Origin of the sequence: Streptomyces sp. NPDC018833 (genome assembly GCF_044390825.1) — a bacterium.
GTDB lineage: Bacteria > Actinomycetota > Actinomycetes > Streptomycetales > Streptomycetaceae > Streptomyces.
The window spans coordinates 110,806-168,166 of record NZ_JBIRZM010000013.1 but is presented as its reverse complement, the minus strand read 5'-3'; the positions used below and the strand labels follow the sequence as shown (position 1 = coordinate 168,166).

52 protein-coding genes (1 of these 52 cut by a window edge) are annotated in these 57,361 nt (G+C 71.4%); 7 read left to right on the top strand and 45 right to left on the bottom strand.

Annotated elements, in window-relative coordinates; all coding sequences use genetic code 11:
* Positions 1 to 149: 149 nt before the first annotated feature.
* On the bottom strand, positions 150 to 1,364 hold the full coding sequence (locus ACH5AF_RS25035; RefSeq protein WP_398904379.1) for an ROK family transcriptional regulator: 1,215 nt from the start codon (positions 1,362 to 1,364) through the stop codon (positions 150 to 152).
* Between the two features lie 115 nt (positions 1,365 to 1,479).
* On the opposite strand from ACH5AF_RS25035, the gene ACH5AF_RS25030 reads away from it, so the two are divergent.
* The gene (locus ACH5AF_RS25030; protein WP_398904377.1) at positions 1,480 to 2,694 is read left to right on the top strand and encodes an MFS transporter; all 1,215 of its coding nucleotides are present in this window, start codon (positions 1,480 to 1,482) and stop codon (positions 2,692 to 2,694) included.
* Between the two features lie 504 nt (positions 2,695 to 3,198).
* Positions 3,199 to 3,903 carry a DUF5995 family protein gene (locus ACH5AF_RS25025; RefSeq protein WP_398904375.1) on the top strand — a complete coding sequence of 235 codons (705 nt, stop codon included), beginning with the start codon at positions 3,199 to 3,201 and terminating at the stop codon, positions 3,901 to 3,903.
* 49 nt (positions 3,904 to 3,952) lie between these two features.
* On the opposite strand, the gene ACH5AF_RS25020 is transcribed toward ACH5AF_RS25025, so the two are convergent.
* The 4 genes from ACH5AF_RS25020 to ACH5AF_RS25005 form a co-directional block, all read right to left on the bottom strand.
* Complete coding sequence (locus tag ACH5AF_RS25020) at positions 3,953 to 5,650, bottom strand: flavin monoamine oxidase family protein (protein WP_398904374.1); 1,698 nt, start codon at positions 5,648 to 5,650, stop codon at positions 3,953 to 3,955.
* A gap of 56 nt (positions 5,651 to 5,706) precedes the next feature.
* Positions 5,707 to 6,504 carry a carbon-nitrogen hydrolase family protein gene (locus ACH5AF_RS25015; RefSeq protein WP_398904372.1) on the bottom strand — a complete coding sequence of 266 codons (798 nt, stop codon included), beginning with the start codon at positions 6,502 to 6,504 and terminating at the stop codon, positions 5,707 to 5,709.
* Positions 6,505 to 6,659: 155 nt separating this feature from the next.
* Positions 6,660 to 7,115, bottom strand: coding sequence for an Lrp/AsnC family transcriptional regulator (locus ACH5AF_RS25010; protein WP_215183168.1), 456 nt, complete (start codon positions 7,113 to 7,115; stop codon positions 6,660 to 6,662).
* A gap of 10 nt (positions 7,116 to 7,125) precedes the next feature.
* Positions 7,126 to 8,604 carry an amino acid transporter gene (locus ACH5AF_RS25005; protein ID WP_398904370.1) on the bottom strand — a complete coding sequence of 493 codons (1,479 nt, stop codon included), beginning with the start codon at positions 8,602 to 8,604 and terminating at the stop codon, positions 7,126 to 7,128.
* Between the two features lie 319 nt (positions 8,605 to 8,923).
* On the opposite strand from ACH5AF_RS25005, the gene ACH5AF_RS25000 reads away from it, so the two are divergent.
* Positions 8,924 to 9,325 carry an ATP-binding protein gene (locus ACH5AF_RS25000; protein WP_398904487.1) on the top strand — a complete coding sequence of 134 codons (402 nt, stop codon included), beginning with the start codon at positions 8,924 to 8,926 and terminating at the stop codon, positions 9,323 to 9,325.
* Positions 9,326 to 10,418: 1,093 nt separating this feature from the next.
* Here the strand turns inward: ACH5AF_RS25000 and ACH5AF_RS24995 are convergent.
* The 6 genes from ACH5AF_RS24995 to fmt form a co-directional block, all read right to left on the bottom strand.
* Entirely contained in the window at positions 10,419 to 11,294 is an 876-nt protein-coding gene (locus ACH5AF_RS24995; RefSeq protein WP_398904368.1) for an RNA polymerase sigma factor SigF, read from the bottom strand.
* A 162-nt stretch (positions 11,295 to 11,456) separates the two neighbouring features.
* Positions 11,457 to 12,938, bottom strand: a complete 1,482-nt coding sequence (locus tag ACH5AF_RS24990; RefSeq protein WP_398904366.1) for a GuaB1 family IMP dehydrogenase-related protein — start codon at positions 12,936 to 12,938, stop codon at positions 11,457 to 11,459.
* Between the two features lie 430 nt (positions 12,939 to 13,368).
* The gene (locus ACH5AF_RS24985) at positions 13,369 to 14,409 is read right to left on the bottom strand and encodes a sugar-binding transcriptional regulator (RefSeq protein ID WP_398904364.1); all 1,041 of its coding nucleotides are present in this window, start codon (positions 14,407 to 14,409) and stop codon (positions 13,369 to 13,371) included.
* A 108-nt stretch (positions 14,410 to 14,517) separates the two neighbouring features.
* Positions 14,518 to 15,204: a ribulose-phosphate 3-epimerase gene (gene rpe, locus ACH5AF_RS24980; protein ID WP_398904362.1), complete on the bottom strand. Its 687-nt coding sequence runs from the start codon at positions 15,202 to 15,204 to the stop codon at positions 14,518 to 14,520.
* A gap of 318 nt (positions 15,205 to 15,522) precedes the next feature.
* Positions 15,523 to 16,956, bottom strand: a complete 1,434-nt coding sequence (locus ACH5AF_RS24975) for an RsmB/NOP family class I SAM-dependent RNA methyltransferase (RefSeq protein ID WP_398904360.1) — start codon at positions 16,954 to 16,956, stop codon at positions 15,523 to 15,525.
* A 34-nt stretch (positions 16,957 to 16,990) separates the two neighbouring features.
* Entirely contained in the window at positions 16,991 to 17,935 is a 945-nt protein-coding gene (fmt, locus tag ACH5AF_RS24970) for a methionyl-tRNA formyltransferase (protein ID WP_398904358.1), read from the bottom strand.
* A gap of 254 nt (positions 17,936 to 18,189) precedes the next feature.
* On the opposite strand from fmt, the gene ACH5AF_RS24965 reads away from it, so the two are divergent.
* A complete protein-coding gene (locus ACH5AF_RS24965; protein WP_398904356.1) occupies positions 18,190 to 18,684 on the top strand; it encodes a hypothetical protein in 495 nt (164 codons plus the stop codon).
* Positions 18,685 to 19,189: 505 nt separating this feature from the next.
* On the opposite strand, the gene ACH5AF_RS24960 is transcribed toward ACH5AF_RS24965, so the two are convergent.
* The 15 genes from ACH5AF_RS24960 to pyrR form a co-directional block, all read right to left on the bottom strand.
* The gene (locus tag ACH5AF_RS24960) at positions 19,190 to 21,334 is read right to left on the bottom strand and encodes a primosomal protein N' (RefSeq protein WP_398904353.1); all 2,145 of its coding nucleotides are present in this window, start codon (positions 21,332 to 21,334) and stop codon (positions 19,190 to 19,192) included.
* Between the two features lie 407 nt (positions 21,335 to 21,741).
* Entirely contained in the window at positions 21,742 to 22,074 is a 333-nt protein-coding gene (locus ACH5AF_RS24955; protein ID WP_398904351.1) for a hypothetical protein, read from the bottom strand.
* Positions 22,075 to 22,327: 253 nt separating this feature from the next.
* Entirely contained in the window at positions 22,328 to 23,536 is a 1,209-nt protein-coding gene (gene metK, locus ACH5AF_RS24950) for a methionine adenosyltransferase (protein WP_215183149.1), read from the bottom strand.
* A 273-nt stretch (positions 23,537 to 23,809) separates the two neighbouring features.
* On the bottom strand, positions 23,810 to 25,030 hold the full coding sequence (coaBC, locus tag ACH5AF_RS24945; protein ID WP_398904485.1) for a bifunctional phosphopantothenoylcysteine decarboxylase/phosphopantothenate--cysteine ligase CoaBC: 1,221 nt from the start codon (positions 25,028 to 25,030) through the stop codon (positions 23,810 to 23,812).
* 101 nt (positions 25,031 to 25,131) lie between these two features.
* The gene (gene rpoZ / locus ACH5AF_RS24940; protein ID WP_005319902.1) at positions 25,132 to 25,404 is read right to left on the bottom strand and encodes a DNA-directed RNA polymerase subunit omega; all 273 of its coding nucleotides are present in this window, start codon (positions 25,402 to 25,404) and stop codon (positions 25,132 to 25,134) included.
* Between the two features lie 42 nt (positions 25,405 to 25,446).
* Complete coding sequence (gene gmk / locus ACH5AF_RS24935) at positions 25,447 to 26,010, bottom strand: guanylate kinase (protein WP_398904350.1); 564 nt, start codon at positions 26,008 to 26,010, stop codon at positions 25,447 to 25,449.
* A 38-nt stretch (positions 26,011 to 26,048) separates the two neighbouring features.
* Positions 26,049 to 26,372 carry an integration host factor gene (locus ACH5AF_RS24930; RefSeq protein WP_005319887.1) on the bottom strand — a complete coding sequence of 108 codons (324 nt, stop codon included), beginning with the start codon at positions 26,370 to 26,372 and terminating at the stop codon, positions 26,049 to 26,051.
* A gap of 330 nt (positions 26,373 to 26,702) precedes the next feature.
* Positions 26,703 to 27,551: an orotidine-5'-phosphate decarboxylase gene (gene pyrF / locus ACH5AF_RS24925; RefSeq protein WP_398904349.1), complete on the bottom strand. Its 849-nt coding sequence runs from the start codon at positions 27,549 to 27,551 to the stop codon at positions 26,703 to 26,705.
* A complete protein-coding gene (locus ACH5AF_RS24920; protein WP_398904347.1) occupies positions 27,548 to 28,660 on the bottom strand; it encodes a quinone-dependent dihydroorotate dehydrogenase in 1,113 nt (370 codons plus the stop codon). Before ACH5AF_RS24920 ends, pyrF begins: the two co-directional genes overlap by 4 nt.
* Positions 28,661 to 28,713: 53 nt before the next feature.
* A complete protein-coding gene (carB, locus tag ACH5AF_RS24915; RefSeq protein ID WP_398904345.1) occupies positions 28,714 to 32,022 on the bottom strand; it encodes a carbamoyl-phosphate synthase large subunit in 3,309 nt (1,102 codons plus the stop codon).
* Positions 32,015 to 33,190 (bottom strand): glutamine-hydrolyzing carbamoyl-phosphate synthase small subunit, encoded by a 1,176-nt coding sequence (gene carA, locus ACH5AF_RS24910; protein ID WP_398904343.1) that lies wholly within the window; start codon positions 33,188 to 33,190, stop codon positions 32,015 to 32,017. Before carA ends, carB begins: the two co-directional genes overlap by 8 nt.
* Complete coding sequence (locus ACH5AF_RS24905; RefSeq protein WP_398904342.1) at positions 33,187 to 33,753, bottom strand: hypothetical protein; 567 nt, start codon at positions 33,751 to 33,753, stop codon at positions 33,187 to 33,189. Before ACH5AF_RS24905 ends, carA begins: the two co-directional genes overlap by 4 nt.
* Positions 33,750 to 35,036, bottom strand: coding sequence for a dihydroorotase (locus ACH5AF_RS24900; RefSeq protein ID WP_398904340.1), 1,287 nt, complete (start codon positions 35,034 to 35,036; stop codon positions 33,750 to 33,752). Before ACH5AF_RS24900 ends, ACH5AF_RS24905 begins: the two co-directional genes overlap by 4 nt.
* 5 nt (positions 35,037 to 35,041) lie before the next feature.
* Complete coding sequence (locus ACH5AF_RS24895; RefSeq protein ID WP_398904338.1) at positions 35,042 to 36,019, bottom strand: aspartate carbamoyltransferase catalytic subunit; 978 nt, start codon at positions 36,017 to 36,019, stop codon at positions 35,042 to 35,044.
* 95 nt (positions 36,020 to 36,114) lie between these two features.
* Complete coding sequence (gene pyrR, locus ACH5AF_RS24890; RefSeq protein WP_398904336.1) at positions 36,115 to 36,690, bottom strand: bifunctional pyr operon transcriptional regulator/uracil phosphoribosyltransferase PyrR; 576 nt, start codon at positions 36,688 to 36,690, stop codon at positions 36,115 to 36,117.
* 230 nt (positions 36,691 to 36,920) lie between these two features.
* Between pyrR and bldD the strand changes: the two genes are divergently transcribed.
* On the top strand, positions 36,921 to 37,421 hold the full coding sequence (gene bldD / locus ACH5AF_RS24885; protein WP_093608484.1) for a transcriptional regulator BldD: 501 nt from the start codon (positions 36,921 to 36,923) through the stop codon (positions 37,419 to 37,421).
* Between the two features lie 464 nt (positions 37,422 to 37,885).
* Positions 37,886 to 38,353 carry an NUDIX hydrolase gene (locus ACH5AF_RS24880; RefSeq protein ID WP_398904333.1) on the top strand — a complete coding sequence of 156 codons (468 nt, stop codon included), beginning with the start codon at positions 37,886 to 37,888 and terminating at the stop codon, positions 38,351 to 38,353.
* A gap of 303 nt (positions 38,354 to 38,656) precedes the next feature.
* Here ACH5AF_RS24880 and nusB read toward each other — a convergent pair whose 3' ends face one another.
* The 16 genes from nusB to rpsD all read right to left on the bottom strand — a co-directional run bounded on the left by nusB (position 38,657) and on the right by rpsD (position 53,856).
* Complete coding sequence (gene nusB, locus ACH5AF_RS24875) at positions 38,657 to 39,085, bottom strand: transcription antitermination factor NusB (protein ID WP_398904331.1); 429 nt, start codon at positions 39,083 to 39,085, stop codon at positions 38,657 to 38,659.
* Positions 39,086 to 39,087: 2 nt separating this feature from the next.
* On the bottom strand, positions 39,088 to 39,654 hold the full coding sequence (gene efp / locus ACH5AF_RS24870; protein ID WP_177153303.1) for an elongation factor P: 567 nt from the start codon (positions 39,652 to 39,654) through the stop codon (positions 39,088 to 39,090).
* Positions 39,655 to 39,713: 59 nt separating this feature from the next.
* The gene (locus ACH5AF_RS24865; RefSeq protein WP_398904329.1) at positions 39,714 to 40,820 is read right to left on the bottom strand and encodes an aminopeptidase P family protein; all 1,107 of its coding nucleotides are present in this window, start codon (positions 40,818 to 40,820) and stop codon (positions 39,714 to 39,716) included.
* Between the two features lie 266 nt (positions 40,821 to 41,086).
* The gene (locus ACH5AF_RS24860; protein WP_398904328.1) at positions 41,087 to 41,947 is read right to left on the bottom strand and encodes a Pro-rich N-terminal domain-containing protein; all 861 of its coding nucleotides are present in this window, start codon (positions 41,945 to 41,947) and stop codon (positions 41,087 to 41,089) included.
* 137 nt (positions 41,948 to 42,084) lie between these two features.
* Positions 42,085 to 42,525 (bottom strand): type II 3-dehydroquinate dehydratase, encoded by a 441-nt coding sequence (aroQ, locus tag ACH5AF_RS24855; protein ID WP_398904327.1) that lies wholly within the window; start codon positions 42,523 to 42,525, stop codon positions 42,085 to 42,087.
* Positions 42,522 to 43,616 (bottom strand): 3-dehydroquinate synthase, encoded by a 1,095-nt coding sequence (gene aroB, locus ACH5AF_RS24850; protein WP_398904325.1) that lies wholly within the window; start codon positions 43,614 to 43,616, stop codon positions 42,522 to 42,524. Before aroB ends, aroQ begins: the two co-directional genes overlap by 4 nt.
* A complete protein-coding gene (locus tag ACH5AF_RS24845) occupies positions 43,613 to 44,170 on the bottom strand; it encodes a shikimate kinase (protein ID WP_398904323.1) in 558 nt (185 codons plus the stop codon). The genes aroB and ACH5AF_RS24845 overlap by 4 nt, the downstream gene beginning before the upstream one ends.
* Positions 44,167 to 45,351, bottom strand: a complete 1,185-nt coding sequence (aroC, locus tag ACH5AF_RS24840) for a chorismate synthase (protein WP_398904322.1) — start codon at positions 45,349 to 45,351, stop codon at positions 44,167 to 44,169. The genes ACH5AF_RS24845 and aroC overlap by 4 nt, the downstream gene beginning before the upstream one ends.
* 173 nt (positions 45,352 to 45,524) lie before the next feature.
* Positions 45,525 to 45,989, bottom strand: a complete 465-nt coding sequence (locus tag ACH5AF_RS24835; protein ID WP_398904320.1) for a hypothetical protein — start codon at positions 45,987 to 45,989, stop codon at positions 45,525 to 45,527.
* Between the two features lie 51 nt (positions 45,990 to 46,040).
* Positions 46,041 to 46,877 (bottom strand): shikimate dehydrogenase, encoded by an 837-nt coding sequence (locus ACH5AF_RS24830; protein ID WP_398904318.1) that lies wholly within the window; start codon positions 46,875 to 46,877, stop codon positions 46,041 to 46,043.
* Positions 46,867 to 48,621, bottom strand: a complete 1,755-nt coding sequence (mltG, locus tag ACH5AF_RS24825) for an endolytic transglycosylase MltG (RefSeq protein WP_398904316.1) — start codon at positions 48,619 to 48,621, stop codon at positions 46,867 to 46,869. Before mltG ends, ACH5AF_RS24830 begins: the two co-directional genes overlap by 11 nt.
* Positions 48,622 to 48,723: 102 nt before the next feature.
* Positions 48,724 to 49,197 (bottom strand): Holliday junction resolvase RuvX, encoded by a 474-nt coding sequence (ruvX, locus tag ACH5AF_RS24820; RefSeq protein WP_398904484.1) that lies wholly within the window; start codon positions 49,195 to 49,197, stop codon positions 48,724 to 48,726.
* A gap of 8 nt (positions 49,198 to 49,205) precedes the next feature.
* The gene (gene alaS / locus ACH5AF_RS24815; protein WP_398904315.1) at positions 49,206 to 51,875 is read right to left on the bottom strand and encodes an alanine--tRNA ligase; all 2,670 of its coding nucleotides are present in this window, start codon (positions 51,873 to 51,875) and stop codon (positions 49,206 to 49,208) included.
* Positions 51,875 to 52,270: a hypothetical protein gene (locus ACH5AF_RS24810; protein ID WP_398904313.1), complete on the bottom strand. Its 396-nt coding sequence runs from the start codon at positions 52,268 to 52,270 to the stop codon at positions 51,875 to 51,877. Before ACH5AF_RS24810 ends, alaS begins: the two co-directional genes overlap by 1 nt.
* 6 nt (positions 52,271 to 52,276) lie before the next feature.
* Positions 52,277 to 52,708: a DUF948 domain-containing protein gene (locus ACH5AF_RS24805; protein ID WP_398904312.1), complete on the bottom strand. Its 432-nt coding sequence runs from the start codon at positions 52,706 to 52,708 to the stop codon at positions 52,277 to 52,279.
* A 533-nt stretch (positions 52,709 to 53,241) separates the two neighbouring features.
* Entirely contained in the window at positions 53,242 to 53,856 is a 615-nt protein-coding gene (rpsD, locus tag ACH5AF_RS24800; RefSeq protein ID WP_215183106.1) for a 30S ribosomal protein S4, read from the bottom strand.
* Between the two features lie 188 nt (positions 53,857 to 54,044).
* Between rpsD and ACH5AF_RS24795 the strand changes: the two genes are divergently transcribed.
* Positions 54,045 to 54,740 (top strand): DUF2470 domain-containing protein, encoded by a 696-nt coding sequence (locus ACH5AF_RS24795; protein ID WP_398904311.1) that lies wholly within the window; start codon positions 54,045 to 54,047, stop codon positions 54,738 to 54,740.
* Positions 54,741 to 54,757: 17 nt separating this feature from the next.
* Here ACH5AF_RS24795 and ACH5AF_RS24790 read toward each other — a convergent pair whose 3' ends face one another.
* The 3 genes from ACH5AF_RS24790 to hisS form a co-directional block, all read right to left on the bottom strand.
* The gene (locus tag ACH5AF_RS24790) at positions 54,758 to 56,113 is read right to left on the bottom strand and encodes a replication-associated recombination protein A (RefSeq protein WP_398904309.1); all 1,356 of its coding nucleotides are present in this window, start codon (positions 56,111 to 56,113) and stop codon (positions 54,758 to 54,760) included.
* A gap of 44 nt (positions 56,114 to 56,157) precedes the next feature.
* A complete protein-coding gene (locus ACH5AF_RS24785; RefSeq protein ID WP_398904307.1) occupies positions 56,158 to 56,775 on the bottom strand; it encodes a vitamin K epoxide reductase family protein in 618 nt (205 codons plus the stop codon).
* 172 nt (positions 56,776 to 56,947) lie between these two features.
* Positions 56,948 to 57,361, bottom strand: partial view of a histidine--tRNA ligase gene (gene hisS / locus ACH5AF_RS24780; protein WP_398904306.1) — the end only. 849 nt of this gene lie beyond the right edge of the window; only the last 414 of its 1,263 coding nucleotides appear in the window; its start codon lies beyond the right edge, outside the window; the stop codon is at positions 56,948 to 56,950.

Below are 57,361 nucleotides of genomic sequence, written 5' to 3'. Positions count from 1 at the left end.
TCCCAGGCCCTTGCCGCCGCCGGGCGTTCGGGGGCCGCTGCCCTCGGGCGGTTGGGCGCTGCCCGCTCGTCGCGGCTCCGCACCTCAGGCACCGGCGCGGCTCGTCCGGCGCGGCCCGCTCGTCGCGGCTCCGCCCCGAACCCCGCGCCTCAGACGCCGGCGGGGCTGGGCTTCCCGGGTTCCGGCGGGCGGCCAGGGGGCAAGCCGAACAGCTCCCGCTGTGCCGCCTCGCGGGCCACCCGCAGCGCCCCGCTCAGCACCGCTGCCCCGCCGAGGGCCCCCGCCCGCACCTCCGTCCGCAGCGGGGACATCCTCGCGAGCCGCCTCTCCACACGGGACGCCAGCTCCGCGCCGCCGGCGTGCCCCACCTCCCCGCCGAGCACCACGCACCCCGGGTCCAGCACGGACACGACCGCCGCAGCGCCCACCGCGAGGCGGTCGGCGAGCGCGTCGAGGAAGTCGGCGCGGCCCGCGGACACAGCCCCCTCGACCACCGCGGCGGCCCGCGGTTCGGGGCCGTCGGCCGGTGCCGCGATCCCGTGGCGCTCCCCCAGCACGCAGACCGCCGCCGAGCCGGCCAGTGAGTGGAAGCCACCGTCGCAGTCGACCGCCGACGGGAGGGCGGCCGTGCCCGGCACCGGCAGGAAACCGAGCTCGCCCGCGCCGCCCGACGCGCCCCTGCGCAGCCGCCCGTCGAGGAACAGCGCCGCGCCGACGCCGTGGCCGAGCCAGAGGAAGGCGAACGTCTCGCGCTCTCGGGCCGCGCCGGCGCGCTGCTCGGCGAGCGCGGCGAGATTGGTCTCGTTCTCCACGACGACCTGGGCAGGTAGCCGTTCCTGGAGCGCGGTGACGAGACGCCGGTGCCAGGCGGGCAGACCACTCGACTCACGAAGCTCCCCGGCGACGGGGTCGATCAGGCCGGGTGCCCCGATGCCCACGCTGTGCAGGCGGACCGCGTCGGCTTCGCGCACGGTCCGCTCCAGCAGCCCGACGGCCAGTTCGACGGCCGGTTCGGTGCCTGTGTCGCCGCCGATGGGCAGGGCGGCTTCGGCGAGCGTGGTGCCGATCAGATCGGCGACCACGACGGTGACGCTCTGCGTGCGGACGTCCAGAGCGGCGAGATGCGCACGATCGGCGACGATCCCGTAGAGGCGGGCATTGGGCCCGCGCCGGTCGGCGCCCGCCTCGCCGACCACGCGGATGAGGCCCGAGCCCTGCAACCGCTCCACCAGGTCGGCGACGGTGGGGCGGGACAGGCCGGTCATGGTCTTCAGCTGTCCTGCCGTCAACGGGCCCTCGTCCTGGAGCAGTTCCAGGGCGAGCCGGTCGTTGATGGCCCGGGCGGTACTCGGAGAGGCGGGCATGCGGGAATCCTTGCAGACGGCCCGGGTCCCTCAGGAGCACGGCCAGAAAATCCGCTATTTATCAGGCAGGGTTCCTGATAGTTTTCGCCTCATGGTCTCGGGGAGGGATATCCGCATGTCGAGCGAAATGGCCGCCGGGCTGCGGCAGCTGAAGCGCGCCCGCAGTGCCGTCGCCGCCGTCTTCTGTGTGCACGGCGCCGTGACCGGCAGCTTCGCCACTCGCATTCCCTGGATCCAGGACCACGCGGGCGTCAGCGCGGGCCAGTTGGGGCTGGCACTGGCGTTCCCGGCGCTCGGCGCGTCCGTCGCTATGCCGCTGGCGGGGGCGATCAGTCACCGCTTCGGCGCGCGGACGGCGCTGCGCGCACTGCTCGCGTTGTGGACGCTGAGTCTGGTCCTGCCGTCCCTCGCGCCGAACCTCCTCACCCTGTGCGCCGTGCTGTTCGCGTTCGGCGCGACCGCGGGCATGTCGGACGTGGCGATGAACGCGCTGGGCGTGGAGATCGAGAACCGCCTCGACCGCTCGATCATGTCCGGGCTGCACGGCATGTGGAGCGCGGGCGCGCTGATCGGCTCGGCGGGCGGCACGCTCGCCGCCCACCTGGGCAGCGACGCCCGGCTGCACCACCTGATCGCGGCCGCGACGCTGACCGCGCTCGGGCTGATCGCCTGCCAGGGCGTACTGGACCTGCGCAGCACCCCCGAGGAGGAGCCGCCCCCGCGCTTCGCGCTGCCGCCCAGGTCGGCCCTGGTCATCGGCGCGATCGGGTTCTGCGCGGTGTTCGCGGAGGGCGCGAGCCTGGACTGGTCGGCGGTGTATCTGCGGGACGTGCTGGACACGTCGCCGGGCCTCGCCGCCGCCTCGACGACGGCCTTCGCGCTGACCATGGCGGTGGCCCGGCTCGCGGGCGACCGGATCGTCGACCGGTTCGGCCCCGTGCGCACCGTGCGGGTGGGCGGCGTGCTGGCCACCGCGGGCGGCCTGCTGGTGGTCCTCGCGCCGCATCCGGCGGCGGCGATGGGCGGGTTCGGGCTGATCGGCCTGGGAGTCGCGGTCGTCGTGCCGCTGGCGTTCGCCGCCGCCGGCCGCAGCGGGCCGAACCCGAGCCAGGCGATCGCGGGCGTCGCCACCATCACCTACACGTCCGGGCTCATCGCGCCGTCGGCGATCGGCGCGGTCGCCGACGCGACCAGCCTGGTGGTCTCCTTCGGCCTGGTGACCGCGCTCGCCCTCGGCCTGGTCGTCGGCGCGGGCGTGCTGCGGACAGCCGGCCGGGCGAGCCTGAAGGTCACTCCGCAGGACGCAGCAGTGCCCGGCCGACGTCCCTGAAGCACTCGCTCCAGAGGGCCGCGAAGTGGCGGCGTCCGGCCGGACGAGCACCCGCCGTGCGCGTGTACGTCGTCGTGCCGTCGGCCATGCACCGGTGGCAGCCGTACGTCAGCCCGGTGCGGCCGAGCCGGTCCAGCCACAGGTGCACGGCGTACTCGCCGGCCGGGCCTCACCGGCTGCTCGTAGCCGATGCGCAGCTCCTTGATGACGGCGATGCAGGCGTCACCGGTCACTGCCCGGTCGCCGTCTAGCCCAAGCCCCGCTCCTGCCGGTACGCCGCCGGGCCCGCTCGACGAGCAGCGCACAGCGGGGCGTCGCAGGAGTCGCGGCGCGTCGAGGTCGTCGAAGTGACCGGCCGTTGCTGATCCGGGCCCGTCCTCGGACGACGCGCAACAGGCGCGCGAAGGGCACCAGGGTCCCGCGGCAGCGCCGTCGCGTCCTCCTTTCCGGGGAAGACCCGGCCCGTCACCGCGCCGCCCGGCCGCGGCCTGGGACCCTGCCTCCATGGCGCAGAGTGAACAGCTCGCAGTGCGGCCGGGCCCCGGCACGGCCTCAGTCGACTCCGTGGTGCGGCGGATGCTCGCGTACGGCTCCGCATGGCCGGCCGGGGACGGTCTCGGGGTGTTCAACCGCGTCTATCTCGCGGTCACCCAGGAGATCGACCGGCACATCGACGAGGGCCGGTTCACGGACCGGCGGGCCGCCGTCACGCTCGACGTGCTGTTCGCCCGGCGCTATCTGGCGGCGGTCGACGCCGCGGCCGAGGGGCTGCGGCCACCGGCCTGTTGGCGGCCGCTGTTCCAGTACCGCCGCCATCCCGGCGTATGGCCGCTGCAGTTCGCGCTCGCCGGGATCAACGCGCACATCGGGCACGACCTGCCACTCGCCGTCGTGGACACCTGCCGTGCGCTCGGCTGCGCACCGCCCGACCTGGAGCGCGAGTTCGAGCGGGTCGGGGACATCCTCGTCCTGCTGGAGGAACGCATCCGCGAGGACGTGATGCCCGGACCCGATCTGTTGCAGATCGCCGACCCCCTGACGCATCTGGTCGGCTCGTGGAGCCTGGACCGCGCCAGGGACGGCGCGTGGTCGGCGGCACGCCTGTTGTGGGGGCTGCGGGATCTGCCGGACCTCGCCGCGGAGTTCACCGAGCGTCTCGACGCGGGCGTCGGACTGGTGAGCCGCTGTCTGCTGACCCCCTGGCGCTGACCCGCCCCCGGCGGGAGCGGATCAGCGCGCCGGGCTCCTCGACCGCCGGCTAGTCCTCCGGCAGTTCGACGGGGGCGATCTCGTCGTAGAGGTCGCCGGGACCGGGGTTGGACGGATCGGTCGTGCCGCCGAAGTGGGCCATGACGCCCCAGACGGCGTTCAGCGCGGTCTGTACGGCGCCCTCGGCCCAGCCCGCCGTCCAGGAGATGTCGTCGCCCGCGAGGAAGATGCCGCGCTTGTCCTCGGGCAGCCGGTCCTGCATGAAGTGGGTGAACAGCCGCCGCTGATAGCGGTAGTGACCGGGCAGGTTGGCCTTGAACGCGCCCATGAAGTAGGGCTCGTTCTCCCACGACACGGTCACCGGGTTGCCGATGATGTGGCTGCGGATGTCGACGTTCGGATAGATCTCGCCGAGCGACTTGAGCATGACCTCCATCCGCTCGTTGGCGGACAGCGGCAGCCACTTCAGGCTGTCGTCGCACCAGGTGTACGACAGGCAGATCACGGCCGGCTTGTCGGGACCGTCGTCGAGCAGGTACGTGCCGCGGGTCATGCGGTCGGTCAGCGTCATCGACATGGTGTCGCGACCGGTGATCTCGTCCTTGTCCAGCCAGAACGGCCGGTCGACGGGCACGAACAGCTTGGAGGACTCCATGTAGTGGGTCCGCTCCATCGCCGTCCAGTGGTCGATGGGGAAGAGCGAGTCGTCACAGGCGATCTTCGACAGCAGCATCCAGGACTGTGCGGTGAAAATCGCCGCCCGGTACGTGCGGATGTCACCGGAGGCGTCCGTGACCGTGATCCGGTTGCCCGATGTGCGGTTCAGCCGGGTGACGGCGGGCCGCGGGTCGCCGTCGTGCAGCGTGGACAGCGACGTGCCGAGCGGCCAGTGGACGATCTTCTCGGGCTCGCGCTCCCACAGGCGCAGCGGGAGCTGCTGGCTGCCCTCGACGATGCCGCGGTGGTGGTCGTCGGCCTCGGAGTAGACGACGCGCAGGATCTCCAGGATCGAGTTCGGGAAGTCGGTGTCCCAGCCGCCGGTGCCGAAGCCGACCTGGCCGAAGATTTCGCGGTGCCGGAAGGACTTGAACGCCTCCGACTCGCACAGGAAGCCGTAGAAGGTCTGGTTGTCCAGCTTCTCGACGAGCTTCGCCCAGATCTCGCGGATGCGCGGGACGTCGCGCTCGCGCATGGCGCGGTTCATGTCCGAGAAGTCCGCGCCCTCCTCCAGGCACGCGTTCCAGGCGTCCATCACATCGCGGTAGACCTGCGGCAGGTCGTCGATGGTCTCGGCGTAGTGCGACTCGCCCTTGAGGTCGACGACGGTGGAGGGGGTGCACGGGGCGAGGGGGTTGGGGAACGGCCTGGTCGTCAGACCCACCAGGTCGATGTAGTGCTGCAGCGCCGTGGAGGACGGCGGGAAGCGCATCGCGCCCATCTCGGCGCTCAGCTCATCCGTGCCGGTGCCCTCGAAGCCGACGGTGCGCAGCCGTCCGCCGATCCGGTCCGCCTCGTAGACGACCGGCTTGAGGCCCATCTTCATCAGCTCGTACGCGGCGACGATGCCGGACAGGCCGCCGCCGATGACGGCGACCTCGGCGCCGTGCTCGGTCGCGGGTATCTGGCCGAGCCCCGCCGGGTGGGCGAGGAAGTCGTCGTAGGCGTACGGGAAGTCGGGACCGAACATGGTGATCGGCGGCTGCTCGTCGCTGTGCTGGACGGCGGTGGTGGGCACCGTGGACGTCATGGGGTACGGACTCCTTGCACGAAAAACGATGAAGCGGGGAGCGGGAGAGTGCGGCGTCAGACCAGGGAGCCGTAGAGGGCGGGCCGCCGGTCGTGCAGATAGGGGTTGTTCTCGCGCGAGGCGGCGAGCAGGACGGGGTCGACCTCGCCGACGACGAGTTCCTCGCCGCGACCGGCGCGGGTGCGGACGGTGCCGTCGGGGCTCGCGAGCGAGCTGAGCCCGACGAACTCGAACTCGCCTTCCGGGCCCGTCCTGTTGACGTACGCGATGTACATCTGGCTCTCGAAGGCCCGGACCGGGATGAGGGACTCGGCGACGAACTGGAAGGGGTGCATCTGCGCGGTGGGGACGAGAAGCAGGTCGGTGCCGGCCAGCGCATGGGCCCGCACGTTCTCCGGGAACTCCACGTCGTAGCAGATCAGCAGGCCGATCCGGATGCCGTCGAGCTGGGCCTGGACGACAGCGGTGTCACCGGGGGTGAACCACTGCTGCTCGAAGCAGCCGAAGAGATGGGTCTTGCGGTAGTTCGCGAGCCGCTCGCCGTCCGGGCCGATCAGCTGCGCACTGTTGTGGATCAGGTCACCGTCGCGCTCGGGGTAGCCGTAGTGAATCGCGATGCCGTGCCGTACGGCGATCTCGGCGACGGCGCGGGCGCCCGGGCCGTCGGCGGGCTCCGCGAGCCTCGGCACGTCGTCGCCGATCGCGTATCCCGTCAGGAACATCTCGGGGCACACCAGCAGCCGCGCACCGGCGGCGGCGGCGCGGCCCGCGGCCTCGTCGAGCACCTTCAGGTTCTCGGCGACGTCACCGGGCCGTCCGGAGCTCTGGAGCAGGGCGGTGCGCAACGACGGCATGGCTGACCTCGGCGTAGGGCGGGTTAATGGGATACGTCCAATACGGTACGGTCCGGGATTCGACCCGTACAAGGCGTGAGCGTTGCGCGCCGATGGTCGATCCGTTGCGTCGTATCGGGCCGGAGCGGTGATTCGTTGCGTATCCCCACGAGGGGCTACGCGGGCGCACCAGAGGAGAAGCGGCGCAGCAGCGGCGAGAGCACCAGCACCGATTTGGTGCGCTCCACGAACGGCTCGCCGGCAATCCGTTCCAGCACCCGCTCGAAGTGGCGCATGTCGGCGGCGAAGACCTGGACGATCGCGTCCGCCTCACCGGTGACGGTGGAGGCGGACGCGATCTCCGGGTAGCGCTTCAGCCCGCGCTCGATGGCCTCGGGCGAGGTGTTGCGACTGCAGTAGATCTCGATGAAGCCCTCGGTCTCCCAGCCGAGCGCCGCCGGGTCCACCCGTACGGTGAAGCCGGTGATGGCACCCTCCGCGCGCAGCCGGTCCACCCTGCGCTTCACCGCCGGGGCGGACAGGCCGACCATCGCTCCGATGTCGGCGTAGGAGCGGCGGGCGTCCTCGGCGAGGGCGTGGACGATGCGTTCGTCGAGATCGTTCAGTCGCACTGCGGGTGGATCACTTCTCTGCGGTGGCGAGTCGGGAGCGGCGAAGGCCGTACAGGAAGTAGAACACGAGGCCCGCTGCCATCCAGCCACCGAAGACCGCCCATGTCACGCCGGGCAGGCTGATCATCATCCAGACGCAGAAACCGAAGCCGAGCAGCGGCGTCACTGGGAACAGCATGACGCGGAAGGTCCGGTTCATGGTGGGCCGGGTGTAGCGCAGGATGATGACGGCCACGTTGACCAGCGCGAACGCGAAGAGCGTGCCGATGCTGGTGGCGTTGGCGAGTTCGCCGAGCGGGATCGTGGCGGCCAGCACCGCGCAGAAGGCGGACACGATGAAGGTGTTCGCGCGCGGCGTTCCGGTGCGCTTGTCCACCCTGGCGAACGCCTTGGGCATGAGGCCGTCCCTCGACATGGCGAAGAGGATGCGGGTCTGGCCGTACAGCACGGCGAAGACGACGCTCGCGATGGCGACGACGGCGCCCGCGGCGAGCACCACGCTCCAGAAGCTGTGTCCGGTGACGTCCTTCATGATCTGGGCGAGCGCGGCCTCGGTGCCCTCGAAGTCCTGCCACGGCATGGCGCCGACGGCGACCAGCGCGACGAGGCAGTACAGGGCGGTGACGATCAGCAGTGAGAGCATGATCGCGCGCGGCAGGTCCCGCTTGGGGTTCTTCGCCTCCTCGCCGGCGGTCGACGCGGCGTCGAAGCCGATGTACGAGAAGAACAGCGTCGCCGCCGCCGCACTGATGCCGGTGACACCGAGGGGGGCGAGGGGGGTGTAGTTGCCGGCCTTGATGCCGAGGAAGCCGATGCCGCAGAAGAGCAGCAGCGTCGCGATCTTGATGACGACCATGATCGTGTTGATGCGGGCGCTCTCCTTGGCGCCGCCCATCAGGAAGACCATGGCGAGCAGGACGACGACGAGCGCGGGCAGGTTGATGAAGCCGCCCTCACCGAGGGGCGCCGCGACCGCGTCGGGAATCGTGACCCCGATCGTGCCGTCGAGCAGTTCGTTGACGTACTCGCCCCAGCCGACGGCGACGGCCGCGACCGAGACCCCGTACTCCAGGACCAGGCACCAGCCGCAGATCCAGGCGACGAGCTCGCCCATGGTGGCGTAGGAGTAGGAGTACGAGGAGCCCGAGACCGGGATGGAGCCCGCGAGCTCCGCGTACGACAGAGCGGAGAACAGTGCGGTCAGGCCCGCGACGACGAACGAGATCGTGACGGCGGGGCCTGCGAGCGGCGTGGCCTCGCCGAGCACGACGAAGATGCCGGTGCCCAGTGTGGCTCCGATGCTGATCATCGTCAGCTGCCACATGGTCAGCGAACGGCGGAGCGCTCCGCCCTCTCCCTGGCCGGCCTCGGCGACCAGCAGTTCGACGGGCTTGCGCCGCATCAGGCGGGTGCCGAGAGCGGGGGCCCGGGTGGGGCTCGGGGAGGACGGTGGCTTGGTCGCGGGCGGCGCTGCTCCGTGGTCCAGCACGTCGGGGCTCCTTCATCACTGCGGGGATCGGCGAGGGGGACCTACGGCGGCCGAAGCGCGTGACGTGACACCCGCGCTGGGGGAAGTGGACCGCCGAGCAGACGGTCACCGCCACTCCTGGTACGGGGCCCGAGCCTACGAGTCCGCAGCTCACAGCCGTAATGCATCGTTGTTGCGCATCAGCGGCCGATCATTGCGCGCTCACGCGCCGCGCGGGGAAACATTGCGCCCGGGCGAACGAGAGCGTCATGAAGGGCGTCGTACGGGGGTCCGCGGCGCCGCTCATGAATGCGCGCGAAGCGGGTATGCGAGCACCGTGATGAACGCACAGCCCCATGTGGTGATCGAGGAGTCGCCGCATCCCGGGAGCAGGCAGAGCGCGGGGGCCCGCAGGGCGACCGCGGAGTTCCTGTTGCAGCACTGCCCCTGGGCCGACCCTGACGCTGTGCTGCTCGTCGTGTCCGAGCTGGTCTCCAATGCGATACGGCACACGGCGGGCTGGTGGCGCCTGTATCTGACGGCGGGCGCGGACACGCTCGTGGTGGGCATCGAGGACTCGAGCCCCCTGCCGCCTGTCGCGCGGCTGCCCTCGCTGACGGGCGGCGGCGGATTCGGCTGGCACATGGTGCAACGGCTCGCGGGCACGGTGGAGGTCCGCCCGCAGCCGTACGGCAAGCGGGTACAGGCGACCTGGGTGCGCCCGGCGGCGGCCTCCTGCTGAAGGCCTCGGCGGCTGGACGACCGAGACGGGCCAGCGGTTCAGCGGGGGTTGGGGTTCGGCGGCAGTGGGCGCTGAGGCCGCCCAGGAGGCCGATGCAGCTCACCGGCGATGCGGCCCAGTCCGACGCCCCAGGACTCAGGCGGCCCAGCGGCCCGGGTGGCCCGGACGGCGGATGCCGCGCCGCAGCTGGACGGCCGGAGACAGGCCAGCAGCCCCACAGGCGCTACGGCTCGGTGACCCGGGCGGCTGAGGCGGCGATGCGGCCCAGGTGGCCCAGCAGCCCACCGGCGGGTGCAGCCCAGCAGCCCACCGGCGGGTGCGGCCCAGCAGCCCACGCGGCTGAGGCGGCGATGCAGCTCAGGCGGCTCAGCAGCTCACCGGCGATGCGGTTCGGCTGCCCGGGCGGCCCGGCAGCCCGGGCCGCCGATGCAGCTCCGCAGCGGGACTGCCGACGCCGGCCAACAGCTCACCAACCGATGCGGCTCAGCGGCCGGACGGCCCAGGGCTCAGGCGGCCGAGACGGCCGATGCAGCTCCACAGCTGGAAGGCCGTGGGAGGCCAGCAGCTCACCGACGATGCGGCTCAGCAACCCGGGCGGCCCAGCGATGTGGCCAAGCACGCGGCCCACACTGCCCATGCAGCTCCACAGCTGGAGCCACGCAGGCCAGCTAGCCCACCGAGAATGCGGCACAGGCAGCCCGGCAGCGAGCAGCTCACCGGCCATGCGGTCCAACAGCCCACCCGGCCCAGGCCGCCGATGCGGCTCTGGGGCCGGACGGCCGACGCAGGCCGGCAGCTCACCGGTGGTACGGCCCAGCGATCAGGGCTCAGGCGGCGATGCACCTCCGCGGCTCAGGCGACATCGGCCGCATGTGCGGCGTGGAGGGCCGAAAGGCCGAAGGGCCGAACCGCCGAAGCGCCGAACCGCCGAACCGCCGAAGCGGCTCGACAGCCGAAGCGGCCGAGGCAGCGCCTCGCCGGTCCCGGCAACAGAAACGGCGTCCTGGGCGGCCAGGACGCCGTTTCTGCCGTGGGGGGAATGTGGTCCGGGACGGGCAGGCGGCGGAGCCCCCCGTCCGTCATCCTCGCGGTGTCACTCCACCGCGAGCAGCCCCGCACGCAGCCGCCCCGTGATGCGGGACAGCAGCCGCGACACATGCATCTGGGACACGCCCAGTTCCTCGCCGATCTCCGACTGCGTCATCTCCTCGCCGAAGCGCATCCGCAGGATCCGCCGGTCGCGGTCGTCGAGTTCCTCGATCAGCGGCTTGAGCGCCTGCACGTTCTCCGCCGTCTCCAGATCGGCGTCCGGTGCGCCCAGACGGTCGGACAGCGGCACCGCCGCGTGGTCGGAGGCGTCGTCCATGGGCATGTCGATCGACCCGGCCGTGTAGCCGTTGCTCGCGACGACGCCCTCGATGATCTCCTCCTCGTCCAGCCCCAGGTGGGCGGCCAGTTCGGCGGTGGTGGGCGTGTGGTCCAGCTTCTGGGAGAGCTCGTCGACGGCCTTGGCCAGATCGATCCGCAACTCCTGCAGCCGGCGCGGCACATGCACTGCCCAGCTGGTGTCGCGGAAGAACCGCTTGATCTCACCGACGATGTACGGGACGGCGAACGTCGCGAACTCCACCTCGCGGCTGAGCTCGAAGCGGTCGATCGCCTTGATCAGGCCGATGGTGCCGACCTGGACGATGTCCTCCATCTGTTCGGCCCGGTTACGGAAGCGGCCGGCCGCGTACTTGACCAGCGCCAGGTTGAGCTCGATCAGGGTGTTGCGAACGTACTGGTATTCATGGGTTCCCTCGTCGAGCGAGTCGAGCCGCTCGAAGAAGATCCTGGAGATCTCGCGTGCGTCCTTGGGTGCAACCTCCCCCGGATTCCGCACATCCGGGAGACCCAACCCGGCCCTGTCCGGGCGCTGGACTCCAGGCTGCGTGAGTTCGGTCGGGACCGTGCTCGCCGTGGACACTTCGTCCTCCCCTGCTCCGATGTCAGTGCGAAGGCGCGCCTACCCCGGATCTCCGCGCGCATGCCCGCGGATTCACGAAGAGCGGAACGCGTCGCGCACGAACGACGACATCCGGCCTCCGCGACAGGCGCGGAGACCGGATGAGTTGGGCCGGGGAGCCCATCAACTCCAGCTGGCGTGCAGCGGCTTGCCCTCCGCGTAACCGGCCGCGCTCTGGACGCCGACGATCGCCTTCTCGGCGAACTCCTCCAGGGAACCGGCACCGGAGTAGGTGCAGGAGGAGCGCACACCCGCGATGATCGAGTCGATCAGGTCCTCGACCCCCGGGCGGGCCGGGTCGAGGTACATGCGCGAGTGGGAGATGCCCTCCTCGAACAGCGCCTTGCGAGCCCGGTCGTACGCGGACTCCTCGCTGGTCCGGTTGCGCACGGCGCGCTTGGACGCCATGCCGAAGGACTCCTTGTACAGCCGCCCGTCGGGGCTCTGCTGGAGGTCGCCCGGGGACTCGTACGTCCCGGCGAACCAGGAGCCGATCATGACGTTCGACGCACCTGCGGCGAGCGCCATGGCGACATCGCGCGGGTGGCGGATGCCGCCGTCGGCCCAGACGTGCTTGCCGTACTTCTTCGCCTCGGCGGCACACTCGAGGACGGCCGAGAACTGCGGGCGGCCCACACCGGTCATCATGCGGGTCGTGCACATGGCGCCCGGCCCCACACCGACCTTGACGATGTCGGCGCCGGCCTCGACGAGGTCCCGCACGCCCTCGGCGGCCACGATGTTGCCCGCGACGATCGGTACCTGCGGGTCGAGCGCCCGAACGGCCTTGACCGCACTGACCATCGACTCCTGGTGGCCGTGCGCGGTGTCGACGACGAGCGTGTCGACGCCCGCGTCGAGCAGCTGCTTGGCCTTGCCCGCCACATCGCCGTTGATGCCGACCGCCGCGGCGATGCGCAGCTTGCCGTCGGCGTCGACGGCCGGGGTGTACAGCGTGGCGCGCAGCGCGCCCTTGCGGGTGAGGACGCCGGCGAGCCTGCCGTCGGAGTCGACCGCGGGCGCGTAGCGGCGGTTGGCGCCGTCGAGCCGGTTGAACGCCTCACGCGGGTCGATGTCCGCGTCGAGCAGCAGGAGGTCCCTGGACATGACCTCGGACAGCTGGGTGAAGCGGTCCACACCGGCCAGGTCGTGGTCCGTGACGATGCCGACCGGCCGGTGCCCCTCGTCGACGACCACACCGGCGCCGTGGGCCCGCTTGGGCAGCAGCGACAGAGCGTCGGCGACGGTCTGGTGCGGCGCGAGCACGATCGGGGTGTCGAGCACGAGGTGGCGCGTCTTGACCCAGGAGATCACGTCGGTGACGACGTCGATGGGGATGTCCTGGGGAATCACGACGAGTCCGCCGCGGCGGGCGACGGTCTCGGCCATCCGGCGGCCGGCGATGGCCGTCATGTTGGCGACGACCAGCGGGATGGTCGTGCCGGTGCCGTCGGGGGAGGACAGGTCCACACCCTGCCGGGAACCTACGGCCGAACGGCTCGGCACCATGAACACATCGTCGTACGTCAGGTCGTACGGCGGCTTCTGGTCATTGAGGAAACGCACGTGCTGAACATCCCAGTCGATCGGAGGATCCCCGGGCATTGCAGCCGGGGAAAACGCACGTACTTCATTCTCCCATGACGCGCCCGTTGTCATGCCCCGGCGAAAGCTCCAGTCACGGCGCCGTGGTCCGAGCAGATCCTCCAAACGGCCGGGCCGGCCCCGCCCGCGGAAAGCGCCGCAGGGTCGCGCGGAGCGGAGCGCGAGGCCGCGGGGCCCGTGCGACCCGGAACGCGCCGCGGGTCCCGGGCCGCGCGGGCCGGCGGGGCCGTACGGCAGGGGACAGCGGGGCCGCGCGGGGCTGTACGGAGAGGAAGAACCGAGTCGCGCGCGGCACGCCGGGGGACAGCGCAGCCTCGCGGGCTGCACACGGAAAGGACAGCGCAGCCTCGCGGGCGTGCGGAAAGGGTCAGCGCAGCCTCGCGGGACAGCTCCCCGTGCGGGACGGAGACGCGGCCCGCCGGCGGCTCCGTCAGTCGTCCGGGTCCGCGCGATCGAGGGCGGGCCGCTGGCCCGGTTGCGACGCCAGCAGCTGATCGGCCGCCGCCGTGTCCGTGACCAGGCTGGTCACCAGGCCGGAGCGCAGCACCGCCGCGATCGCCTCCGCCTTGCGCTGGCCGCCCGCGATCGCCACGACCTCGGGGATGCGCCGCAGCCGGTCGGCCTCCACGGTGATGCACCGCTCCCCCAGGTCGCGCCCGACGCGGCGGCCCTGCGTGTCGAAGAGGTGCGCGGACATCTCCGCTGCCACGCCGAGCGAGGCGTAGTGCGCGCGCTCCTCGTCGGACAGCATGTCGTGCACCGTCGAGATGCCCGGCTCCCACGAGCCGATGGAGACGCAGGCGACGGTCACCTTGTCGAAGTAGTCGAAGGCGCGGGCGATCCCCGTCTGGTGCCGCAGTGCCGCAGCGGTCGCCGGGTCCGGCAGCAGCATCGGCGCGTAGATGGGGTGGGCCTCGCCGCCGGAGACCTGGGCCGCACGCCGTACCGCCTCGACCGAACCGCGCTCGGCGGTCCCCGCGTCGTAGACACCCGTGAGCTGCACGACCGTGCACGGCGGCAGCCGGTCCAGGGCTGCCGCCATGTGGATGGTGGACCGGCCCCAGGCCAGACCGAGGACGTCGCCCTCGTTCACGAGCTCGCCGAGGAGGTCCGCGGCCACCTCACCCAGGTTCTCCGGGTCGGGCGACTCCTCCGCCTCCGCGGGGGACTCGACGACGACCGCGTGCCGCAGGCCGAAGCGGGCGCGCAGCGCGTCCGAGCGCTCGGCGTCGAGCTCGGCGGGGACACGGATCTCGATGCGTACCAGATCACGTTCGAGCGCGGTCTCCAGGACCCTCGCGACCTTGAAGCGGCTGACGCCGAACTCCTCCGCGATCTGGATCTTGGACTTGCCCTCGAGGTAGAAGCGGCGCGCCATGGCCGCCGCCTGCACGAGCTCAGCGGGCCCCATCCGCAGGGCGGACCGTCCCGCCGGCCTAGCAGTCACCGCGATCTCCTCACTGCTGTACACACGTACACACACTCCCGGATCCGGCCATCCTGTCAGATGCGCCGGTCCTCGATCGGCCCTGAGGGGCCAACTTCGGTTGAACAACCACGGCCATCGGAGCGTTCGCTCTCAGTGGCCGCAGGCCCACGCCGCCGAAGCGGTCGCCTGCGACGCCTGGTCACGGAGAAGCCGCACCGCCTCGGCCGGATCCTCCGCGTTGTACACCGCGGAGCCGGCCACGAACACGTCCGCACCCGCCTCCGCGCACCGCTCGATCGTCGATGCCGACACTCCCCCGTCGACCTGCAGCCACAGCTCCAGCCCGTGCTTGGCGATCAGCTCCCGGGTGCGGCGGATCTTCGGCAGCATGATGTCCAGGAAGGCCTGGCCGCCGAATCCCGGCTCCACGGTCATGATCAGCAGCATGTCGAGCTCCGGGAGCAGGTCCTCGTACGGCTCGATCGCCGTGGCAGGCCTGAGCGCCATCGAGGCGCGCGCGCCCTTGGCGCGGATCTCGCGGGCGAGGCGCACGGGAGCGGCGGCGGCCTCGACGTGGAAGGTGACGGAGCCGGCTCCGGCCTCGACGTACTGGGGCGCCCAGCGGTCGGGGGCCTCGATCATCAGGTGGCAGTCCAGCGGGGTGTCCGTCGCCTTGGCGAGCGACTCCACGACCGGCACGCCCAGGGTCAGATTGGGCACGAAGTGGTTGTCCATCACGTCGACGTGGAGCCAGTCGGCGCCCTCGACGGCCTTGGCCTCCTCCGCCAGGCGGGAGAAGTCGGCGGAGAGGATGCTGGGGTTGATCTGAACGGCCATGTGCCAAGCCTGCCATGTTCCGGGGCACTTCCCCTCCCCGGGACGGTACTCGGTACGGACCAGGCTCCGGCAGGATCCGCACAGCCCACCTCAATACCGGCCATTCGACCGGCCGGGCACACGCCTGGATGCGCCATGCGGAGGCAGAGCAGCAGATCCCACCCCGGCGTGCGCCCCCCACAGGCGTGGCGCACCCCGGCGGTTTGGTGACCGCACCGGCTCGCACGCACAGAGGCCCGCAGGGACGCACAAGAGCGCGCAGGCGGCAGACCGGCGGCGGACCGGCCCGGCTGAGAGGGCCTACACCGGTCCGCCGGTTTACGCGGTGCGGCGCAGCAGTGCCAGGTACATCGCGTCGGTCCCGTGCACATGCGGCCACAGCTGGATGTCGGGGCCGTCGCCGAGCGCCGGGACTCCGGGCATCAGCGGCCGCGCGTCCAGCAGCTCCGCGTCGGCGGCCGGCCCGCCGCGCCCACGCAGCACGTCGTCGACGACGACCCGCGTCTCGGCGAGGTGCGGCGAGCAGGTGGCGTATCCCACCACGCCGCCGACCCGCACGGCGCTCAGCGCCTCGCGCAGCAGGGCGCGCTGGAGTGGGGCGAAGCTGTCCAGGTCCTCGGGGCGGCGGCGCCACCGGGCCTCCGGGCGGCGGCGCAGCGCGCCCAGCCCGGTGCAGGGCACGTCGACGAGCACCCGGTCGAAGGAGCCGGGGCGCCACGGCGGGCGTGTGCCGTCGGCGGCGATCACCTGGTACGGGCCGGGGTTGCCGGTCAGCGCGCGGTCCACCAGGCGCGCGCGGTGCGGCTGCTTCTCGGCGGCGAGCAGGCTCGCGCCGCGCCCGGCCGCGAGGGCGCCGAGCAGTGCGGCCTTTCCGCCGGGCCCGGCGCAGCCGTCGAGCCAGCGCTTGTCCGGCCCCTCCAGCGGGGCGTTGGCCAGGGCGATCGCCACGAGCTGGCTGCCCTCGTCCTGCACGCCGGCCCGCCCCTGGCGCACGGCCTCGATCGCACCGGGTTCGCCGCCCTCGGCAAGACGGACGGCGTACGGGGACCAGCGGCCCGGCAGCGCGGAGTCCTCGCCCAGGACGTCGAGCAGTTCACCGGTGGTCGAGCGGCCGGGGCGGGCGACCAGGGTCACCTCGGGCCGCTCGTTGTCCGCCTCCAGCAGGTCCTCGATCCCGGCGCGGCCGCCGCCGAGTGAGTCCCACAGCGCGGAGACGATCCAGCGCGGGTGCGAGTGGACGACGGCGAGGTGGTCCTCGGCGTCCTTGTCGTAGGGCGGAGCGACACGCTCCACCCAGGTGTCCAGGTCGTCCCGCGAGATCTTGCGCAGCACGGCGTTGACGAACTTGGCCCGCCCGTCGCCGAGCACCACCCGCGCGAGCTCCACGCTCGCCGAGACCGCGGCGTGCGTCGGGATCCGCGTCCCCAGCAGCTGATGCGCGCCGAGCGCGAGCACGTCGAGCACCGGCGGGTCCACCTCGCGCAGCGGCCGGTCGATACAGGCCGCGATGATCGCGTCGTACGTGCCCTGGCGGCGCAGCGTGCCGTACACGAGCTCGGTGGCGAGCGCCGCGTCGCGGGCGTCGAAGTCACCCTTGTCGCGCGCCTTCTTCAGCAGGGGCGGCAGGACGAGATTCGCGTACGCGTCCCGCTCGTCGACGGCCCGCAGCGCCTCGAAGGCGAGGATCCGGACCGGATCCTTCTGGGGGCGGCGGTACGGCTTCGGGGGACGGCGACGGGACTGCTCGCTCAAAAGGTGCTCCGCGTTCGATGAGGGTTGAACCCTCTCAGCCTACGTCCGCCGGACCGACCCGCTCGCCGGGGGCGATGCGCACCCCGCGCGCCCAGTCCGCGGCCCGCATCGGCTTCTTGCCCTGCGGCTGGACCCAGAGCAGCTCGACGGCGTGGGACCCGGTGCCCGCGTAGACGTTGTTCTTGCCGACGTCCAGCTCACCTGCCGCCAGGTCCGTACGGTCGGGCAGCAGCGCGAGCTGGATCAGCTTGAGCCGCTCGCCGCGGAAGAGCGTCCATGCGCCGGGGGCGGGCGTGCAGGCGCGGACGACGCGGTCGACGCGCAGGGCTGGGGCGGCGAAGTCGACGTGGGCGTCCTCGACGGTGATCTTCGGGGCCAGGGAGACGCCCTCGGACGGCTGCGGGACCGCCTTCAGGGTGCCGTCCTCGATGCCGTCCATCGTCGCCTCGAGCAGCCCGGAACCGGCGAACGCCAGACGCGTCAGCAGGTCACCGCTGGTGTCGGTGGGCCGCACCGGCTCGGTGACCACGCCGTACACCGGGCCCGAGTCGAGCCCTTCCTCGATCTGGAAGGTGGCGGCACCCGTCATCTCGTCGCCGGCCATGATCGCGTGCTGGACGGGGGCGGCTCCGCGCCAGGCGGGCAGCAGCGAGAAGTGCAGGTTGACCCAGCCGCGGACGGGCACGTCGAGGGCTTCCTTGGGCAGCAGCGCACCATAGGCGACGACCGGACAGCAGTCCGGGGCGATCTCGCGCAGTCGCGTGAGGAAATCCTCGTCGCGCGGCCTGGCCGGCTTGAGCACTTCGATGCCGGCCTCCTCCGCGCGCTGCGCGACGGGACTGGCCACCAGGTGCCTGCCGCGCCCCGCGGGCGCGTCCGGCCGCGTGACCACGGCGACGACCTCGTGCCGTCCTGAGGCGATCAAGGCGTCCAGGGCGGGGACGGCGACCTCGGGGGTACCTGCGAAGACGAGCTTCATCGGTGGCTGACTGCCTCTCGGACGTGTTCCGGTGCGTACGGGTGACGGCAGTTCGCCGTCGGACGAGCAGCTCACCAGTCTATGGCGCGGTGCCGCAGGGGGCGTACGGGAGACCGTGCGCCCCACGCATATACACATACGCCCTGAAGCGTGACCAGATCGGTCGCCGGAGCGTTGGTCAAGAGAGATTGACCAAGCGGGCCGCGCCGGATGCGGCCCGGCCCCTTTTCAACGCCGGTTCGAGAGGCTTGTCAATGGCCGACCACGCAACCCACGACGCCCAAGCCCGGGCAAGTCTGCACCTGTTGGTGCGGGACATCGAGCGGGTCCGCCGGCAGGTGGACGCATTGCGCACGCTCACCGCCCAGCTGGGCAATGTCTACCGCCCGCGCCGCTCCGGCCCGTCCACGGGCTTCGTCGTCTACGGCAGGGCTCCGGCCCCGACCGTCCGTCTCGCGCAGGAGCTGCGCGACAGCGTCGAGACGCTGGTGACCGCGGCCGTGGACTTCGACCGTTCCCTCGGTTTCTCCTGGGACGCGGTGGGCTCGGCGCTCGGTGTCACCAAGCAGGCAGTGCACCGCCGTTACGGCGCCCGCAGGGCGACGCCGCCCCAGCAGGGCGCCGCGGAGCCGGAGGCCACGACGACGCGCACGCTGCCGGCGGTACCGGCTGTACCGGCGGCGCGCTCCATGCCCCCGCAGCCGTCGGACCCGCGGCAGGGGGCGTTCCCGGGCCCGCGCAACGGCTGAGCCTTGGGCGAGTCCGAAGGAGCGGCTTCGTCCCCTGCCGAGGGGAAAGGGACGTGGGGGCCGACGCCCCCACTCCCCCGTCGCGACGGCTCGACGCCGCGGTGACCCGCACCGACTCGGGCGCGCGGGCTTTGCCCGCGACATGCGGCACGCACAACCGCCCCGAGGGGACGCGCCGGTCGCGACCTGCGTCCCCGCGATGCGCTGCACGCACGACCGCGCCGAGGGGACCTCACCTGCCACGCCGCACCCCGACACCGTCGCGGGACACCCACCAGTCGCGGGCCGCGATGCGCACCCGCCGCGCTCACGACCGCCCGACCAGGGGTGACGGCTCCGCCCGCGAAGCACCACACACGATCGCACCGCGCGGACGGGTGGCGGCTCCGCCTCGCCCGTGATGCGCCGCACTCACGACCGCGCCCGGGGACGCCACCGTCACGACGCCGCCTCGTCCCGCGATACGCGGCGAGTACACCCGGGCCTCGCCTCGGCGGGCACGCCGTCAGCCGATGTCCGGGGGGTCGATCCGGATGCGGACCTGGGTCGTACCGCCGCGGGCAAGGCGCGACGCCTGCGCCGACTTGAGCGCCGCCGCCAGCGCCGCCCCCCGGCCCGGCGGCACCCGCAGCAGCGCGCGCTCCCAGCGCTCGCCCACCGGCGGATCGCCTGCCCTGCGGAACCGCGCTGCGTCGGTCACCGGCAGCGGGACCGGCCCCAGGACCTCGGCCTCCTCCGGCAGTTCGACGGCAAGCAGGAACGCGGCGACGTCCTCCGGGCGGCCGACCACCTCCGCCATCCGCGAGACCGGCGGAAATCCCAACTCCGCCCGCTCGGCGAGCTCCCGCAGCGCATGGCCGACCGGATCCCAACGCACCAGTGCCTGGACCGGCCGCAGCGTCGGCTCCGCGACCACGACGACCGTGCCCCCCTCCTCCTGCCCCCGCACCAGCGACGCCGCGGCGATCCAGCGGCGCAGCGCCTCCTCGCCCGCACGGAGGTCGGGCCGGCCGAGCATGGCCCAGCCGTCCAGCAGCAGCGCGGCGGCATATCCGCCGTCGGCCACAGGCTCGGCGCCCGGGGTGGAGACCACCAGCGCGGGGCGTCCGGGCACGGCATCGAGCACATGGTCACGGCCGGAGGTGCGCACCGGCACCGCCGGGAAGGCGCGGCCCAGCTCCTCCGCCGTGCGCCGCGCGCCGACGATCAGGGCCCGCAGGCGCACCGAGCCGCATGCGACACAGTGCCAGTCGGGGGCGCCCTGTCCGCACCACGCGCAGCGCAGCTCGCGCTCGTCCGGCGCCTCCAGCGGCCCGGCACAGTGCCGACAGCGCGCCGGTGTGCGGCAGCGCTCGCAGGCGAGCCGGGGCACGTATCCGCGCCGGGGCACCTGGACGAGCACGGGCCCGGTCCGCAGGCCGTCGCGTACGGCCTGCCAGGCGAGGCTCGGCAGCCGGGCCGCGCGCGCGGCCTCGTCCCGCGCCAGGTCCTGGTCGCCGACCGTACGCACGAGGGGCGCTGCTGCCCGCACGCGCACGCGGTCCGCGACGAGCGGTGTGGCCCAGCCGCTCTCGACGAGCTGGGCGGCCTCGACCGTGCAGGTCGTACCGCCCAGCAGGAAGCCGCAGCCGTCGTGGGCGGCTCGCAGCTCCAAGACCTCACGGACATGGGGGAAGGGCGCGTTGTCGTCGCTGTGGCTGGCGTCTCCGTCGTCCCAGATCACGACGAGCCCGAGCTCCTGCACCGGCGCGAACATCGCGGCCCGCGTCCCCACCACGGCCCGCGCGGAACCCCTGCGCACGGCCAGCCATTCCCGGTAGCGCTTCTCGGGTCCGGACTCGGCGGTCAGCATTGCGTGGCGGCCCTCGCCGAGCAGGGCGGTGAGGGCGGCGTCGACCCGGGCGGCGCGACGCCCGTCGGGCACGACGACGAGGGCGCCCCGCCCGGACGCCAGCGTCGCGGCAACGGCGCGGGCCAGTTCCTCCGGCCAGTACGGGCCGGGCAGCGCGGTCCACACGGCACGCGGGGACCGGCCGGCGGCGAGCGCGTCGATGAATGCGGGCCCCCGCCCGTATCGCTGCCAGGTGCCGGCGCCGGGCGACGCGGGCGGCGGCAACGGCTCGGGCGACGGCTTGGCCTCGGCACGCCCGTTCCTCGGCGGAACGGCGAGCTGCAGCACGTCGGCGAGACTGCCCGCGTACCGGTCGGCGACGGCGCGGGCGAGACCGAGGATCTGCGGACTGAGCACGGGCTCGGGCGAGACGACGTGGGCGAGCGCCGCGAGCGGTCCGGCGTAGTCGGTCCCGGCCAGGCGCTCGATGAGGAAGCCGTCGATGAGCCCGCCGCCTTCACGGCGCCCCTCGCGCACCCGGTGCGCGCCCGCCCCGAACCGCACCCGCACCCTCACCCCGGGTTGGGCGACGGCATCGAGCTCCTCGGGCACGGCGTAGTCGAAGAACTGGTCGAGGTGCAGGACGCCCTTGTTCACGACGACCCGCGCGACGGGCAGCTCCCTGGCGAGCGCGGCCCCGCGCCAGGTGCGCGGCTTGGCCTTGGGCACCTTGGCCTTGCGCACGGTCTCCCGAATGAGCGCAAGCTGCTCGGGCCCGCCTGCCGCGGTCTCCTCCGGCTGCTCGTTGTCGCTGCTCACAGCCCATTCCTACCAGAGCCCACTGACAGGGCCCCGGCCCGCGAACGTCGGCGGCGGCCGTGCCCGGGCACACCTGCGGCTCCCCGTGCCAACGAGTTGGGCATCGGCCCGACCGGGCACGCGCAAGGCTCTTCCCGCAGCCGGCCGAGGCCGCCGAGGCCGCGCCGACGAACGCCCACGGGGATGCGCGCATGCCCGTGACCGCTGTTTGAAAGCCGGGCTCCTCCCGTAAAGGCCAATGTCCCCTCGACCCCGCATGCGGGGTCGACCCTAGGCCGGGCCGCCCGGGGCAAGCACCCCACCCAAGCCCTGCTCTGCCTCGCCCGACGCCGGGCCGATGTCCTCTTCGCCATGCTCCGCGACGGCACCTGCTACGAACCCCAGCCCATCCGGGCCGCAACCCAGACCTAGACCATGGTCAGGAGGTGATCAGTCGGTCCGTAGTCGATCTTCCAGTCGGCATAGACCTGGCAGAATCCGTCCTTGATGCACCGCAACCCCACGGTTACCCAGCGGACCGATCCGCCGTCGCCGAGCGAGAACGCGACCGCAGCCTCGAACTCCTCGCTCCCGCACGGGCAGCCGGCCGCACCAGGTTCATCGTCCTCCCAGGACTCCTCGTTCCAGTACGACTCGCTGTCCGCGATGAACGCGCGGCTCCCGCAGCCAGAACACTCCCGTTCCGCTCCGGATGCATTGACCAGCACGAAGAACGCGCGGCCGCCGCACCCCTCACACACGGAAGGAGCGATCCTTACCGGGCGACCGTCGACCGCACCCCGCAGGAATGCCGCGAGCTCCGCGGGGACACCCTCGCCAACCTGATCATCAGCATGCACGGACACATCGTTCCAGACGCCCCCAACCCCCACCCCACCCAGCTTGACCAAAGAGATAGGGGCCCCTGCCCCGGCAAACGCCGGCTGCACCCCGCCCCGACACGCACAACGGCCCCGGACCTCGACGGTCCGGGGCCCTGGCGTGAGCGGGTGGCTACAGACCCGTCGCCGCGCGCAGTGCGTCCACGCGGTCCGTGCGCTCCCAGGCGAAGTCTGGGAGCTCGCGGCCGAAGTGGCCGTACGCCGCGGTCTGGGCGTAGATCGGCCGGAGCAGGTCGAGGTCACGGATGATCGCCGCCGGGCGCAGGTCGAAGACCTCGGCGATGGCCTGCTCGATCTTGTCGACGTCGACCGTGGCGGTGCCGAAGGTCTCGACGAACAGACCGACGGGCTCCGCCTTGCCGATCGCGTACGCGACCTGGACCTCGCAGCGGGCCGCGAGGCCGGCCGCGACGACGTTCTTCGCGACCCAGCGCATGGCGTACGCCGCCGAGCGGTCCACCTTCGACGGGTCCTTGCCGGAGAACGCGCCGCCGCCGTGGCGGGCCATGCCGCCGTACGTGTCGATGATGATCTTGCGGCCGGTCAGGCCGGCGTCGCCCATCGGGCCGCCGATCTCGAAGCGGCCGGTCGGGTTCACCAGGAGGCGGTAGCCGTCGGTGTCGAGCTTGATGCCGTCCTCGACCAGCTGCTTGAGCACGTGCTCGACGACGAACTCGCGGATGTCGGGCGCGAGCAGCGAGTCCAGGTCGATGTCGGACGCGTGCTGCGAGGAGACCACGACGGTGTCGAGGCGGACGGCCTTGTCTCCGTCGTACTCGATGGTGACCTGGGTCTTGCCGTCGGGACGCAGGTAGGGGATGGTGCCGTTCTTGCGGACCTCGGACAGGCGGCGCGAGAGCCGGTGGGCGAGGTGGATCGGCAGCGGCATCAGCTCGGGCGTCTCGTCGCAGGCGTAACCGAACATCAGCCCCTGGTCGCCGGCGCCCTGCTTGTCGAGCTCGTCCTCGTCGCCCTCGACGCGCTTCTCGTAGGCCGTGTCGACGCCCTGCGCGATGTCGGGCGACTGCGCGCCGATGGACACCGAGACTCCGCAGGAAGCGCCGTCGAAGCCCTTCTTCGAGGAGTCGTAACCGATCTCGAGGATCTTGTTGCGCACGAGCGTGGGGATGTCGGCGTACGCCTTGGTGGTCACCTCACCGGCGACGTGCACGAGGCCGGTGGTGATCAGGGTCTCCACGGCGACCCGGGACGTCGGGTCCTCCCGCAGAAGGGCGTCGAGAATCGTGTCGCTGATCTGGTCGGCGATCTTGTCGGGGTGACCCTCGGTCACGGACTCCGAGGTGAAGAGACGGCGGGACACATCGCTCCCTGGGGTTGCAGCGGCTGCTGGCTGATCATTGACGGACCGGCAGGGGGCTGCGCCCCGCGACGTTCCGCGACCCAGTTTATCGGTCGCGTTCCACCACCGGACACCCCGTCTCGCAGCTTGGGAGCCCCCTGACCTGTGGTCCATGGCCGAGACGCTATGACCATAGCGCCTGTGGCCTGAGCGATTCGCCACATTTCACAGGTTTCTCGCGGCCGGACCGTCGTCGGAAATTCGCCCAGTGTTCGTCACAAGCGTGCCGGGCCCTCAGTCGAGACGGGGGACGACGAGGTCCCAGACCGTGTCGGCGAGCGCTTCCTTGGGGCCGTGGGGAACGGGCGTCTCGGCGCCGTCCGCGGCCAGCACGATCGCCTCGTTCTCCTCGGCGCCGAAGGTCCTGCGCTCCCCCACCTCGTTGACGACGAGCAGGTCACAGCCCTTGCGGCGCAGTTTGTCGCGTCCGTTGGCGAGGACGTCGTCGGTTTCGGCGGCGAAGCCGACGATCACCTGCCCCGGGCGGGCGCGGTCGGCCGAGATCTCGGCCAGGATGTCGGGATTGCGGACCAGTGTCACGGTCGGCGCCCCGGCGCCGTCCTTCTTCTTGATCTTTCCGGTGGCGTACTCGGCGGGCCGGAAGTCGGCGACGGCAGCGGCCATGACCACCGCGTCGGCGTCCGCGGTGGCCTTCAGGACGGCCTCGCGCAGCTGGACCGCCGTACCGACGTGGACGACGTCGACGCCCGCGGGGTCGGGCAGGGAGGTGTTCGCCGCGACGAGCGTGACACGGGCGCCCCGGGCGGCCGCCGTGCCGGCCAGGGCGTAGCCCTGCTTGCCGGAGGAGCGGTTGCCGAGGAAGCGGACCGGGTCCAGGGGCTCACGGGTGCCGCCGGCGCTCACGACGACATGGCGGCCGGCGAGGTCGGGACCGGCCGCACCGCGGGCGAGCACCCGGCGGCACACCTCGAAGATCTCGCCGGGCTCGGGCAGCCGGCCCTTGCCGGTGTCGACGCCGGTGAGACGCCCGACGGCCGGCTCGATGACGACGGCGCCGCGACGCCGCAGCGTGGCGACGTTCTCCTGGGTGGCGGGGTGCTCCCACATCTCGGTGTGCATCGCCGGGGCGAAGACGACGGGACAGCGGGCCGTGAGCAGGGTGTTGGTGAGCAGGTCGTCCGCGAGGCCGTGAGCGGCCTTGGCGAGCAGGTCGGCGGTGGCGGGGGCGACGACGACGAGGTCGGCGTGCTGGCCGATGCGGACGTGCGGGACGTCGTGGACGTCGTTCCAGACCTCGGTCGAGACGGGGTGCCCGGACAGGGCCGACCAGGTCGCCGCGCCGACGAAGTTCAGGGCCGACGCGGTCGGCACGACCTGGACGTCATGGCCGGACTCGGTGAGCCTGCGCAGCAGCTCGCACGCCTTGTACGCGGCGATTCCGCCACTGACCCCCAGGACGACCCTCGGCCTGACACCCGCGTCCACTGCGTCCATTGCGTCCACTGCGCGCCTCCCCGCACTCGGTTGCTTTCCCCATCAGACACCACAGGCCCGGCGGATGCTCCGCCGGGCCTGTGGTGAAGAACGAATCGCGCCTACTGCGCCGGACCCTCGATGGCCTCGGAGGTCAGCAGGCCGGCGTTGATCTCGCGCAGGGCGATCGACAGCGGCTTCTCGTGGACGTGGGTGTCCACCAGCGGACCGACGTACTCGAGCAGGCCCTCACCGAGCTGCGAGTAGTACGCGTTGATCTGGCGCGCGCGCTTGGCCGCGTAGATCACGAGGCTGTACTTCGAGTCGGTGGCCTCGAGCAGCTCGTCGATCGGAGGGTTGATGATGCCCTCGGGCGCGGTGATGGAAGAGGACACGCTATGCCTTCCGAAGAACTTGCAGAAAGATCGGACAAAAGATCAAACAACTGCCATCAAGGCTAGCAGCTCACGCGCCACGTCCTCGACGGAGGTGTTGACCAGGGTCGTATCGAACTCCGACTCGGCGGCGAGCTCGACCTTCGCGACCGCCAGCCGGCGTTCGACGACCTCTGCGGACTCGGTGCCGCGACCGGTGAGGCGGCGGACCAGCTCGTCCCAGCTCGGTGGGGCCAGGAAGACCAGCTGCGACTCCGGCATGGACTCCTTGACCTGCCGCGCACCCTGGAGATCGATCTCCAGCAGCACCGGCTCGCCCGCCTCCAGGCGGTCGAGGACCGCGCGACGGGGCGTGCCGTAGCGGTTGCCCGCGAACTCGGCCCACTCCAGCAGCTCGTCGCCCGCGACCAGCTTGTCGAACTCGTCGTCCGTGACGAAGAAGTACTGGACGCCGTGCTTCTCGCCGGGCCGCGGCTTCCGGGTGGTCGCCGACACCGAGAGCCAGACGTCGGGGTGGACCTTGCGCATATGGGCGACGACCGTGCTCTTGCCGACCCCGGAGGGGCCGGAGAGCACGGTCAGCCGCGGACGTACCTCTGCTGCCATGCAGCGATTATCCAGGTTCCCGGGGGTGCCCGAGAACGTCAGGCGGCGCCGCCGCCGAACTCGCGCTCCAGGGAGGCGATCTGGTTGGAGCCGAGACCACGGACTCGGCGGCTCTCGGAGATGCCGAGCCTCTCCATGATCTGCTTGGCGCGGACCTTGCCCACGCCCGGCAGGGACTCGAGCAGGGCGGAGACCTTCATCTTGCCGATGACGTCGTTCTCCTGACCCTGCTTGATGACCTCGTGGAGGGAGGCGCCGGAGTGCTTGAGTCGATTCTTGACCTCGGCCCGCTCCCGGCGAGCCGCGGCGGCCTTTTCGAGCGCGGCTGCGCGCTGTTCAGGGGTAAGGGGCGGAAGAGCCACGCCTACGTCACCTCGGATGTCGAACTGTCGGATACGGACCGGTGAGGAACCTAGTCGCCCCACACCAGGCGAGCAACGAGCAACGCAGTACGCCTTTGCCGGACGCTGCCTGCACGTTCGCTCTTCGACGGAGACTAGCGGCCATCACCGCTCCAGTCAGCGAGAACAGACGAAAAGTCCTGGTCAGCATCGACCGATCGGGACATTTCAGGCATAACGACTGCCTTTTCGGCCAAGAAGTACAGCAAGAGGCCTGAGCCGCAGGTTCCGGCGGTCACACAGAGCGCGGGCCCGGTACCCGAGAGCGCACACGCCGGGCCCGGCACGCGGTCAGACCTCCGCGGACGCCACCGCTTCGCGCACCTCGTCCGCGAACCGCTCCGCCGCCGAGCGCAGCGAGGCGGCGTCCGGGCCGTGCTTGAGTACGGCCCGGCTGACGCTCGGCACGACGTTGCCGACGGCCGCGCCGAAGACGCCCGGCAGGTCCGCCGGGGTCGCCCCCTGGACGCCGATGCCCGGGGCCAGCAGCGGCCCGTTGATGTCGAGATCCACGCCGGTGACGCCGAGCGTGGCGCCGACGACCGCACCGACGGAGCCGAGCGGCTCGGCGCCCTCGTTCTCGGCGGCCATGTGGTCGAGCATCAGCTGCGCCAGGGACTGCCCGTTCGCGGCCGTGGACCGCTGCACCTCGGCGCCCTCCGGATTGGAGGTCAGGGCGAGCACGAAGACACCGCAGCCGCTCAGCACGGCCTGGTCCAGCGCGGGCCGCAGTGAGCCGAAGCCGAGGTACGGCGAGACGGTGACGGCGTCCGAGAACAGCGGCGAGTCCTTGCGCAGGAACGTCTCCGCGTACGCGCCCATGGTCGAGCCGATGTCGCCGCGCTTGGCGTCCATGAGGACCAGCGCACCGGCGGCCCGGGCCTCCTCGACGGCCTTCTCCAGGATGGCGATGCCGCGCGAGCCGAAGCGCTCGAAGAACGCCGACTGCGGCTTGAGAACGGCGACCCGGTCGGCGAGCGCCTCGACCGTGGTGCGGGTGAACCGCTCCAGGCCGTTCACGTCGTCGTTCAGGCCCCACGCGGTCAGCAGGGAGGCGTGCGGGTCGATGCCGACGCACAGCGGGCCACGGGTGTCCATGGCGCGGCGCAGTCGTGTGCCGAAGGGCTCCAGAGGGCTCATGCGGTGGCTGCCTTTCGCGTCTCGGCGCCGACGGCATCGGCGAGGGTGGTGTACGGACTGGCCGCGAGGCGTGCGGCCAGGCCCTTGTGGATCGCGCGGGCGTAGAACGGGCCCTCGTAGACGAACGCGCTGTAGCCCTGGACGAGCGTGGCGCCCGCCAGGATGCGCTGCCAGGCGTCCTCGGCGTTCTCGATGCCGCCGACGCCGACGAGCGTGATGCGGTCGCCCACGCGCGCGTACAGCCGGCGAAGGACCGCCAGGGAGCGTGCCTTGACCGGCGCGCCGGACAGGCCGCCGGTCTCCGCCACCAGTTCGGCCGGGGACGTGAGGCCGAGGCCCTCGCGGGCGATCGTGGTGTTGGTGGCGATGATGCCGTCGAGGCCGAGCTCGACGGCGAGGTCCGCCACGGCGTCGACGTCCTCGTCCGCGAGGTCGGGCGCGATCTTGACGAGCAGCGGGACGCGGCGGTCGGTGACCGTGCGGTCGGCGGCCTCGCGTACGGCGGTGAGCAGCGGGCGCAGCGACTCGGTGGCCTGGAGGTTGCGCAGGCCGGGGGTGTTGGGCGAGGAGACGTTGACGACGAGGTAGTCGGCGTGGGCCGCCAGGCGCTCGGTGGAGGTGACGTAGTCGGCGACGGCTTCCGCCTCCGGGACGACCTTCGTCTTGCCGATGTTGACGCCGACGGTCGTACGGAAGATCTCGCGGCGGGCGGCGAGACGGGCGGCGACGGCGGCCGAGCCCTCGTTGTTGAAGCCCATGCGGTTGATCAGCGCGCGGTCCGGGACGAGCCGGAAGAGGCGCTTGACGGGGTTGCCGGGCTGGGGCTGCGCGGTGACCGTGCCGATCTCGACGTGGTCGAAGCCGAGCATGGCCATGCCGTCGATGGCGACGGCGTTCTTGTCGAAGCCGGCGGCGAGCCCGAACGGGCCGTGCATCCGCAGCCCGAACGCCTCGGTGCGCAGCTCCTTGAAGCGCGGCGCGAGGGCGGCGGCCACGAAGGTGCGCAGGACGGGGATGCGGGCCGCGAGCCGGATCCACCGGAAGGCCAGGTGGTGGGCCTTCTCGGGGTCCATGCGGGTGAAGACGAGGCGGAAGAAGAATGTGTACACAGCGGTGTCCTCATGAGGAGGGGGACACCGTTTCCGGTGTCCCCCTCGGGTGACTAGTCGCGGGCCGCGGTCAGGTGTTCCGCGTGTTCCTGAAGCGATCGGACGCCCACGCCTCCGTGGTTGAGGGCGTCGATGCCCTGGACGGCGGCTGCGAGCGCCTGGACCGTCGTGAGGCACGGCACGGAGCGGGCCACCGCCGCCGTGCGGATGTCGTAGCCGTCGAGGCGGCCGCCGGTGCCGTACGGGGTGTTGATGATGAGGTCGACCTCGCCGTCGTGGATGAGCTGGACGATGGTGCGCTCACCGTTCGGCCCGGGGCCCTCGGACTGCTTGCGCACGATGGTGGCGCTGATGCCGTTGCGCTTGAGCACCTCGGCCGTGCCGGACGTGGCGAGCAGCTCGAAGCCGTGCGCGACCAGCTCGCGGGCCGGGAAGATCATCGAGCGCTTGTCGCGGTTGGCGACGGAGACGAAGGCGCGGCCCTTGGTGGGCAGCGGGCCGTAGGCGGCGGCCTGCGACTTGGCGTACGCCGTGCCGAAGACCGAGTCGATGCCCATGACCTCACCGGTGGAGCGCATCTCCGGGCCGAGGATGGTGTCCACGCCGCGGCCGTGCACGTCGCGGAAGCGCGACCAGGGCATGACGGCCTCCTTGACGGAGATCGGCGCGTCCAGCGGCAGGGTGCCGCCGTCGCCGCTCTTCGGCAGCAGGCCCTCCTCGCGCAGCTCGGCGATGGTCGCGCCGAGCGAGATGCGCGCGGCGGCCTTCGCGAGGGGGACCGCGGTCGCCTTCGAGGTGAAGGGGACGGTCCGGGAGGCCCGCGGGTTGGCCTCCAGCACGTAGAGGATGTCGCCGGCCATCGCGAACTGGATGTTGATCAGGCCGCGGACGCCGACACCCTTGGCGATGGCCTCGGTGGAGGCACGCAGGCGCTTGATGTCGAAGCCGCCGAGGGTGATCGGAGGCAGGGCGCAGGCCGAGTCGCCGGAGTGGATGCCGGCCTCCTCGATGTGCTCCATGACGCCGCCGAGGTAGAGCTCATGGCCGTCGTAGAGCGCGTCGACGTCGATCTCGATCGCGTCGTCGAGGAAGCGGTCGACGAGGACCGGGCGGGTCGGGGAGATCTCGGTGGACTCGGCGATGTACGCCTCGAGGCGCGCCTCGTCGTAGACGATCTCCATGCCCCGGCCGCCGAGCACGTACGACGGGCGGACCAGGACCGGGTAGCCGATCTCGTCGGCGATGGCCTTGGCGCCGGCGAAGGTGGTGGCGGTGCCGTGCTTGGGCGCGGGCAGCCCGGCCTCGGCGAGGACCTGGCCGAAGGCGCCGCGGTCCTCGGCGGCGTGGATGGCCTCCGGGGAGGTGCCGACGACCGGGACGCCGTTGTCCTTCAGCGCCTGAGCGAGACCCAGCGGGGTCTGGCCGCCGAGCTGGACGACGACACCGGCGATGGGGCCAGCGAGCGACTCGGCGTGGACGATCTCCAGCACATCCTCGAGCGTGAGCGGCTCGAAGTACAGGCGGTCGGAGGTGTCGTAGTCGGTGGAGACGGTCTCCGGGTTGCAGTTGACCATCACGGTCTCGTACCCGGCGTCGTGCAGCGCGAAGGAGGCGTGGACGCAGGAGTAGTCGAACTCGATGCCCTGGCCGATGCGGTTGGGGCCGGAGCCGAGGATGATCACGGCGGGCCGGGTGCGCGGCGCGACCTCGGACTCCTCGTCGTAGGACGAGTAGAAGTACGGGGTCCGCGCGGCGAACTCGGCGGCGCAGGTGTCGACCGTCTTGTAGACCGGGCGGATGCCGAGCGCATGGCGGACCTCGCGCACGACGTCCTCGCGCAGGCCGCGGATCTCGGCGATCTGGGCGTCGGAGAAGCCGTGGCGCTTGGCCTCGGCGAGCAGCTCGGGGTGGAGCTTCTCGGCGGCGGCGAGCTCGTCCGCGTACTCCTTGATCAGGAACAGCTGGTCGACGAACCAGGGGTCGATCTTCGTCGCCTCGAAGACCTCCTCGGGCGTGGCGCCCGCGCGGATGGCCTGCATGACGGTGTTGATGCGGCCGTCCGTGGGGCGCACGGCCTCACGCAGCAGCTCGTCCTTGTCGCCCACCTCGCCGGTGAAGGAGAACTGGCTGCCCTTCTTCTCCAGGGAGCGCAGGGCCTTCTGGAGCGCCTCGGTGAAGTTGCGGCCGATGGCCATCGCCTCGCCGACCGACTTCATGGTGGTGGTGAGGGTGGAGTCCGCCTGCGGGAACTTCTCGAACGCGAACCGCGGGGCCTTGACGACGACGTAGTCGAGGGTCGGCTCGAAGGAGGCCGGGGTCTTCTCCGTGATGTCGTTCGGGATCTCGTCCAGCGTGTAGCCGACGGCGAGCTTCGCGGCGATCTTGGCGATCGGGAAGCCGGTTGCCTTGGACGCGAGGGCGGAGGACCGGGAGACGCGCGGGTTCATCTCGATGACGATGATCCGGCCGTCGTCGGGGTCGACGGCGAACTGGATGTTGCAGCCGCCGGTGTCGACACCGACCTCGCGGATGATCGCGATGCCGATGTCGCGCAGGCGCTGGTACTCGCGGTCGGTGAGCGTCATTGCCGGGGCGACGGTGATGGAGTCACCGGTGTGGACGCCCATCGGGTCGAAGTTCTCGATGGAGCAGACGACCACGACGTTGTCGTGCTTGTCGCGCATCAGCTCCAGCTCGTACTCCTTCCAGCCGAGGATGGACTCCTCCAGGAGCACCTCGGTGGTCGGGGAGAGCGTGAGGCCCTGACCGGCGATCCGGCGCAGCTCGTCCTCGTTGTGGGCGAAGCCCGAGCCGGCGCCGCCCATGGTGAAGGACGGGCGGACGACGACGGGGTAGCCGCCGAGGGTCTCGACGCCCTTGATGACGTCGTCCATCGAGTGGCAGATGACCGAGCGGGCGGACTCGCCGTGGCCGATCTTCTCCCGGACGGCCTCGACGACCTCCTTGAACAGGTCGCGGTCCTCGCCCTTGTTGATGGCCTCGACGTTGGCGCCGATCAGCTCGACACCGTACTTCTCCAGCACACCCTGCTCGTGCATGGAGATGGCGGTGTTGAGCGCGGTCTGGCCGCCGAGGGTGGGCAGCAGCGCGTCGGGGCGCTCCTTGGCGATGATCTTCTCGACGAACTCCGGGGTGATCGGCTCGACGTAGGTCGCGTCGGCGATCTCCGGGTCGGTCATGATCGTGGCCGGGTTGGAGTTGACCAGGATGACGCGCAGACCCTCGGACTTGAGGACGCGACAGGCCTGGGTGCCGGAGTAGTCGAACTCGGCGGCCTGGCCGATGACGATCGGGCCGGAGCCGATGACCAGGACGGACTGGATATCGGTGCGCTTAGGCACGCTCGGCCTCCATCAGGGCTGTGTTCATCAAAGACATGAAGCGGTCGAAGAGGTACGCGGCGTCGTGCGGGCCCGCGGCCGCCTCGGGGTGGTACTGGACGCTGAAGGCCGGCTGGTCGAGCAGTTGGAGGCCCTCCACCACGTTGTCGTTGAGGCAGACGTGGGAGACCTCGGCGCGGCCGTAGGGGGTGTCGGAGACCTTGTCGAGGGGGGCCTCGACGGCGAATCCGTGGTTGTGCGCGGTGACCTCGACCTTGCCGGTCGTACGGTCCTGCACGGGCTGGTTGATGCCGCGGTGGCCGTACTTCAGCTTGTACGTGCCGAAGCCGAGCGCGCGGCCGAGCAGCTGGTTGCCGAAGCAGATGCCGAACAGCGGGGTCCTGCGCTCCAGGAGCGCCTTGATGACGGTCAGGTCGGCGGTGGCGGGGTCGCCGGGGCCGTTGGAGAGGAAGACGCCGTCGGGGTCCACCGCGTAGACGTCGTCGGCGGTGGCGGTCGCGGGCAGGACGTGCACCTCGATGCCGCGCTCCGCCATGCGCTGCGGGGTCATGCCCTTGATGCCGAGGTCCAGGGCGGCGACGGTGAACTTCTTCTCGCCGATGGCCGGGACGACGTACGCCTCGGTGGTGGTGACCTCGGAGGAGAGGTCGGCGCCCTTCATCTCGGGGGCCTGCTGCACGCGCGCGAGCAGGGTGGCGTCGTCGGCCGGCCCCGCGCCGGAGGCGCTGGTCAACGCAGGGCCGGAGAAGATGCCGACGCGCATAGCGCCGCGCTCGCGCAGGTGGCGGGTGAGCGCGCGGGTGTCGATGCCGCTGATGCCGACGACGCCCTGAGCGGTCAGCTGCTCGTCGAGGGAGCGGCGGGAGCGCCAGCTGGAGGGAATGCGGGCGGGGTCGCGGACGACGTACCCGGCGACCCAGATCCGCTTGGACTCGTCGTCCTCGTCGTTGACGCCGGTGTTGCCGACGTGCGGCGCGGTCATGACCACGACCTGGCGGTGGTACGACGGGTCCGTCAGTGTCTCCTGGTAGCCCGTCATTCCGGTGTTGAACACCGCCTCGCCGAAGGTCTCCCCCACGGCCCCGTAGGCACGGCCGCGGAAGGTGCGGCCGTCCTCCAGGACGAGTACGGCGGGAGCCTTGGCGGCTCCCCGGGTGGAGATCGTCATCGTGCGGTGCCTTCCGTCGTGTTGATCATGTTGGTGAGGGTCTCGACCCATTCGCTCTGCTCTGCCGCGTGGTCGGAGCGGAAGCCGGAGTCGATCAGCCGGTCGCCGTGCGCCCAGGTGACGATCAGCAGACCGCCCTCGGCGAGGACCTTGCCCGCGATGCCCTTGTCGAGCCGGGCCTCGCGCAGTGCGTCCTTCGGTACGAAGAAGTCCGACGCACCGGGACGTACGACGACCAGTCCCGCGTCGGTGAGCGTGAGCTCGACCCGGCTGCGGGTCCCGAGCCCGTGGGCGACGATCCGGTCGAGCCACTGCCCGGCGGTGGTGGAGCCGTGGTAGCGGCCGGTCATCGTCAGTTTCGCCGTGCCGGGCTCCGCGGGCGCCGCGGGCAGCTCGGGCAGGTCCGACTGGAGGCTGCCGCGCCATTTCCAGCCCTGGCGCATCAGCCAGTAGACGAAGGCGATGAACAGCAGCAGTCCGGCGACCCAGCCGAGGCGGGCCGCCCAGTCGGTCACCTCCGCGGACTTCTGCTCCGCCGCCAGGTTGATGAGTGCAGGTGTCACGCCAGCTTCCCGTCCACGAGCGTAGCCCGGCCCCGCAGGAAGGTGTGGGTGACGCGTCCCGGCAGCTCGCGGCCCTCGTAGGGGGTGTTGCGGCTGCGGGAGGCGAAGCCCGCGGGGTCCACCTCACCACGGTATGCCGGATCGACGAGGGTGAGGTTCGCGGGCTCACCAGCCGAGACGGGCCGCCCGTGGCCCATGGCCCGGCCGATCCGCGCGGGCGCGTACGCCATGCGGTCGGCGACGCCGGCCCAGTCGAGCAGGCCGGTCTCGACCATCGTCTGCTGGACGACGGACAGGGCGGTCTCCAGGCCGACCATGCCCATGGCGGCCGCGGCCCACTCGCAGTCCTTGTCCTCGTGCGGGTGGGGGGCGTGGTCGGTGGCGACGATGTCGATCGTGCCGTCGGCGAGCGCCTCGCGCAGGGCCATCACATCGCGCTCGGTGCGCAACGGCGGGTTGACCTTGTAGACCGGGTTGTAGGAGCGGACCAGCTCGTCGGTCAGGAGGAGATGGTGCGGCGTGACCTCGGCGGTGACGTCGATGCCGCGGGACTTGGCCCAGCGGACGATCTCGACGGACCCGGCGGTGGAGAGGTGGCAGATGTGCACGCGGGAGCCGACGTGCTCGGCGAGGAGGACATCGCGGGCGATGATCGACTCCTCGGCGACGGCGGGCCAGCCGCCGAGGCCGAGCTCGGCGGAGACGATGCCCTCGTTCATCTGGGCGCCCTCGGTGAGCCTCGGCTCCTGGGCGTGCTGGGCGACGACGCCACCGAAGGCCTTCACGTACTCCAGCGCGCGGCGCATGATCACGGCGTCGTCGACGCACTTGCCGTCGTCGGAGAAGACGGTGACGCCGGCGGCGGACTCGTGCATGGCGCCGAGCTCGGCGAGCTTCTTGCCCTCCAGGCCGACGGTGACGGCGCCGATGGGCTGCACGTCGCAGTAGCCGGACTCCTTGCCGAGCCGGTAGACCTGCTCGACGACGCCGGCGGTGTCGGCGACCGGGAAGGTGTTGGCCATGGCGAAGACGGCGGTGTAGCCGCCGCTCGCGGCGGCACGCGTGCCGGTCAGGACGGTCTCGGAGTCCTCCCGGCCCGGCTCGCGCAGATGGGTGTGCAGGTCGACGAGCCCGGGCAGGAGGACCTGCCCCCGGGCCTCGATCACCTGGGCGCCCTCGGCGGACAGCCCGGTGCCAACGGCCGCGATGGTCTCGCCGTCGATCAGGACGTCCTGCGCCTCGCCGCCGAGTACCTTCGCACCGCGGATCAGGATCTTGCTCATGGTTCTTACTTCTCCTCGGTACGGGACTGGGGGGCGTCGGATTCGTTGCCGCCGAGCAGCAGGTAGAGCACGGCCATGCGGATGGAGACGCCGTTGGCGACCTGCTCGATCACCGTGCAGCGGTCGGAGTCGGCCACCTCGGCGGTGATCTCCATGCCGCGGACCATCGGCCCGGGATGCATCACGATGGCGTGTTCGGGCATCTTGGCCATGCGGTGGCCGTCCAGGCCGTAGCGGCGGGAGTACTCGCGCTCGGTCGGGAAGAAGGCGGCGTTCATGCGCTCGCGCTGTACGCGGAGCATCATCACGGCGTCGGACTTGGTCAGGGTGCTGTCCAGGTCGTACGAGACCTCGCAGGGCCAGGTCTCGACGCCGACCGGCACAAGGGTGGGCGGCGCGACGAGGGTCACCTGGGCGCCGAGGGTGTGCAGCAGGTCGACATTGGAGCGGGCGACCCGGCTGTGCAGGACGTCCCCGACGATCGTGATCCGCTTGCCGGCCAGGTCCTGGCCGAGGCCCGCGTCCCTGCCGACGAGGCGGCGGCGCATGGTGAAGGCGTCCAGCAGGGCCTGGGTGGGGTGCTGGTGGGTGCCGTCGCCGGCGTTGATGACGGGAGCGTCGATCCAGCCCGAGGTGGCGAGGCGGTAGGGGGCGCCGGAGGCACTGTGCCGTATGACGACGGCGTCGACGCCCATCGCCTCCAGGGTCTGTGCGGTGTCCTTCAGGGACTCGCCCTTGGAGACGCTGGAGCCCTTGGCTGCGAAGTTGATGACGTCGGCGGACAGGCGCTTCTCGGCGGCCTCGAAGGAGATCCGGGTACGGGTGGAGTCCTCGAAGAAGAGGTTGCACACCGTGCGGCCGCGCAGGGCGGGGAGCTTCTTGATCGGCCGGTCGGCCACGCGGGCCATCTCCTCGGCGGTGTCGAGGATCAGAACGGCGTCGTCGCGGGTGAGATCGGCGGCCGAGATGAGGTGGCGCATCATCTGGGTGATTTCTCCAGGTCTGTGGAGGTTCGTGAGACATGCGGGCGCGCAGCAACGCACGCCGTACGGGAAGAAAAGGGCGTACGGAAGCGGTGCTAGCGCTCGCCGGCCGGGGCGGTCTCCCTCAGCCCGAGCAGCACGGTGTCGCGACCGTCCTCCTCGGCGAGCTGGACCTTGACCGTCTCGCGCAGCGACGTGGGGAGGTTCTTGCCGACGTAGTCGGCGCGGATGGGCAGCTCACGGTGGCCGCGGTCGACCAGGACCGCGAGCTGCACGGCCCGGGGGCGGCCGAGGTCGCCGAGGGCGTCGAGGGCGGCGCGGATCGTGCGGCCGGAGAAGAGCACGTCGTCGACGAGGACGACGAGACGACCGTCGACGCCGTCGCCGGGGATCTCGGTGCGCTCGAGCGCACGCGCGGGCTTGAGCCGCAGGTCGTCCCGGTACATGGTGATGTCGAGGGAGCCGACCGGGACCTTCCGGCCGGTGATGCCTTCGAGCTTGTCGGCGAGCCGGCGGGCGAGGACCACACCGCGGGTCGGGATGCCGAGGAGCACCACGTCGTCGGCGCCCTTGGCGCGTTCGACGATCTCGTGGGCGATGCGGGTCAGTACCCGCGCGATGTCGGGCGCCTCGAGGACGGGGCGGGCCGCATCGGAGTTCTGCGTGTCCATATGAAACGGACCTCCTTCTCCGCCTCACGGGACGGACCTTAAAGGACGTCGGAATTGCGCCGCCCACGTTACCAGTGCTTGATGGGTGTACTGGTCCGGGTACGCCGGCCCGTGACCGAAACCGGTCCGGACCGTTCGGCTTGACTCAGCCAAGTCACGCTGCGTAACCTCACAGTGAGTTACCAGTCGCGCGGCGGAGCCGCACGTTGTCACAGCGTCCGGGGAGCTATATGTCCAGCGAATACGCAAAACAGCTCGGGGCCAAGCTCCGCGCCATCCGCACCCAGCAGGGGCTGTCCCTCCACGGCGTGGAAGAGAAGTCCCAGGGCCGCTGGAAGGCCGTCGTGGTCGGCTCGTACGAGCGCGGCGACCGTGCCGTGACCGTACAGCGCCTCGCCGAGCTCGCGGACTTCTACGGCGTCCCGGTGCAGGAGCTGCTGCCGGGCACGACGCCGGGCGGGGCCGCCGAGCCGCCGCCGAAGCTCGTCCTCGACCTGGAGCGCCTGGCCCACGTCCCGCAGGAGAAGGCGGGCCCGCTACAGCGCTACGCGGCGACGATTCAGTCCCAGCGCGGCGACTACAACGGCAAGGTGCTCTCGATCCGCCAGGACGACCTGCGCACGCTGGCCGTGATCTACGACCAGTCGCCCTCGGTCCTGACGGAGCAGCTGATCAGCTGGGGCGTCCTGGACGCGGACGCGCGGCGTGCGGTCGCACACGAAGAGGCCTGACCTCTCCTTTTTGAAAAAACGTCACACCGAAGGGCGGGCCCGGCTGAGACCGGCCCGCCCTTCACCATGGTCGCCCAGCGACGAGGCGAGCGGCGTACCTCTGGGGGCGCCTGAGGGCCTTTGAGGGCGCGGGGGCGCGGGGCAGCTGTCGCCCCCCTTCGTGGGCGCGCCACAGGGCATGACGGGACCGCGTGAGCCCCGGCCGCGGCGGCCGCGGCCCCGCCCCTGCGCGGGCGCCCAGGGCAGCGGGGCCTCACACGAGCCGGCTGGTCAGCCCGACGTAGAGGCCGACAGGGCGCCCCATGCGGGCAGGTCTCGCGCGGCGTACCCAGCCCGGCACAGGGCCCCCGCACAGCGGGCTCGCGGCCCGGGGGCAGACCTGACGCACGCGGGGCCGCTTGACCGGAGCCCGCTGAGGCCGCCGGCGCTGGACAGGGTCCGGTGAGAGGTGTGGGGTGCAGGGGATGAGTCTGCGGCTGGCGGCGTACGCCGTGTGCATCGAGGACGGGCATGTGCTGCTCGCCCGTCACGTACCACCGAAGGGCGGGAGCAACTGGACTCTTCCGGGCGGTCGAGTCGAGCACGGGGAGGATCCGTTCGATGCGGTGATCCGGGAGGTCGCCGAGGAGACCGGCTGCGACGCGGCGGTTGAACGCCTGCTGGGCGTGGACTCGAGAATGATCCCCGCGGCCGCCGCGCGAGCGGGAGTCGAGCACCAGAATGTCGGCATCTTCTACCGGGTCCGTATTGCGGACGGCCGGCTGCGGCCTGAGCCGAACGGCGAAATCGACGAGTCCGTCTGGACTCCGATTCCCGATGTCGCTTGCCTGCGCCGGTCATCGCTGGTCGACATCGGCCTCGCCCTGGCACAGACCGTTCCGGCGACCGGCCACGTCGCTCCCGTCCCGGTCGGCGGCCTGATCCAGCACTGAGGCAAGCTGTTCGTGAGTGGGCCGGAGGGCACGTCTGCGACGTGCCCTCCCAGCGCGCGTCGCCGCGCACCCCGCCCGGGCCCGCACACCGGGCGGGGTGAAGCCTGCCCTGCCGGGCAGGCAACAGGCGCCTCGCAGCCCGCGTGTGCACTGAATCCTCACAGAACCGATCGGTGGCCGAATCCTTTCGGTGCGGGGCACGGAGCAGTCGATGAAGCGCGTGGCCGAAAAGCACCGGGCCCGGGGCAGAAGACGGTCTTCTTCTGCCCCGGGCCCGGTGAAGCCGGCGCGCCGCCGCTCGGTTCAGTCGCGGCGGAGGGTCGGCTTGAGGTCCTTGAAGCGGCCCAGCAGGCCGTTCACGAAGGACGGAGACTCGTCGGTGGAGAACTCCTTGGCGAGCTGCACCGCCTCGTCGATCACGACCGCGTCGGGCGTCTCGTCCATCCACACCAGCTCGAACGCACCGAGCCGCAGGATGTTGCGGTCGACGACCGGCATCCGGTCCAGCGTCCAGCCGACCGCATACGTGGCGATGAGCTCGTCGATACGGGCCGCGTGCTCCGCGTAACCCTCGACGAGGTCCATGGTGTACTCGGCGACCGGCGGCTGACGGTCGTCAGAGCGGGCGTGCCGGACCCAGTCCGCGAGGACCGTCTGCACGGACGCCCCGCGCTGGTCGGCCTCGAAGAGGATCTGGAAGGCACGCTTGCGGGCCTTGTTACGGGCAGCCACGGTTAGCTGTTCACCCGGCCGAGGTAGTCGCCCGAGCGTGTGTCGACCTTGATCTTCTCGCCGGTGGTGATGAACAGCGGGACCTGGATCTCGTAGCCGGTCTCCAGGGTGGCGGGCTTGGAGCCCCCGGTGGAGCGGTCGCCCTGCACGCCCGGCTCGGTGTGCTGGATGGTGAGCTCGACGGCGGCCGGGAGCTCGACGTAGAGCACCTCGCCCTCGTGCTGCGCGACGCTGGCCGTGAAGCCCTCGATGAGGAAGTTCGCGGCGTCGCCGACCTGCTTGCGGTCGATCATCAGCTGGTCGTAGGTCTGCATGTCCATGAAGACGAAGTACTCGCCGTCCATGTACGAGAACTGCATGTCGCGTCGGTCGACGGTGGCCGTCTCGACCTTCACGCCTGCGTTGAAGGTCTTGTCGACGACCTTGCCGGAGAGCACGTTCTTGAGCTTGGTGCGCACGAAGGCCGGGCCCTTGCCGGGCTTGACGTGCTGGAACTCGACGACGGACCAGAGCTGGCCTCCGTCGAGCTTGAGCACCATGCCGTTCTTGAGGTCGTTCGTGGAAGCCACGGTTGCGGAATCTCCTGGACTGACGCTGGTGGACGACCCAGTGGCTGCGGAGGCGCGCATTACAGCGCGAGCAGCTCCTTGGTCGTGATGGTGAGTAGCTCGGGTCCGCCGTCCGCCTCCTGGCGCACGACGAGCGTGTCATCGATCCGGACGCCGCCCCGGCCCGGGAGGTGGACCCCCGGTTCGACGGTGACCGGCACGCAAGCGTCCAGTTTACCCATGGCCGCAGGGGCGAGCTGCGGGTCCTCACCGATTTCGAGCCCGACACCGTGCCCCGTGCGGGGCGCGAGGGCCTCGCCATGGCCCGCCGCGTCCAGGATCTGGCGGGCCGCGTGGTCCACCTCGCGGTAGGCGGCCCCCGGCAGCAGGGCCTCCCGGCCGGCGCGCTGAGCGGCGAACACGAGCTCGTACAGCTCGATCTGCCAGTCCGCCGGAGTCGTGCCGATCACGAACGTGCGGCCGATCTCGCAGCGGTACCCGCGGTAGTTGGCACCCAGGCAGACGGACAGGAAGTCGCCCTCCTCGACGCGGCGGTCGCTGGGGCGGTGGCCGGGCCGTCCGGAATTCGGTCCGGTGGCCACGGAGGTGGGGAAGGCGGGGCCGTCGGCGCCGTGGTCGACGAGACGGCGCTCCAGCTCCAGCGCGAGGTGCCGTTCGGTGCGGCCCACGAGGATCGACTCGAGGAGCTCGCCGAGGGCCTGGTCGGTGATCTCGCCGGCGATGCGCAGACAGGCGATCTCGTCCTCGTCCTTGACGATGCGCTGCTGCTCGACGGCGAGGCCGAGGTCGGTGATGTGCAGGCGCGGTGCGACGGACGTCAGGGCCCGGTGACGCGCGACGGTCAGATGGTGCTCCTCGACGGCGAGGGCTTCGGCGGAGGCACTGCGCGCCAGCTCGGCCGCGGCGACGGCCGGGTCGCCTGCGGACGTGGGCAGTACGGTCAGCCGCAGTTCCTCGTCGGGCCGCCCGTCGGCGGGGTCGCCTGTGGGGGTGCGGGGGCACAGCAGGGCGTCCTCGTCGGGGCCGAGCAGCAGTACGGCGCCGGGCGGGGCGGTGCCCGCGAGATAGCGGACATTGGCGGGGCGGGAGATCAGAACCGCTGCGCTGCCGGCGGCGGCGCACCGGTCGCGCAGCCGACCGCGTCGGGCGCCAAACACCTCGGACATTCTCCGAGCCTACGAGCCCGATGGCGGGTCGGCCTGGTGACGCGGCCGAGCGGGGGCCCTCCCCTGGGGCTCCGTGCCCACGCCGGGCGGCCCTGGTGATCCGGCCGCGCGGCCGGGGCAAGCCCGCACGCGGAGCACGTTCAGGCGCGAACGCCACCGGGCACATCACGCCCCGCTGGGGCCTCCCACGCCCGCCAGGCCGTAGGGGGATCGAGGCGCGGGGCTCGGGGCACGGCCCCGGTCAGGGCGCCCATGCCTGAAGCGCGTCACCAGTTCGGTGGGCTGGCGATCGCGCGCGCCAGGACGTCGTCCAGGACGCGCGCGGTCGTCTCGACGTCGTACTTCGAGTTGTCGATGATCGGCAGGCCCGAGCCGTACCAGCCCGCCATCCGGCCGTGGATGCCCGCGACCTCCTCGTCCGAGAGGCGGCGGTTGCCCGTGCGCTCTGCGTTGCGCTCGAGGACGATCTCCAGGCCCGGCAGGAGCACCACCGGCAGCAGCCCGGGGCCGACGTGGCGCTTCCAGCCGCCGAGACCGACGACCGGGCGGTCGGGGAAGACCGCGTCGTCGAGGATGCAGGAGATGCCGTTGGCCAGGAAGTTGCGCGCGGCGAAGCCGCAGGTGCGGCGGGCGAGGCGGTACTGGGCCTCGGAGTTGTCGTTCCAGCCGTCCTGGGGGTCGGCGAAACCTGAGCACACCCATTCGCGGACGTCGTCGAGGCTGATGTGCGCGGTGGGCACCCGCCGGTGCCTGGCCCAGTGGCGGGCCACCGTCGTCTTGCCCGCGCCGGCCGGGCCGATCAGCAGCACGGCGAGCATGGCCGTCCCCGTGCCGCTGTCGGCGGGAGGCGGGTCGGGCAGGGGAACGGGCTGGCCGGGCGGCAGTTGGATGTGTCCGGTGGTCTCACGGGACGGCGGAACGGACGGATGCTGCGGGACGGTCCCGTTCCACCCCGGCTGCGCGGGGGCGGGCATCGGCGGTCCGGTCATCGGAGGAGGCGGCGGCGGAGCGGGCGGCCCGGCGGGAGGCCCGGGGACCGGCCCCGGATGGTGGGCGCTGGGTGTCCATGCGGCCGATCCCTGCCCCGGGCGGTGGGGCGGCAGCGGAGCCCCCACTGCGTGCTGCATCCGGTGCCACTCCGTCTCGTACGACTGACGCTGATCTCCCGAACGGTACCCTCCCGGAGCCGTTCGGATGTGCGACCGCCCCCGGCCGCTGTCGTCACAACGGCCGGGGGCGGCGAGAAGTGCCCGGTCCGGCGGCGTCAGCCGTCCAGTTCACCGGCCAGCGCGCGCAGCGCGAGCCGGTAGGAGCCGATGCCGAAACCCGCGATGGTCCCGCTGGCGACCGAGGCGACGACGGACGTGTGCCGGAAGGCCTCGCGCGTGTACGGGTTGGAGATGTGCACTTCGATCAACGGGGCGGTCCGCTGCGCTGCCGCGTCGCGCATCGCGTACGAATAGTGCGTGAACGCACCGGGGTTGAGAACGACCGGAATCGATCCGTCGGCGGCCTCGTGGAGCCAGCGGATCATCTCGCCCTCGTCGTTGGTCTCCCGCACCTCGACGTCGAGGCCGAGCTCCTTGCCGAGCGCCTGGCAGGTCTCCACGAGCCCGGCGTACGACGTCGCGCCGTACACGTCGGGCTCGCGGGAGCCGAGGCGGCCGAGGTTGGGGCCGTTGAGCACCAGTGTCCGGCGGCTCATGCGGAGACCTCCCCGTACGCCGCGAGCAGCACCGCCGGGTCGGGGCCCTCGAGGACGGTCGGCTTGGCGAGGCCGTCGAGGACGATGAAGCGCAGCATGTTCCCGCGGGACTTCTTGTCGACCTTCATCGTCTCCAGCAGCTTGGGCCACTGGTCACCGCGGTAGGTCAGCGGGAGCCCGACGGATTGCAGGACGGCGCGGTGCCGGTCGGCGGTGGCGTCGTCCAACCGTCCGGCGAGACGGCCCAGTTCGGCGGCGAAGACCATGCCGACCGAGACGGCCGCGCCGTGCCGCCACTTGTAGCGCTCGTTCTTCTCGATCGCGTGGGCGAGGGTGTGCCCGTAGTTGAGGATCTCGCGCAGGCCGGACTCCTTGAGGTCGCTGGAGACCACGTCGGCCTTGACCCGGATGGAGCGCTCGATGAGTTCGGCGGTGTGCGGGCCCGTGGGCGTGCGCGCTCCCTCGGGGTCGGCCTCGATGAGGTCGAGGATCACCGGGTCGGCGATGAAACCCGCCTTGATGACCTCGGCCATGCCGCTCACGTAGTCGTTGACGGGCAGGGAGTCGAGCGCGGCCAGGTCGCAGATCACGCCCGCCGGCGGGTGGAAGGCGCCGACGAGGTTCTTGCCCTCGGCGGTGTTGATGCCGGTCTTGCCGCCGACGGCCGCGTCCACCATGGCGAGCACGGTCGTGGGCACGGCGATCCAGCGGACGCCGCGCAGCCAGCTGGCCGCGACGAACCCGGCGAGGTCGGTCGTGGCCCCGCCGCCGACGCCGACGATCACATCGGTGCGGGTGAAGCCGGTCTGGCCGAGCGCCTTCCAGCAGTAGGCGGCGACCTCGGCGGTCTTGGCCTCCTCCGCGTTGGGCACCTGGATGGCGACGGCCTCGTAGCCCTGCTCGGCGAGGTCCCCGCGCAGCGCCTCACCGGTCTCGGCGAGCGCTTCGGGATGTATGACGGCCACGCGCTGGGCCTTCGGCCCGATGAGCCCGCCCAGCTCGCCGAGGAGCTGCCGTCCGACCAGCACCTCGTACGGGTCGGTGCCGGCCGTGCCGCCTACCTGGATACGCGTCACTGCGTGGTCAGTCACTTCTTCTCCTGCCGGGGGTCCGGGGTCTTACCCCCGGGAATTACCGTCTTCAGCTCCAGCGCGTCGAGGACCGCGCGGGCGACCTCGTCAGGTGTGCGGTCGTCCGTCGCGACGACGAGGCGCGCCACCTCGGTGTACAAGGGCCGCCGGGCGTCCATGAGTTCACGCCACTGCCGGCGCGGATTGACGGCGAGCAGCGGGCGGGCGGTGTTGAGTCCGACGCGCCGCACCGCCTCCTCCACGTCCATGGACAGGTAGACGACAGGCAGTCCGGCCAGCAGCTCCCTGGTGCCCTCGTCGAGGATCGCGCCGCCGCCGAGGGAAAGGACACCGGTGTGCTCGGCGAGCGCGGCGCGGACGGCCACGCGCTCCAGCTCCCGGAAGTACGCCTCCCCCTCGTCGACGAAGATGTCCGCGATCTCCCGGCCCTGCGCGGCCACGATGTCGGCGTCGGTGTCCCGGAACTCGACATCGAGGGCCGCGGCCAGCAGCTCACCGACCGTGGACTTGCCCGAGCCCATCGGCCCGACGAGGACGATCAGCGGGGCGCTCACCGGATGTGGAGGTTGTCGAGGTACGACTGCACGTTGCGGCGGGTCTCGGCGACGCTGTCGCCGCCGAACTTCTCGGCAACGGCGTCCGCGAGCACCAGCGCGACCATCGCCTCGGCGACGATCCCGGCCGCGGGCACCGCGCACACGTCGGAGCGCTGGTGGTGGGCGGCCGCGGGCTCGCCGGTGGTGACGTCCACGGTCCGCAGGGCGCGCGGCACGGTCGCGATCGGCTTCATCGCGGCCCGGACGCGCAACAGCTCGCCGGTGGACATGCCGCCCTCCGTACCGCCGGAGCGGCCGCTGCTGCGGCGGATACCGTCCTCGGTCGGCAGGATCTCGTCGTGCGCCTGGGAACCGGGCACCCGGGCGAGGTCGAAGCCGTCGCCGACCTCGACGCCCTTGATGGCCTGGATGCCCATGAGCGCGGCGGCGAGCCGGGCGTCGAGCCTGCGGTCCCAGTGGACGTGCGAGCCCAGACCGACGGGCACGCCGTACGCGAGGACCTCCACGACGCCGCCGAGGGTGTCGCCGTCCTTGTGGGCCTGGTCGATCTCGGCGACCATCGCCTTGCTCGCGTCGGCGTCCAGGCAGCGGACCGGGTCCGCGTCCAGGCGCTCCTCGTCGGCGGGGACGGGGACGACGCCGTAGGGAGCCCTGGCGGACGCCAGCTCGACGACGTGGGAGACGATCTCGATGCCCGTCGTCTCCTTGAGGTACGAACGGGCCACCGCGCCCAGCGCGACGCGCGCCGCGGTCTCCCGGGCGCTGGCGCGCTCCAGGATCGGCCGGGCTTCCTCCAGCCCGTACTTCTGCATTCCCGCGAGATCCGCGTGGCCGGGCCGGGGCCGGGTCAGCGGCGCGTTGCGCGCCAGCTGGGCGAGCTCGTCTGGGTCGACGGGGTCCGCCGACATGACCTGCTCCCACTTGGGCCACTCGGTGTTGCCGACCATGACGGCCACCGGGGAGCCCATGGTGAGGCCGTGCCGTACACCGCCGAGGAAGGTGACCTCGTCACGCTCGAACTTCATCCGGGCACCGCGCCCATAGCCGAGGCGCCGCCTGGCAAGGTGGTCCGCCACCATCTCGGTGGTGATCGGCACACCGGCGGGAAGACCCTCCAGCGTCGCCACCAGTGCGGGTCCGTGCGACTCGCCCGCGGTCAGCCAACGCAACCTGCTCAACGGTGCTCCTCATGCTCTCGCCTGGAACTGCGGCGGCGTGGCCTGGGGCACCTCCCGGCGGCCGCCGGGGGAGCGCGGACCTGGCCCGCCTCCCCCGATCCTCCCACGTCCCGGGCCTTCGCCCGGTCGCCGGTCCAGCAGACGGACGCCTGTGGACAGCCCGGGCGGGGCCGTCAGTCGCCGTCGCGGCGCTGCTGCGGCGCATAGGACCCGAGGTAGTCGGCGCCACTGGACTGCGGCGGGGCTGCCTGCGGGGCCTGCGGGGCGTACTGGCCGAGGTAGTCGGCGCCACTCGGCTGCGGCGGGGCTGCCTGCTGCGGGGCCTGCGGGGCCTGCTGGGCGGGCGCGTACGGGCCGAGGTAGTCGGCACCACTCGGCTGCTGCGTCTGCTGGGCCGGTGCATACGGACCCAGGTGGTCGGCGCCACTCCCCTGGCTGTACTGCGGCGCGGCCACGGGCCGTCCCGTCCGCGCGGCCCGCCGCCGGGCGATCTTCTTCCGGATGGAGGAGATCCAGCCGAGGACGATCAGCAGGACGAGCAGGCACAGCAGCGGGATCTGCAGCCAGTCGGGGAGGAACGAGACAATGCCCTCGAAGATGTTCTTGGCTATCGATGCCTGCGGCTGACCGGTTTCCATGGCCGGACTCCCCCTGTGCTATTGACGTGCTCCTGATCGAACGCGGCGATACTAGCGGGCTTCGAGTGCGCGTTCACCGGCAATGCGCATCGCCCGCAGCGGGGCCGGCGAGCGGCCGGTCATCTGCTCGACCTGGAGCACCGCCTGGTGCACCAGCAGGTCGAGGCCGCCGACCACCGCGCCTCCCCTGCCGGACCAGGCGGCCGCCAGCGCCGTGGGCCACGGCTCGTACAGCACGTCGAACAGCGTGCCCGGCCGCTCCGGCACTTCGGCCGCGAGGGCGTCCGTCGTTCCTGCGGGGGTCGTGGCGACGACGAGCGGGGCGCTCAGCGCCTCGGCGGCGGCGGACCAGTCGGCGACGCGGACGTCGACGCCGAGGCGCTCGCCCCAGCCGCGCATCTCGTCGGCGCGGGCGGCGCTGCGCACATACGCCGTGACCGGCCCGGCGCACACCTGCGCCAGGGCGGCGAGCGCCGAGGACGCGGTGGCACCGGCGCCGAGGACAGCGGCGGACTCGACCTTCCGCACACCGCGCTCCCGCAGTGCGGCCACCATTCCCGGGATGTCCGTGTTGTCGCCGAGGCGCCGGCCGTCGTCGGTGAAGACGACCGTGTTGACGGCCTCCACGGCGGCGGCGGTGTCGCTGATCGCGTCGAGCAGCGGAATGATCGCCCGCTTCAGCGGCATGGTCAGCGACAGGCCCGCCCAGGTCGCGTCCAGTCCCTCGACGAAGCCCGGCAGCGCCGCCTCGTCGACCTCGAACCGGTCGTACGACCAGTCGTCGAGGCCGAGTGCGGCGTAGGCGGCGCGATGCAGTACCGGGGACAGGGAGTGCGCGATGGGCGACCCGAGGACGGCCGCTCGGTGCGCCCCGGTCCTAGCTGTCATTGAACTTGTCCTTCAGCCGCAGGAATTCGTCGTGCGTCTTGGCGAACTCCGTCTTGCTCATGCCGTCCGTGGCGACGAAGTACATCCACCCGTCCTTCGTCGGGTTCAGCGCGGCCGCGATCGCCTCGTTGCCCGGGTTGCTGATCGGCCCGGGCGTCAGGCCCTTCTGGGTGTACGTGTTGTACGGGTCCTGGTTGCTGTTGATCTCGTCCTCAGAGATGTCGATCTTGCTCTGACCCTTGAGGTAGTTGAACGCGGAGTCGAACTGGAGCAGTTGGTTCGTCTCGGTGTTGGTCGGCTTGAGGCGGTTGTAGACGACCTCGGACATCTTGCGGAAGTCGTCGTGCGTCTTGCCCTCGACCTGGACCAGGCTGGCGAGCGTGAGCAGTTCCCAGGGGTTCTTGAGACCGAGACCCTTGGCCTTCGCCTCCAGGCCGGCCTTCTCGTACTCCTGGTTGGCACGGGCGACCATCTTCTTGAGGACCGCCTCCGGCTTGGCGCCCTTGGCGACCGGATAGCTGGCCGGGAAGAGGAAGCCTTCGAGCGGGTCCTTGACGTCGGAGTGGTTCCTGGCCCAGTCCGGGAGGCCCAGGTTGCCGGCCTCCTTCTCGGCGATGTCCTGCGTGGTGCCCGGCTTCAGTTCGAGGCGCTTGTCTATGTCCGCGTAGACCTGGACGTTGCGCCTGCCCTCGGCGATGATCAGGTTGTTGCGGCTGGCGGGGCTCAGCATGAGCTCCACGGCACTCGCCGCCGACATCTCCTTCTTCAGGACGTACACGCCGTCCTGGATCGTGTTGCCCTTCGGGTTCTGCTCCTGGGCTGAGACGAAGGCGTCGACGCTCTTGACGACACCCGCCTCCTTGAGGATGTTGCCGATCTCGTAGCCGCCGGCGCCCTTGGGAATCTCCACCTGGACCGAGCCGGTGCCGTCGCCCGCGTAGTCCGCCGCCGGGCCGAACTGTTCCTGCCAGAACTGGTACCCGAAGTAGCCGGCGCCGCCGAGGCCGCCGATCAGGACCGTCGCGACCACCAGGCAGGCCAGACCGTTGCGGCTCTTCTTGTTGCCTTTGCCGCGCCGGTCGCGGCCACCGCCGCCGCGCGGCTCCTCGTCGTACTCGTCATCGCGGTCGTCGTCACCGCGGCCGTCATCACCCGTGAAGAACGGGTGGGTCTCCTCCTTCGCCGCCTCCGCGTCCCAGTCGGTGACCGGCTCGGGCTGCCGGCGGCCGGGAGGCTGCGGCGGGGGGTACGCCTCGGGGGTGCTGTAGTAGTCGGATCCCTGGGGGCTGCCGTAGCCGGCGGGATCGCCGCCGTAGCCGCCCGCCTGATCCGCTCCGTACGGCATGGCCGCCTGCTGACCAGTGTCCCAGCCACCGTTGTACCGCTGCTGCTGGTACGGGTCCTGCGGCTGCTGGTACGGGTCCGGCATCTGCTGTTGGTAGGGGTCCTGCGTCGCGTACTGCTGCTGGTACGGGTCCTGTTGAGCACCATAGTGCTGCGCCTGCGGGTTCTGCTGCGTGCCGTACTGCTGCACCTGCGGATTCTGCTGCGTGCCGTACTGCTGCACCTGCGGATTCTGCTGCGTGCCGTACTGCTGCTGCGCCTGCGGGTACTGCCGCTGCGGCTGACCGCCGTACGGAGCGTGGCCGGCCGCGGCCTCCTGGCCTCCCCATCCCTGGTCCCCGTACAAAGGGTCCTCGGGGTGCCACGGTTCGGAGCCGGGGCTCCGGCCATACTCAGTCATCGATCCCCTAGGGCCGCGAGACGGAGCGGGACGATCCGCCTCTTTTCTGTGCGGCAGCTGTTCGAACACCGCCGCATCGCGCGGCACGTTACCGTATCGCGATCAGACAACCACTTCGACGCCCTCGCCTGGAGCAGTGCCCGACGCCCGTTCGGACTCCAGAGCGTTCTGGAGGATCACCACAGCGGCAGCTTGGTCGATGACGGACCTGCCCTTCTTGGACTTCACGCCCGAGGCGCGCAGCCCCTGGGTGGCCGTGACCGTGGTCATCCTCTCGTCGACCAGTCGTACCGGGACCGGCTTGATGCCCTGGGCGAGCGTCTGGGCGAAGCTGCGGACCTTCTTGGCCGCCGGTCCCTCACCGCCGCTGAGGGATCGGGGCAGGCCGACGACGACCTCGATCGGCTCGTACTCCTCCACGAGTTGGCGCAGCCGCCGGTGGGCGGCCGGGATGTCGCGTCCCGGCACGGTCTCCACCGGCGTGGCCAGCAGCCCGTCGGGGTCGCACGAGGCGACCCCGATCCGGGCGTCCCCGACGTCGACCGCGAGACGACGTCCTCTGCGCATCTGCGTCACGTCCGGTGTCACGCCGTCTCGGCGACGAGACGCTCGACGGCGGCGACGGCGTCACCGATGGCGGCCGGGTTCTGGCCGCCGCCCTGGGCGACGTCCGGCTTGCCACCACCGCCGCCGCCGAGGGTCTTGGCGGCCGTGCGCACCAGGTCGCCGGCCTTGAGGCCGCGCTCGCGGGCGGCCTCGTTGGTGGCGATGACGGTGAGCGGACGCCCATTGGAGGTGGTGAACACGGCGACGACGGCCGGGCGGTCACCAGGGATGCGGCCGCGGACGTCGAGGACCAGCTTGCGCAGGTCGTCGGCGGATGTGCCGTCGGGGACCGTGCCGGTCACCAGGGCGACGCCGCGAACGTCCTTGGCGCCCTCGGCGAGACCGGCGGCGGCGCCGAGCACCTTCTCCGCACGGAACTTCTCGATCTCCTTCTCGGCGTCCTTCAGCTTGCCGAGCATGGCGGCGATCTTCTCCGGCAGTTCCTCGGAGCGGCCCTTGACGAGCTCTTGGAGCTGGGCGACGACCGTGTGCTCCTTGGCGAGGAAGCTGTACGCGTCCACACCCACCAGGGCCTCGACCCGGCGCACGCCGGAGCCGATGGAGGACTCGCCGAGCAGCTTCACAAGGCCCAGCTGGGCGGTGTTGTGGACGTGGGTGCCGCCGCACAGTTCCTTGGAGAAGTCGCCGATGGTCACGACGCGGACCCGCTCGCCGTACTTCTCGCCGAACTCGGCGATGGCGCCCTGCTTCTTGGCCTCGTCGATGCTCATGACCTCGGCGTGGACGTCGAGCTCACGGGCGAGGACCTCGTTGATCTTCTGCTCGACGTCGGTGAGGACCGTGCCGGGGACGGCGTTCGGCGAGCCGAAGTCGAAGCGGAAGCGGCCCGGGGAGTTCTCCGAGCCGGCCTGGGCGGCCGTGGGGCCCAGGGCGTCGCGCAGCGCCTGGTGGGTCAGGTGCGTGGCGCTGTGGGCGCGGGCGATGGCCCGGCGGCGGCGTACGTCGATGGCGGCGTGGGCCGAGGCGCCGACGGTGACCTCGCCGACCTGGACGACGCCCTTGTGGACGCTGACGCCCGGGACGGGCTGCTGGACGTCGCGGACCTCGATGACGGCGCCCGTGTCGATCCTGATCCGGCCCTGGTCGGCGAGCTGGCCTCCGCCCTCGGCGTAGAAGGGGGTGCGGTCGAGGACGACCTCGACCTCGTCGCCCTCGGAGGCGGCCGGGGAGGAGACACCGTCGACGAGCAGACCGACGACGGTCGACTCGCCCTCGGTGGAGGTGTAGCCGGTGAACTCGGTGGTGCCGGAGTTGTCGGCGACCTGGCGGTAGGCGGAGAGGTCGGCGTGGCCGGACTTCTTGGCCTTGGCGTCGGCCTTGGCCCGGTCCCGCTGCTCCTTCATCAGGCGGCGGAAGCCGTCCTCGTCCACGCTCAGGCCCTGCTCGGCGGCCATCTCGAGGGTGAGGTCGATCGGGAAGCCCCAGGTGTCGTGGAGCAGGAAGGCCTTGTCGCCGGGCAGGACGGTGCCGCCCTTGGCCTTGGTCTCCGTGACGGCGGTGTCGAGGATGTTGGTGCCGCCCTTGAGGGCCTTGAGGAAGGCGGCCTCCTCGGCGACGGCGACCGTCTCGATGCGCTTGCGGTCGGTGATCAGCTCCGGGTACTGCTGCCCCATGGTGTCGATCACGACGTCGACGAGGTCCTTGACGACCGGGCCGGTGGCGCCCATCAGGCGCATGTTGCGGATGGCGCGGCGCATGATGCGGCGCAGCACATAGCCGCGGCCCTCGTTGCCGGGGGTGACACCGTCGCCGATGAGCATCGTGGAGGTGCGGATGTGGTCGGCGACCACGCGCAGGGAGACGTCGGAGCCGTGGTCGGCGCCGTAGCGCACGCCGGTGAGCTCGGTGGCCCTGTCCATGACGACGCGCAGGGTGTCGGTCTCGTACATGTTCTGCACGCCTTGCAGGATCATCGCGAGGCGTTCGAGGCCGAGACCGGTGTCGATGTTCTTGCTCGGCAGGTCACCGAGGATGGGGAAGTCCTCCTTGCCCTCGCCGGCGCCGCGCTCGTACTGCATGAAGACCAGGTTCCAGATCTCCACGTAGCGCTCGTCGTTGACGGCCGGGCCGCCCTCCTCGCCGAACTCCGGACCGCGGTCGTAGTTGATCTCGGAGCACGGTCCGCAGGGGCCGGGGACGCCCATCGACCAGAAGTTGTCCTTCTTTCCGAGACGCTGGATGCGCTCGGCGGGCACGCCGATGACATCGCGCCAGATCCGCTCGGCCTCGTCGTCGTCCAGGTAGACCGTGATCCAGAGCTTCTCCGGCTCCAGGCCGTAACCGCCCTTGTCCTGCGGGCTGGTGAGCAGCTCCCAGGCGAGCTTGATGGCGCCTTCCTTGAAGTAGTCGCCGAAGGAGAAGTTGCCGCACATCTGGAAGAACGTGCCGTGCCGCGTCGTCTTGCCGACCTCTTCGATGTCCGGCGTGCGCACGCACTTCTGCACGCTGGTCACGCGCGGAGCCGGCGGCTTGACCTCACCGAGGAAGTACGGCTTGAAGGGGACCATGCCCGCGGGAACCAGCAGCAGAGTCGGGTCGTCCGCGATGAGCGACGCCGAAGGGACGACGGTGTGCCCGCGCTCCTCGAAGAAGCTCAGCCAGCGGCGGCGGATTTCAGCCGACTCCATCAGTGGTCCTCATTCCGGTTGTACGAAGTCTCGGGGCCCGAGCCTTCGGTGGTGTTCTTGTGCTTGCGGTACGTCTCGTGCGCCCTGCTGTGCAGGTAGGTGATCTGCGCGGGCCGGTCGGGCTCGATCGCGGGCCGGCGGCCATTGGCGGGGAGTTCACCGCCGGGGGCCGCGTTCAGTCCCAGGACCTCGCCGAGCTCGGCCTCGCGCTGCAGCATCTGCGCGCGGATGTCCACGGCGATGTCCTTCAGCCGGTGGCCCGCGTCGATCGCCTTGTTCGCCGCCTGCGCGGCAAGGCTCTCGGGAGTGAGCTGCTTGAGCTTGCGGTTGACCTTGGTGGTTGCCCAGACGCCCGCTGCGGCGCCCGCGGTGAACCAGAACGTGCGGCGGAACATGGCGCCTCAGCCCTTCCGCTTCTTGCGTCGTATGGGCGGTACGGACCGGCCGACGACCACGGTGCGCCGCGGCTCGGCGGCCGGGGCCTCCTCGCCCTTGCGGCTCAGGGCACGCCGTACGCCGTAGCCGAAGGCGGCGACCTTGACGAGCGGGCCGCCGAACGTCGACGCGACGGTCGTCGAGAGTGCCGAGGCGTTGGAGGTGACCTCCTGGACGTCGCTCGCGATGGCGTCCACCCGGTCGAGCTGAGCCTGCGCGGAGCGCACGGTCGCGGAGGCGTCGGCCAGCAGGGGCACCGCCTGTTCGGTCACGTCCGCCACGAGTTCGGTGGTCGCTCTGAGCGTCTGCGCCAGCCTCACCAGCACCACGGCGAGGAAGGAGACCAAGATCGCCCAGAAGACGGCCACCAGAATCCCGGCAACCTCTCCACCGGTCACTGCACACCGCTCTCTGCTGTCGTCTGGCACCTGAAAAGTCGTATCCCGACCCTATCGCGCCCGGGGTGGCACCCCATACCGCATAAGCCGTCGCCGAACTGTGGCTGCGACCGCCGGTTACGCGGAGCGCTTACGGGTCGGCACACTGCGTGCCCCACGCGACGACACCCAGCGCCGGCTCCATTTCCGGTGACCGGATGCCTCCCAGGGCGGATTCGCCGCGGAGCCGAACCGGTTCGTGAGCACGGCCTGCGAACTCACCGCCCTCGGCGAGGCGCTGGACGGACCGCGGCTGGCGACGGTGGTCCGCAGAGGGGCGACGGCCCCGGCGGGCGCTCACGTAGCGGCTGTACAGCGCACTGGTGTCGCCGGACGGCGTTTGCGCCGTCAGGACACCTGTGCCGGACCCGGCGCCCGTTCCCTGTGCGGCAGCACGATGCGCGTCCCACGGCCCCGGAAACGCGGGAGCCCGCCGCTCCCCCGCCGGAACGGCGGGGGAGCGGCGGGCTGAAACGCTGGGAGACCGGCCCTGATCAGCGGGCGTAGTACTCGACGACCAGCTGCTCGTCGCAGATGACCGGAACTTCCTTGCGCTGCGGGTCACGGTCCAGGCGGAACGCCAGGGCCTTCAGGTTGACCTGGAGGTAGCGGGGGGTCTCGCCGTCGGCGGCGAAGCCACCCTCACGGGCGACCTGGAACAGGGGCTTCTCGCGGGAGCGCTCGCGGACCATCACGACGTCGTCGGGACGGACGCGGAAGGACGGCTTGTCGACCTTGCCACCGTTGACCTCGATGTGGCCGTGGACGACCATCTGACGGGCCTGGTAGATGGTGCGGGCGATGCCCGAACGCAGGACCAGGGCGTCGAGGCGGCGCTCGAGCTCGATGACGAGCGCGTCACCGGTCTTACCCTCGGCCTTCTTGGCGCGGTCGTAGGCGCGCGCCATCTGGCGCTCGCTGATGTCGTACTGCGCGCGCAGACGCTGCTTCTCGAGCAGACGGACCTTGTAGTCCGAGTTCTGCTTGCGGCCACGGCCATGCTCGCCCGGCGGGTAGGGGCGGGCCTCGAAGTACTTGACGGCCTTCGGCGTCAGCGCAATACCGAGCGCACGGGACTTCTTGACCTTGGGACGCGACTGGTTAGGCACGTTCTCCAGACCTCCGTTGTAGGTTAGGTTAGGCTCACCTTACTCAAGGAGATCGCATGTCTCGCCCTGGGAACACCAAGCGCATCACAGACAACACGAAGAACGCCGACGCTTCTTCGAGCGTCGAGGTGACGGAGGTCCGATCAGCTCATGGTCAGCCGCGTCCCAGCGGGCTTGAAATCACTCGGATGCCGTCAGCAGCCGAGCGCACACGAACTCTCGTACAGAGTACATGCTCCGCGGTGCTGCTCGTTCCGGGAGTGGAGGGGGCCCGGGCCGACCAGCTCAGCCCCACCGCCCGGGCTTTCGGAGCGGACGGCGAGGTGTTCCTCCTCTTCCCTGCCGACTCACCGGTCGTGCGGGCGGCGACCCACGCCCAGGACGACGAACTCGCGGCCGTCCTGGAGATCACCGATGTCGCCCCGGTCGCCGTGCCCAACCGTATTCGCGGCCGCGCCTGGATCTCCGGCTGGCTGACCTGCGCACCGGGGCTCGCCACCGAGCCCGGCTGCATGATGCTGCGCCTGGAGGTCGGCGAGGGATGCGTCGACGACCTGTGGGGCGCGGGCGGCGTCGAGGCGGAGGAACTGGCCGAGGCGTCGGCCGACCCGCTCGTCGCCCACGAGACAGAGCTGCTCCAGCACCTGCACTCCGCCCACAGCGACCAGGTGCAGGAGCTCGTCTCGCTGCTCGGTGACCGGGGCAAGGACGCGGCGGCCGCGGGGCGGCGGGCGGTGCCGCTGGCGCTGGACCGCTTCGGGCTGCGGGTGCGGTTCACCGGCGGGCAGCCGTTCGACGCCCGTTTCGACTTCCCGGCGCCCGTGCGGGACGTCACCGGACTGCGGCGGGCGATGCACACGCTCTTCGAGGCCGCTTCGCAGTGACCGCGCCGCCCGGCGGGCTACTTGGCGTCCCCGCGCAGGCGCTCGCGCACCTTCTCCACCACTTCCGCGTACCGCGCCTCGGCGCCGTAGCGGGTGGGCTCGTAGTAACGGCGGCCGTGGACCGCGTCCGGCGCGTACTGCTGGGCCGCGATGCCGCCGGGGACGTCGTGCGGATAGACATAGCCCTGGGCGTGCCCGAGCTTCGCGGCGCCCTTGTAGTGGCCGTCGCGCAGATGCGGGGGGACGGGGCCGGCGAGGCCGTTGCGGACGTCCTGCTGGGCGGCCTGGACGGCCAGCGTGGCCGCGTTCGACTTCGGGGCCAGTGCCAGGGCGATCGTCGCGTGGCTGAGCGTGAGAGCGGCCTCCGGGAAGCCGATCATGGCGACGGCCTGGGCGGCGGCGACGGCGGTCGGCAGGGCCGTGGGGTCGGCGAGACCGATGTCCTCGCTGGCCGAGATCATCAGCCGACGGGCGATGAACCGCGGGTCCTCCCCCGCCTCGATCATGCGCGCCAGATAGTGCAGCGCCGCATCCACGTCGGAACCGCGGATCGACTTGATGAGCGCGCTGGCGACGTCGTAGTGCTGGTCGCCGTCCCGGTCATACTTCACGGCCGCGCGGTCGACGGTCTCCTCCACGGTCGTGAGCGCGATCTCCTCCTCGCCCTTGTCGATGGCCGCGCCGGCCGCCGCCTCCAGGGCGGTCAGAGCCCGGCGGGCGTCGCCCCCCGCGATGCGCAGCAGGTGCGCCCTGGCGTCCTCGGGGAGGGTGAGCGCCCCTTTGAGACCGCGCTCCTCGGTGAGCGCACGGTCGATGAGGGCGCCGATGTCGTCGTCGGTCAGCGGCTCCAGGGTGAGCAGCAGGGAGCGCGAGAGCAGGGGGGAGATCACGGAGAAGTAAGGGTTCTCCGTGGTGGCGGCGATCAGGGTGACCCAGCGGTTCTCCACGGCGGGGAGCAGGGAGTCCTGCTGGGCCTTGGAGAAGCGGTGGATCTCGTCGAGGAAGAGGACGGTCTCCTTGCCGAAGCCGCCGGCGGCCCGGCGGGCGCCGTCGATGACCGCCCGGACCTCCTTGACGCCCGCGGTGATCGCTGAGAGCTCGACGAAGCGCTTGTTGGTCGCCTTGGAGACGACGTAGGCGAGGGTCGTCTTGCCGGTGCCCGGGGGTCCCCAGAGGATCACGGAGGAGACGCCGGCGGGCCCGCCCCCGCCCTCTCCGACGAGTCGGCGCAGCGGTGATCCGGGCTTCAGCAGATGCTGCTGGCCGACCACCTCGTCGAGGGTGCGCGGGCGCATCCGGACGGCCAGGGGACTGCTGGTCGGGTCCTTCTCCTGGCGTTCTTCGGCTGCGGCGGTAAACAGGTCGGGCTCCACGTCATGAAGCCTATGTCAGACCGCTGACACCGCCGGAGTGCCGGTCAGCCGGTCCAGAAGTCCCACCAGCGGGTCAGGATCAGCATGCCGACGATCCCGATGTGCAGCACCGGCAGGGCCCAGGTGAACTCGCTCAGGAAACCGCGCAGCACGGCCGGCGCCGGCAGGATCCCGTGGCGGACGTTGTGCGAGGTCACGTACCAGAACATGACGATCGTGGCGACCCATGCCAGGCAGCACCACAGGCACAGCGCGTTGATCTCGTACAGCGACTGCTGCATCAGCCACATGCAGAACCCGACACCGAACAGCGTCCCCGCGTTCAGCCCCAGCCAGTACCACCGCCGAAAACGCGCCCCCGCCAGCAGTGCCAGCCCGATCGCGACCACCGCGCCGTACGTGACCAGCCCCAGCATCGGATTCGGGAACCCGAACACCGCCGCCTGCTCGCTCTTCATGATGTTCCCGCACGACACCACGGGGTTGAGACTGCAGCCCGGCGTGAATCCCGGATCCTCCAGCAGCTTGAACTTGTCGATCGTGATCACCCAGGCCGCCAGCAACCCGGCCGCACCCGTGACCACCAGCAGCCACGCGAAGGCACGACCCGCGCCTGTCGTGCCGTGGTCCGCGGACACGTCGTCAACCGCTGCAGTCGTCATATCGCCGTTCCATCGTTCGCCGGTCTGCTGAGCACGGCCATTCTGCCGCACACCTACCGGTCTCCTCCGTTCGATCGGGATAAGGAACCGCGGCGGGCGTGCGCCGCGGACCCGCCCAACGACGAAGGGGCCCGCGGCAGTTGATACCACGAGCCCCCGGTACGTCCTGCCGTCAGACGAGCCTGGCGCGCAGCTCCGTGACCACGGTCTCCAGCGCGACCGGCTGCTGGTCGCCGGACTCCATGTCCTTGAGCTGGACCACGCCCTCGGCCAGGTCACGCTCGCCGGCGACGAGGGCGTACCGTGCGCCCGAGCGGTTGGCGTTCTTCATCGCGCCCTTGAGGCCCTTGCCGCCGTAGCTGAAGTCCGCCGCGACACCCGCCCTGCGCAGCTCGGTCACCACGCCGAACAGCACGCGGCGCGCCTCCTCGCCGAGCGGGACCGCGTAGACGCTGGTGGACTCGGGCAGGTCCAGCTCGACGCCCTCCGCCTGAAGGGCGAGGACCGTGCGGTCGACGCCGAGCGCCCAGCCCACGGACGGCAGCGCCGGGCCGCCGATCATCTCGGACAGGCCGTCGTAGCGGCC

Bases quoted from the DNA above. Each gene is read 5' to 3' on its own strand.
- ACH5AF_RS25035 (WP_398904379.1), bottom strand. From the start codon at position 1,364: ATGCCCGCCTCTCCGAGTACCGCCCGGGCCATCAACGACCGGCTCGCC.
- ACH5AF_RS25030 (WP_398904377.1), top strand. From the start codon at position 1,480: ATGTCGAGCGAAATGGCCGCCGGGCTGCGGCAGCTGAAGCGCGCCCGC.
- ACH5AF_RS25025 (WP_398904375.1), top strand. From the start codon at position 3,199: ATGGCGCAGAGTGAACAGCTCGCAGTGCGGCCGGGCCCCGGCACGGCC.
- ACH5AF_RS25020 (WP_398904374.1), bottom strand. From the start codon at position 5,650: ATGACGTCCACGGTGCCCACCACCGCCGTCCAGCACAGCGACGAGCAG.
- ACH5AF_RS25015 (WP_398904372.1), bottom strand. From the start codon at position 6,504: ATGCCGTCGTTGCGCACCGCCCTGCTCCAGAGCTCCGGACGGCCCGGT.
- ACH5AF_RS25000 (WP_398904487.1), top strand. From the start codon at position 8,924: ATGAACGCACAGCCCCATGTGGTGATCGAGGAGTCGCCGCATCCCGGG.
- ACH5AF_RS24990 (WP_398904366.1), bottom strand. From the start codon at position 12,938: ATGCCCGGGGATCCTCCGATCGACTGGGATGTTCAGCACGTGCGTTTC.
- rpe (WP_398904362.1), bottom strand. From the start codon at position 15,204: ATGGCCGTTCAGATCAACCCCAGCATCCTCTCCGCCGACTTCTCCCGC.
- fmt (WP_398904358.1), bottom strand. From the start codon at position 17,935: ATGAAGCTCGTCTTCGCAGGTACCCCCGAGGTCGCCGTCCCCGCCCTG.
- ACH5AF_RS24965 (WP_398904356.1), top strand. From the start codon at position 18,190: ATGGCCGACCACGCAACCCACGACGCCCAAGCCCGGGCAAGTCTGCAC.
- coaBC (WP_398904485.1), bottom strand. From the start codon at position 25,030: ATGGACGCAGTGGACGCGGGTGTCAGGCCGAGGGTCGTCCTGGGGGTC.
- gmk (WP_398904350.1), bottom strand. From the start codon at position 26,010: ATGGCAGCAGAGGTACGTCCGCGGCTGACCGTGCTCTCCGGCCCCTCC.
- pyrF (WP_398904349.1), bottom strand. From the start codon at position 27,551: ATGAGCCCTCTGGAGCCCTTCGGCACACGACTGCGCCGCGCCATGGAC.
- carA (WP_398904343.1), bottom strand. From the start codon at position 33,190: ATGACGATCTCCACCCGGGGAGCCGCCAAGGCTCCCGCCGTACTCGTC.
- ACH5AF_RS24900 (WP_398904340.1), bottom strand. From the start codon at position 35,036: ATGAGCAAGATCCTGATCCGCGGTGCGAAGGTACTCGGCGGCGAGGCG.
- ACH5AF_RS24895 (WP_398904338.1), bottom strand. From the start codon at position 36,019: ATGATGCGCCACCTCATCTCGGCCGCCGATCTCACCCGCGACGACGCC.
- pyrR (WP_398904336.1), bottom strand. From the start codon at position 36,690: ATGGACACGCAGAACTCCGATGCGGCCCGCCCCGTCCTCGAGGCGCCC.
- bldD (WP_093608484.1), top strand. From the start codon at position 36,921: ATGTCCAGCGAATACGCAAAACAGCTCGGGGCCAAGCTCCGCGCCATC.
- ACH5AF_RS24880 (WP_398904333.1), top strand. From the start codon at position 37,886: ATGAGTCTGCGGCTGGCGGCGTACGCCGTGTGCATCGAGGACGGGCAT.
- ACH5AF_RS24865 (WP_398904329.1), bottom strand. From the start codon at position 40,820: ATGTCCGAGGTGTTTGGCGCCCGACGCGGTCGGCTGCGCGACCGGTGC.
- ACH5AF_RS24860 (WP_398904328.1), bottom strand. From the start codon at position 41,947: ATGCAGCACGCAGTGGGGGCTCCGCTGCCGCCCCACCGCCCGGGGCAG.
- aroQ (WP_398904327.1), bottom strand. From the start codon at position 42,525: ATGAGCCGCCGGACACTGGTGCTCAACGGCCCCAACCTCGGCCGCCTC.
- ACH5AF_RS24835 (WP_398904320.1), bottom strand. From the start codon at position 45,989: ATGGAAACCGGTCAGCCGCAGGCATCGATAGCCAAGAACATCTTCGAG.
- ACH5AF_RS24830 (WP_398904318.1), bottom strand. From the start codon at position 46,877: ATGACAGCTAGGACCGGGGCGCACCGAGCGGCCGTCCTCGGGTCGCCC.
- mltG (WP_398904316.1), bottom strand. From the start codon at position 48,621: ATGACTGAGTATGGCCGGAGCCCCGGCTCCGAACCGTGGCACCCCGAG.
- alaS (WP_398904315.1), bottom strand. From the start codon at position 51,875: ATGGAGTCGGCTGAAATCCGCCGCCGCTGGCTGAGCTTCTTCGAGGAG.
- ACH5AF_RS24810 (WP_398904313.1), bottom strand. From the start codon at position 52,270: ATGTTCCGCCGCACGTTCTGGTTCACCGCGGGCGCCGCAGCGGGCGTC.
- ACH5AF_RS24795 (WP_398904311.1), top strand. From the start codon at position 54,045: ATGCCGTCAGCAGCCGAGCGCACACGAACTCTCGTACAGAGTACATGC.
- ACH5AF_RS24785 (WP_398904307.1), bottom strand. From the start codon at position 56,775: ATGACGACTGCAGCGGTTGACGACGTGTCCGCGGACCACGGCACGACA.